The sequence below is a fragment of the Sphingomonas sanxanigenens DSM 19645 = NX02 genome, assembly GCF_000512205.2.
GTDB classification, from domain to species: Bacteria; Pseudomonadota; Alphaproteobacteria; order Sphingomonadales; family Sphingomonadaceae; genus Sphingomonas_D; species Sphingomonas_D sanxanigenens.
Map to the genome: position 1 here is coordinate 5,988,436 of NZ_CP006644.1, position 56,250 is coordinate 6,044,685.

The following is a 56,250-nucleotide window of genomic DNA, read 5'->3' on the forward strand; positions in this document are numbered from 1 at the left end:
GAATGTCGTAGCGGATCATCGGCGTGACATGGTTGTGCAGGTCGGTCACCAGCACGCGGCCGCGCTCGCCCGGTGCGCAGGCGCGGCCGGCCTCGTCGACGATCTCGACGATCACCGTCTCGGCCATCACATGATAGAGTCCGCTGCCCGACGGGCATTGCAGCGCGAGATAGCCCATTTCCTCGGACGAATAGCAGTCGAACACGCGTCCTTGTTCGCGCCCCTCGACGCGCTCGATCAGGTCGGGGGAGAGCGTTTCGCCCAACGTCCGCCAGCGCGCGACGAAGCCGAGGTCAACGCCGCGCGCATCCGCCTCGTCGATCAGCGCGGCGAGGTTGCTGGGGTAGATCATCACGCTCGACGGGCGGAAACGCTGCAGCATCTCGAGCTGGGCGCGGATGTCGGTCCGGATGTCGATGCGCAGCCCCGGGCCGGTATCGAAGAACAGGTTTGCGGGAACGCCCCAATCCTTGTCCTCCCCGCAATCGACCATGTTGGCGCGGATCGCGGCGAGGCGGCCGGTGAGATCGGGCTCGGCCCACAGATGGTAGCGCATCGTCATCGCCAGCCAGTGGAGCTGGTTGACCGCGGTGCGGCGGACGATCACCGGCTCGCCGGTCGATCCCGACGTGTTGACGGTGCGGACGGGCTGGTGGCCGGGCAGCACCTGATCGATGTGGATCGGCTCGCTGGTCGATTGCACCATCCGCCGGGTCAGCAGCGGCAGCGCGGCGAGCCCGTCGGGCCGCGCCAGCGCCGCGGCGTCGAGCCCCGCCTCTGCCAGCCGGCGGGCGAAGCGGGGCGAATGGCGCGCGAAATGATCCGCGACCATGCCGAGCTGTCCGCGCTGCCGCGCGGCGATCGCATCGGCGGGGAGCCATTGGCTGGCATCGAGCTGATGGAGCAGCGCCGCGAGCGAGGCGGCGCGGCTGCTGAACAATGGCGGCCAGCGGCTGCCGGCGATGTCGCCGCGCATCAGGCCGAGGCGCGGGTCGGGTGTCATGGCAGGTCGATCACCAGCAGCGGGCAGCGTTCCGCGAGCGGATAGCCGGACGTTTCGACGAAGTGCGGCGCCTGCGCCCAACCCGGCACCAGCGCGAGGACGGCATCGCGCGACGGATAGCAATGGACGTAGCGCGAGCCGCGATAGGCGTCGAACTCGGCGATCGTCGCAAGGCTCCAGCCGCTCGCCTGCGCGAGCGCCATGCGATCGGGGAAGAGCGCCTCGAAGCGCGCGAAAAGATGCGCGCTGCTGATGTTGGGCAGACCGTCCGCCACGCTGATCGCCATGTTGAAGCGCTGCTTGAACGCATGAAAATCGAGCCCGCCGGCGAAGGCGGCGTCGCGCACCGTCGCCACCCGCTCGCATGGATCGGGCGTGGCGAAGCAGCGCAGCACGATACGGCCGCCGGGCCGGATCACGCGGCGGAGTTGCGCGAACAGCAGCGGTTGCTCCATCGGCAGGCTGAGCATCGAAACGATGCCGTCGCCGATCGCGGCGGCGACGCTCGCCTCGGCCAACGGCATGCGCTTCCAGTCGCCGATCACGACGTGGCGCTGCGGCGCGCTGCCGGGCCAGGCGGCATCCACCATCGCGCGGCTCCAGTCGACCGCGACCAGATGGCGCGGCACCGCGGCGAGTTCGGGGGTGACGCCGAGCAGCAGCGTCGGCCGCGCATCGTCGCGCGCGCCCACGGCGTCGAGCAGTGCCGCAACGGTGGCTGCAACCCCGGCATCGGGGCGCAGCGGCGGCCGGATCGTCGCCCAGCGCCGGTGGAAGTCGCGCAGCTCTTCGGCGAGGTCGGAGGGCATCGCGCCCGGCGGAGGCGCGATGCCGGTCACCGGCCCTTGAACAGCCCGCCGAGCAGGCCGCGCATCAGTTGCGCGCCGAAATTGCCGGCAACCTTGCGGCCGATCGAACTGGCGGCCGAGCGTGCGGCGGACTGGACCATGGTTTCGGCGAGGCTCGGCCTGGCCGCCTCCTTCGCGCGCCGGGCGGCTTCGCGGGCGGCGTCCCGCTCCTGCGCCTGGCGCGCCCGTTCTGCCTCCTTGGCGGCTTTCGCCGCCTCGCGCTCGGCGGCCACGCGCGCCTTCTCGTCTTCCTTGGCCTGCGCCGCGTCGAGCCGGGCCTGTTCGGCCGCGGCCCTGGCCTCGGCAACCGCGGCGCTCGCCTCGGCCGCCTTGGCGGTCAGCAGTTCCTCGGCCGACTCGCGGTCGATCGCCTCGTCATATTTCGTGCCGATCGCGTCGGTCTCGCGGATCACGCCGCGCTCGACGGGGGTGACCGGACCGACGCGCGAGGCGACCGGCTTGATCAACGTCCGCTCGACGGGAGAGGGCGATCCATCCGCCTGCAGCAGCGAGACCAAAGCCTCGCCCACCTTCAGTTCGGTGATCGCGGTGGCGGCGTCGACGCCGGGATTGGCCCGGAAGGTCTCGGCGGCGGCGCGGATCGCCTTCTGGTCCTTCGGCGTGAAGGCGCGCAGCGCATGCTGGACGCGGTTGCCGAGCTGGCCGGCGACGGTCTCGGGGATATCGACCGGGTTCTGCGTGATGAAATAGACGCCGACCCCCTTCGAGCGGATCAGCCGCACGACCTGTTCGATCTTGTCGAGCAGCGCCTTGGGCGCATCGTCGAACAGCAGATGCGCCTCGTCGAAGAAGAAGCAGAGCTTGGGCTTGTCCGGGTCGCCAACCTCGGGAAGCGTCTCGAACAGCTCGGAAAGCAGCCAGAGCAGGAAGGTGGAATAGAGCTTGGGGCTCGCCATCAGCTTGTCGGCGGCAAGGATGTTGACGATGCCGCGGCCCTTGTCGTCGCGCGCGATCAGGTCGGCGATGTCGAGCGCGGGCTCGCCGAAGAAATGGTCGCCGCCCTGGCTGCGGAGCTGGAGCAGCGCGCGCTGGATCGTGCCGACCGTCGCCTTGCTGACATTGCCGTAGGTGGTGGTCAGCTCGGCCGCGCGCTCCGCGCAGTGCGCGAGCATCGCCTGGAGATCGTCGAGGTCGAGCAGCAGCAGCCCGTCCCTGTCGGCGACGTGGAAGGCGATGGTCAGCACGCCTTCCTGGGTGTCGTTGAGGTCCATCAGCCGTGAGAGCAGCAGCGGCCCCATCTCCGACACGGTGGTGCGCACGGGGCCCTGTTCGCCGAACAGGTCCCAGAACTGCACGGGATTGTCGGCATAGCGCCAGTCGCTGTAACCGATTTCGGCGGCGCGCGTGGCGAAACCGTCATGCACCTTGGCGGTCGGCGATCCGGCCATGGCGAGGCCGGAAAGGTCGCCCTTCACGTCGGCGACGAACACCGGCACGCCCGCCCCCGAAAAGCCCTCGACCAGCCCCTGCAACGTCACTGTCTTGCCCGTGCCGGTCGCGCCTGCGATCAGCCCGTGGCGGTTGGCGCGGCGGAAGTTGAGGATCTGGCGATTGCCGCCGCCGACCCCGACGAACACACCCTCAGCGTCAGCCATCATCCCTCCCGCACCGGCACCGCGCCGGACCATGTCTTAGAACAGTCGCGCGGGAGGGGAAATGGCGTCAGGCGCTGACCAGCCGCGGCAATGCCGCGGCATAGCGCCGCACATCCTCGATCCGTCCCGTCGAGACGCGCGACCATTGCGTCCAGCGGCCATAGGTACCGCGGATCATCACGCCCTGGCCGGCCATCGCCTTCTGCAGCCGATCGGCGTCGGGCACCTTCACGAAGACGAAGTTGGTCTCGGAGGGGAGGGCGGTGAGCCCGGCGGCCTTGACCGCGTCGAGGATGATGCCGCGCGCCTCGATCACGCGCTGGCGCGACATGGTGGTGAAGGCGGTGTCGTCATAGGAGGCGATCGCCGCGGCCAGCCCGGCGCTGTTGCCGCCGAAGCTCGTCAGCCAGCCGCGGATGATCGCGGCGTGCTCCGCGCTGGAGATCGAATAGCCGATGCGAAGCCCGGCCATGCCGTAGATCTTGGAGAAGGTGCGGCAGACGATCAGGTTCGCGCCTTCCTTCACCAGCGGCATCACCGATCGCGCGTCAGGCTGGTCGGTCAGTTCGTTATAGGCCTCGTCGACCAGCACCGTCGCGGTCTTGCCCGCGGTGCGGACGAAGCCGCGCAGCGCTTCGCCGTCCAGCACCATGCCGGTGGGGTTGTTGGGGTTGCAGATATGGATCAGCCCGACGTCGGGGCCGAGGCCCCCGGCCAGGCCGGCGAGATCGATGCCCATGTCCGCACCCAGCGCGACGCGCTTCAAGGTCGCACCCTTGCGTTCGGCATAGACCGCGGTCGTGTCCCAGAACAGGTCGGGGCAGAGGATGCTCCCCTTGTCGCGCCACGCCATCGCGATCGCGCAGAGGATCTCGGTCGAACCCGAGCCGACGACGACCTGTTCGGGCGAGACGCCATGGCGCTCGGCGATCATCGCGGTCAGCTTGTTGAGCCCGCGATCGGCATAATAGCAGCCGCGCGCCGCGACATCGGCCATCGCCCGGATCGCGCTGGGCGCGGGCCCATAGGGATTCTCGTTGCGCGAGAGCAGGGCCACGCCGTTGGGGGCGCCGAATTCCGCTGCGACGGCGGGGGTCGGCATGATGGCGGCGGCGCGTGTGCCGATCGCCACCGCAGCAGGCGCCGCCGCGGCGGCACCGATCAGGGAACGTCTCGTCAGTCCTGTCGTCATGATAACCCCCTTGTCGTTCGCGTTCAGCCCATCAGCGCGTTCCGGATCATCGTTGCGCCGACGAAAAGCAGGTAGACGCCGAAGCTGCGGCGCAGCAGCGGCGGGCTCAGCCGGTGCGCCGCGGCGACGCCCAGCGGCGCGGTCAGCATCGAGGTCGCCATGATCGCCAGCGCCGCGGGAATGTTGACATAGCCGAGCGTGCCGACCGGCAGGTCGGGCTCGCCGAGGCCGATCGCGATAAAACCGATCGTCCCCGGCACCGCGATGATCGCGCCAATGCCGGCGGCCGTGGCGATCGAGCGATGGATCGACTTGCCGCACAAGGTCATGACGATGATCGCGATCGTGCCGCCGCCGATGCCGAGAAGCGAGGAAAAGGCGCCGAGCGAGCCCGCGATCGAGGCGCGGGCATAGCCGCCCGGCATCTCGGAGGCGATCCGCCGGTCGGCGAGGATCGGCACGAGAAAGTGGATCGCCATCACCGCCACGCCGGTGCCGAAGATCAGCGCGAGGATCGTGCCGTCGACGCGGTCCGCAACCAGGACGCCCGCACCGACGCCCAGCACGATCCAGGGTGCCCAACTGCGCAAGATGTCGAAATCGACGGCGCCGCGCCGGGCATGCGCCTGAACCGAGCGGAGCGACGTGCCGACGATGGTGGCGAGCGACGTGCCGATCGCGACATGCGCCAGATGCTGCTTGTCGCCGCCGAGCAGGGGCAGCACGAGAAACAGCGCCGGCACCACGACGAAGCCGCCGCCGATGCCGAACAGGCCCGCGGCGAAGCCGGCAAACAGCCCCGCGGCCAGCATCGCCGCCACCGGTATCAGCCAGACGCCAAGGTCCATCCGCGCGGCAACCCCCAGATGCGCTCACGCTGCAACGCAGCGGGCGCATGCAACCCTATTGTCGGGGGCTTGGCCAGTAATTTTTCGACCAGGCCCGTTGCTTGCCCGGCCGTGGTGGGTGGGGCAGGGTTTGCGGGGCGATGGCGATACGGGAGAAAAGGAATGACGGAACAAGGGATCAGCAGCCAGCGCCGGCTGAAATCGATCCTGGGCGGTTCCGCCGGCAACCTCGTCGAATGGTATGACTGGTACGTCTATTCGGCCTTCTCGCTCTATTTCGCACCGGCCTTCTTCCCCGAGGGCGATCGCACCGCGCAGCTGCTGCAGACCGGCGCGATCTTCGCGGTCGGCTTCCTGATGCGCCCGATCGGCGCCTGGCTTATGGGGGTTTTCGCGGATCGGCATGGCCGCAAGGCCGGGCTCACGCTGTCGATCACCTTGATGTGCGCAGGATCGCTGCTGATCGCGATCACGCCGGGCTATGCGTCGATCGGCGTCGGCGCGCCGATCATCCTCGCGCTGGCGCGGATGATGCAGGGCTTGAGCGTCGGCGGCGAATATGGCGCGAGCGCCACCTATCTGTCCGAAATGGCGACGCGCGACCGGCGCGGCTTCTTCTCCAGCTTCCAGTATGTCACCTTGATCATGGGGCAGTTGCTGGCGCTGTTCGTGCTGATGCTGCTGCAACTTGCGCTGAGCGAACTGCAGCTCGAAAGCTGGGGCTGGCGCATCCCCTTCGCGATCGGCGGGGTGCTGGCGATCGTCGTCTTCCGAATCCGCCGCGGGCTGATCGAGACCGAGAATTTCACGCGCGGACAGGCGAAGGAGGCGCCGCGATCGGGGCTGTTCGCGCTGTTCCGCCTCCACCCGCGCGAAGCCTTCACGGTGATCGCGCTGACCGCGGGCGGCACCCTCGCCTTCTATGCCTATTCCACCTACATGCAGAAATTCCTCGTCAACACCGCGGGCTTCGGCCGCGAGACCGCGACGACGATCATGACCGGGGCGCTGTTCATCTACATGTGCCTGCAGCCCGCGGCGGGCGCGCTTTCCGATCGGATCGGCCGCAAGCCGCTGATGGTGGGATTCGGCGTCGCAGGGCTGCTGATGACCGTGCCGATCTTCCGGGCGCTCGAACGCACCGATGATCCATGGATGGCCTTCGCACTGGTGGTGGGGGCGCTGGTGATCGTCACCGGCTATACCGCGATCAACGCCATCGTGAAGGCCGAGCTGTTCCCGGCGCACATCCGCGCGCTCGGCGTCGCCTTGCCCTATGCGATCGCGAACACGCTGTTCGGCGGCACCGCCGAGATCGTCGCGCTCAAGCTGAAGGACGAAGGCGTGGAACAGATTTTCTATTGGTATGTCAGCGCGATGATCGGACTGTCGCTGATCGTCTATCTCGCGATGCGCGATACGCGGACGAACAGCGCGATCGATCGCGATTGATCGGGGCCCCGCGGCCGAAAGGCGTGGTTGGGGGTGTGCGCTCAGGCATCCGATGCCGCTGCACTCTGAATGAAAAGGGCGGCCCCCTTCCACCGCTGGCCCGGAAAGGGGCGCGCGAATGCCCGCGTTCATCGCGGCAGCGCAGATAAAAGAAGCGCCATGAAACGCCGACGGGCAGCCGGCGCTTCATGGCGTAATCGCTTGCAGCAAAAGCGAAATCCCCCGGGCCGAGGTCCGGCCCGGGGTGAAATCGTGTCAGCCGGCTGCTTTTACTGCAGCGGCTTCAGGTTGACGGCGGCATATTTGCCGCGGCGATCCACCTCCAGCTCGAACTCGAGCCGGTCGCCTTCGTTCAGGCTGGTCATGCCAGCCCGCTCGACGGCGGAGATGTGGACGAACGCGTCAGGCTGCCCGTCATCGCGCTGAATGAAGCCGAAACCCTTCATCGCGTTGAAGAACTTGACGGTGCCCGTCGCCTTCTCGCCCGTCAGCTGACGCTGGGGCCCGCCGCGCGCAGCGCCGGGAGCGCCACCCGCGGGCGCCACCGCGCCGCCACCGGTCACCGGCAGGGGCTCGCCGTCGATCTTCAGCTCGGTCGCGGAGATGCGACCGCCACGATCGACGAGCGTGAAGCCCAGCGGCTGGCCTTCGGCCAGACCGGTCAGGCCGGCCTGCTCGACCGCGCTGATGTGGACGAACACATCTTCACCGCCGTCGTCGCGAACGACGAAGCCGAAGCCCTTTTGGGCGTTGAAGAATTTGACGACGCCCTTGCCTTCGCCGATGATCTGCGCCGGCATTCCGCGGCCACCGCCGCCGAAACCGCCGCCGCCGCCACCACCGCCGAAGCCGCCGCGGCCACCACCGCCGCCGCCGCCGCCGAAGCGATCGCCGCCACCGCCGCCGAACCGGTCGCCGCCACCGCCGAAGCGATCACCACCACCGAAACCGCCGCCGAACCGGTCGCCGCCACCGCCGAAGCGATCGCCGCCGAAGCCGCCACCGAAACTGCTGCCGCCGCCCTCGTCACCGAAACCGTCGCGCTTGTCCCTGCCGCGACCGCCGCGATCCCCGCGGCGTCCTCTGTCGAAACTCATGCCCTGTTGTACTTTCCCGGTCGCCCGCACTTCATTACTGGAAACACACGCCGGACGACGGTCGCAAGTCCCCCAGTGCGGAAAATTGGCCGCACCTGCGAATCCCTTAGCGGAAAAACCTCGTCGTTGCGAATGATTTCAAGCCGCTGTCGCTCAGAACAAGAGAGTCTGCGGATTGGGCATCGGCAAACGCTTCTGCGCGTTGAGCAGCGACATCACCGATCGCACCGCCACCCATACGCCGGTGGCAAGCATCACCAGGAAGCCGATGAGGATGAGCGAGAGGATCGCGCCGACGACGAAGCCGATCAGCCCGAACCAGAACGTCCGGATATGATAGGCGTAATGGCTCGTTTCCCAATTTGCTTTCGGCTGGCCGCCCCAAACATAGGCAAGAACCACACCGACGATGCCCGTGATGCCGGTGATGAAGCTGGCGAGATAAAGCAGCGAGATGATTGTCGGCTGGTTCAGTTCGAAGCCGCTTGAGGATTGCGGTCCGCGGTAAGGGTCGGTCATCGCATTGAGCCCCGCTGATTGAGAACATGTTGCAGATTGTGCGCTTTTGTCGGTGCACGCGCAACCGCTTAGCCCCGTGGCGGCAGAGTCGCTGTGTTCCTCGGCACATGCGGCAAAAACATGCTTCGCCATTGAGCCCCACCGTCCGCGCGCCTATGCGTGCGGCATGACCGTGCATTTCCATGAAGAAGATCTGCCCGAAGGCGTGCTCGCGCCCGGGCCCATCGCCATCGATACCGAGACGATGGGGCTCATCACCCCGCGCGACCGGCTGTGCGTCGTCCAGATTTCCGACGGCGGCGACGACGAGCATCTCGTGCGCTTCTCGCCCGGCAGCGACTACGCCGCGCCCAATCTGCGCGCGGTGCTGGCGGATCCGGAGCGCCTCAAGCTCTATCATTTCGCCCGCTTCGACCTCGCCGCGATCCGCCAGTATCTGGGCGTCGTCGCGGCGCCGGTCTATTGCACCAAGATCGCGTCGCGGCTGGTGCGCACCTACACCGACCGCCATGGACTGAAGGAACTGGTGCGCGAACTGATCGGGCAGGAAATCTCGAAGCAGCAGCAGTCGTCGGACTGGGGCGGCCCCGATCTCAGCGATGCCCAGCGCGAATATGCCGCGTCGGACGTGCGCTACCTCCACCGCCTGCGCGACGAGCTCGATCGCCGGCTGGCGCGCGAGGGGCGCACCGGCATCGCGCAGGCCTGTTTCGATTTTCTTCCGGCGCGCGCCGAGCTCGACCTCGCCGGCTGGCCCGAGATCGATATCTTCGCGCATATCTGATTCGCCGTACGCTTACCGCGGGGGAGCCGCATGTCAGAGATCGCCGTCCACAAGCGCAGCCTCAGGCAACGCTGGGCCGCGCCGGGAAGCCGCCACGACCGGCTGATCGCGGTCAGCCGCGTGATCTTCCCGACCGCGATCGGTGCGCTCGCCGCGGTGCTGGCGATCGCGCCGCTTACCCGCGGCAACGAACTGAGCTTCGTCCTCGCCAAGGACAGCGTCGAGATCGCGAAGGAACGCATGAGGGTGACGTCCGCGATCTATCGGGGGGAGGACAGCAAGGGGCAGCCCTTCCAGCTCCGCGCCGGCTCGGCGGTGCAGGCCAGTTCGCGTGATCCGATTGTGCGGCTTGAAAAATTGTCGGCCGAGCTCGCGCTGAAGGACGGGCCGGCAACGGTGACCGCGCCGCGTGGCCGCTATGACATGAATGCGGAAAAGGTCGCGGTCGACGGGCCGGTGCAGGTTCGCGGGGCGGACGGTTATCGCCTCGATACGCGCGACGTCGCGGTCGATCTGCGTACCCGGCAGGTGACCAATACCGGCCCCGCCGACGGTGCGATGCCGCTCGGTACGTTCAGCGCGCAACAGATGCGCGCCGACCTGGAGGCGCGGACGGTGACGTTGCAGGGCCGTGCACGCTTGCACATCGTCCAGCGTCAAGGCAGATGACCGGCATGCGCCCTGCTCTGATCCTCGCCATCGCCTCCGCTGCCACGGCGGGGCTCGTCGCCATTGCAGCACCGGCGCTCGGCCAGGCGTTGCGCGGGCATGATTCGAACGCACCGGTCGATGTCGACGCCGACCGAATCGAGGTGCAGGATCGCGCGGACCGCGCAATCTTCTCGGGCAATGTGAAGGTGCGCCAGGCGGGCCTCACGCTCGATGCGGCGCGGCTGACCGTCGCCTATGCCAGCAATGACGGCATCCAGGTGCAGCGACTCGATGCTGCCGGCGGGGTGGTCGTGCGCAGCGCCTCCGAAACCGCGCGCGGCGATTTTGCGATCTACGACCTCAACGCGCGCCGCATCACGATGCTGGGCGGGGTCATGCTGACGCAGGGCCAGAGCACGATCCGCGGCGGCCGGCTGGTCATCGACCTCACCACCGGCCGCTCGGTGGTCGATGGCGCCGCGGCGCCCAGCCCGGGCGCGCCGGGCGTGTCCAGCGGCGGCGGGCGCGTCAGCGGACGGTTCACGGTTCCCAAGCGGAACAACTGAGCGGGGTTCCGTCGTTCCCCGAACCAACGCTCGGGGAGGCATGTCTACGCGTCTACGTGCCCGCCTCGGCCAGAATCATCGCCGCGACCTCATCCGCGATCGCCTGCACCCGCTCCGCCGGCGGGAAACCTTCCGCCACCCATTGCCGCTCCACCGTCTGCAACGCCCGCGCCACCGCCGGTCCTGCCGCCAGCCCACGCGCGACCAGCGCGCCGCCGCCGATCGGCAGGCGCGGCGGCGCCCAGCCGGCGAGGCGGCGGATCTCGGCCTCGTCGCCATCGTGCAGCAGCAGCCGGTCGATCGCGCCGGCGACGCCCGTGCGATAGGCGAACGCCTCGACGGGCAGCGCATCGGGCGCGCCGGCAAGCGCTGCCGCGATCCGCTTGCGGTTCTGGTTGGACAGTTTGAGCCGCGCGGCCACGGCTTCGCCCAGCACCGGATCGTCGGGCAGCAGCGCCGCCAGCCGGCGGACCGGGTCGGCGGCGATGCCCGCCCGTGATTCGCCCGCGACGACGCGACCGAGCCTGGCGGCGCCGTCGATGCCGATTTCGGGCAGCACCGGCGTGAAGATGCCCCGATCGATCATCAGCGCGACGGTGGGCCGGGGATCCGCGACGGCGAGCAGCTTGAGCAGCTCGTCGGCGATTCGCTCCCGCGACAGCGCCATCAGATCGTTGGCACGCGCGGCGCAGGCCGCGAGCCCCTCCTCATCGGGGCGGTCGAGTCCGAAGCGCGCGTGGAAGCGGAAGAAGCGCAATATGCGCAGATGATCCTCGGCGATGCGCTCCAGCGGCGCGCCGATGAAGCGGACGCGGCGCACGGCGAGATCGGCGAGGCCGCCGAAATAATCGTGGATCTCGCCGGTTGACGGGTCGGCGTAGAGCGCGTTGATCGTGAAGTCGCGCCGCGCCGCATCCTCGCGCCAGTCGTCCGAAAAGGCGACGGTGGCGCGGCGGCCGTCGGTGGCGACGTCGCGGCGCAACGTGGTCACCTCCACCGGGCCGCTCTTGAGCACCGCCGTGATCGTCCCGTGCGCGATCCCCGTCGGCACCGCGCGGATCGCCTGCCGCTTCAGCCGTTCGAGCACCTGCGGCGGCTTCAGCCGCGTCGCGATGTCGACATCCTTGGCGTCGATGCCGAGCAGCGCGTCGCGCACCGCTCCGCCGACGAAGCGGCTGTCACCCTCGTTGGCGCCCAGCGCGTCGAGCAGCGCCGCCATGCCGTTGCGCGTGCGCCAGTCGACGTCGGGCAGGGTCAAGCCGTCCATGCCAGCCTCCGCGCCAGGTTGATCAGCATGCCCGCGGTCGCGCCCCAGATGCGGCGCCCATCCCATGACAGCTCGTAATAGTGCCGCTGGCGGCCCTGCCACTCGATGGCCTGCTCGATATAATTGCCTTCGCCCATCAGCACCGACAGCGGCACCTCGAACACATCGGCAACCTCGGCCTCGTGCGGCACCAGCGTCAGGTCCGGCGGTACGACGCCGATCACCGGCGTCACCTGGAAGCCGGTGACGGTGCGATAGCCGTCCGCCTCGCCGATCACCTCGACCATCGCGCGCGGCAGGCCGATCTCCTCCTCCGCCTCGCGCAGGGCCGCGGCGACGATGCCGGCATCCTCGGGGTCGACGCGGCCGCCGGGGAAGGCGATCTGGCCGGCGTGGCGACGCAAGGTCGTCGTGCGCCGCGTCAGGATCACGCCCGGCTCGGCGCGGTCGGTGACGGCGACGAGTACCGCCGCCGGCACGATCACCTCGCCTGCGCCGACCAGGGCGTCGCGCACATCGCCCTCCAGCAATATGGTCTGGCGTTCGCCGCCGCGTTCGAGCGCGAGACGCAATCGTTCGGCAAGCGTCATGCCGCCGGCTCCAGCGTGAAGAAGGCGCCGTCGCTCCACACGCCGGCCGGGGCATGGTCCTCGGCGATGGCGATCTCGGCCAGTTCGTAGAACAGCGGCCGCGCGATCAGCGCCTGCAGCCCGCCGCGCACGTGCAGATAGGGGTGCGGGCCATCGGCGCGCTCGACGACGGTCAGGGCGTGCTCGGGCCCTGCGATCACCAGGTCGCCGGTGTTGAGGCGGAACGCCAGCCGGCGGGCGGGACCTTCACCCTCGCTCTTGAGCTCGACGGCGACGAACGCCGCATCGTCCACCGCGATGGCCAGCCGTTCCGCCGGCGTCACCAGCACATGGCTGCCATCCGCCTCGCGCCGCAGGATGGTGGCGAACAGCCGGACCATCTCGGGGCGATCGATGCGGTCGCCCTGATGATACCAGCTGCCGTCCGCCGCGATCCGCATCTCGCTGTCGCCGCTGCGGTCGGGATGCCACTGGTCGACCGGCGGCAGGCGTCGTTCGGCGGCGAGCCGGGCGATGTCGGCAAGCGACAGGCCGGCAAGATCGGGGGGCGGGGGCATCGGCATGGCCTGCCGCTTAGGCGATTCGGCCGGCGTCCGCAAAGCGCGGGTCCGCCGATCCGTATCGTCCGCGCGCCGAAATCAGGCGTGGACGCGCGGCGCGATCCGGCCCGCCGCCGCCATGACGGTGCCGTCGGGCACCCGCGCGAGCAGCCGGTGCCGCTCGACCGGGCCCGGCACCTCCCACAGGGCGGTGCCGTCGGCACTGAAGCCGAAGAAGCGGCCATAATATTCGGGATCGCCGATCATCATCAGCACATCGCCGCCGCGCGCATCGGATGCTGCCAGCGAAGCGGCGACCAGCGCGCGGCCGATGCCGTCGCGCTGGCGATCGGGCTCGACCGCGACGGGACCGACCATCACCATCGGCTGCGCGCCCAGCGGGGTCAGCAACGATACCGGCCAGCACTGGATCGTGCCCACCAGCCGGCCGCCGTCGAACGCGCCGAAGCACAGCGCGTCGATCGCCTGCGTCCCTTCGCGCATCCGATAGGCGGTGCGGCCGCGGCGGTCGGCGCCGAAGGCGTCGTCCAGCAGCGCTTCCACCGCCGACGGATCGGCGTCGCTCAGGGGGGTGATCTTGACCAACGTCCGGTTCGCTCCTCAATGGCGGTGCCGATCGATCTCGGCGGCGGCGCGCTTTAGCGTCATGTGGGGATTTGGAAAGCGAAATCAGGGGGATTTTCGATGAAACTGTTCGATGCGGCCTGGGCGCCGAGCCCGCGACGCGTCCGCATGTATCTTGCGGAAAAGGCGCTGAACGTGCCGCGCGTCTCCGTCGACATCCGGGGCGGTGCCCATCTCGCCGCCGACTTTCTGGACATCAATCCGCGCGGCACCCTGCCGGCGCTGCAGCTCGACGATGGCGAACTGATCCTCGAATCGTCGGCGATCTGCCGCTTCTTCGAGACGCTGCACCCCGAGCCGTCGCTGTTCGGCGCCAATCCGCGCGACGTGGCGCGCATCGAATCGGTGCTGCGGCTGGTCGATGGCGAAGGCTATGCGGCTGCGGTCTACGCGTTTCGCAACGGCCATCCGCGTCTTGCCGGCAAGGCGCTGCCCGGCTGCTGGCCTGAGGTGCCGCAGATTCCCGCGCTGGTGGCGCGCGCCGGGTTGCTGTGGCGGCGCTTCCTCGAAACATTGGAGACGCGGCTGGCGGAGCATGAGTGGATCGCGACCGACCGGTTGAGCTATGCCGACATCGCCGCCTTCGTGACGCTGGAATTCGGCGGGGTCGGCCGACTCGACATGGGGGGCGCGGGGGAGGGTGTCGCCCGATGGCGCGCGGCGATGGCGGCGCGGCCGAGCGCTGCGGCGTGACCCGCCTTCCCAGCGCCCCCGCAACCGTCTAGCGGCACCGCATGGGCAGCGAACGCACGGCAATCGTCACCGGCGGGGCGAAGCGCATCGGCGCCGCGATGGCGCGCGCGCTCGCCGCGGACGGCTGGCACCTGCTGATCCACTGCCACGCCAGCCGTGCCGAGGCGGATGCGCTCGCGGCCGAACTCGGCGATGCGACCGTCGTCGCCGCCGACCTCGCCGAGCCGGATTGCGCCGGGCGGGTGATGGCCGCGCTCGACGGGCTGCCGCCGCCGGCGCTGCTCGTCAACAATGCCTCGCGCTTCGATCTCGACCTGTTCGGCGATTTCGGCGTCGCGCAATGGGATCGCCACATGGCGGTGAACGTGCGCGCGCCGGTGCTGCTGGCGCGGGGCTTCGCCGCGGCGGTGCCCGAGGGGCAGCCGGCGCTGGTCGTCAATCTGCTCGACGCCAAGCTCGCGCAGCCCAATCCCGACTTCTTTTCCTATACGGTGTCGAAACAGGCGCTGGCCGGCGCCAGCGAATTGCTCGCGCGCGTGCTGGCGCCGCGCGGGATCCGGGTGTGCGGCATCGCGCCCGCCGTTACATTGGTGTCGGGCCCCCAAAGCCGCGACAATTTCGAGAAGGCGCACCGGATGACCGCGCTCGGCACCGGCGTCACCGTCGACGATCTCGTCGCGGCGCTGCGCTTCCTCATCGCGACGCCGACGATCACCGGCCAGACCATCGCCATCGATGCCGGGCAGCGCTTTCTCGGCCTGCCCCGCGACGTTCAATTCATGGAGACCGAATGACCACCCCGCCCAAGCTCGACGGCCTCGTGCCCCGGAGCCTCGCCCCGCGCAGCCACCGCATCTTCCTGGAGGCGTTCGATCTGCCGGTGGATATCGGGTTCCATGATTTCGAGGTGGGGGCGCCGCAGCGCCTGCTGATCTCGGTCGACGTGTGGGTCGATGCCGAACATTTCGCCGCGGAAGACAGCGCCGCGGCCGCCTGGAACTATGATTTCCTGCGCACGGAGATTCTCCGTGTGACGCAGGGCCGCCGGTTCAACCTGCAGGAAACGTTGGCGCGCGAGATTTACGACCTGATCGCCGCGCGCCGCGGCGTCGTCCGCCTGCGCGTGTCGACGCGCAAGCCGGACGTCTATGCGGACTGCAAGGCGGTCGGCGTCGAGATCGCCTCTTTCGAGGGCTGAGCCGCCCGCCAGCCTCACCCCGCGGCGCGCGTGCGCGCGCAGGGGCCGAGCCGGTCGAGCACGTAGCGATAGTCCTCGCGCGCGGCCTGCGCCGCCGCGGGCTCCGCATCGTTGAGCGCGGCGGCGGGCAGCGCGCGCGGCAGGCCGCAGGCCAGCCGGTACCACAGCAGCGTGTCCGGCGCTGGCGCGCTCGCGGATTCGTCGACGATCTCGCCCAGCGCCACGCCCCAATGGCGTTCCTGTCCGGGACGGCGGACCACGCTCAGCGAGATCGGCACATTGTTGGCCGCAATGACGAAGATCTGCGTCTCCCCTTCGCCTGGTAGCGTTCCCATGACATGGAACGCACTGCCGATCCGGGCGATCGCCGGCGGCGCATCCCGGCGCACCGATTCCTGCACGATAGCGCGAACGCGCTGCTCGAGCGGCGCCGACCAGGGCAATTGGGCGTCCTTGGCGACGAGCTGGATCTCGCCTGGACGGCCGGCGACGCGGCGCGCGAGCAGCAGCACCTGCGAGCGCTTCAGCTTGGGCGCGCGGCCCCGCGAATCGAGGGGCACGTCGACGACGTACGCGACCTGCGGCGCAAGGCCGCCTTCGCCGCGAATCAGGCTGACGATATCGGCCCGAACGAAAAACCGCATCTTGCCGGAAGGCACATCGGCGGCCTGCGCCCCCTTGACCCTGATCGCCTCGCGGATGGTTGCGCTAGCAATGACCGGCGCGGTGATCGAAAGGTCCGCAAGATCCGCGTAAGTATAGGCGGGAAGCGGGGTTTGTGGCGGGGAAGGGGCGGCGAAAACGGCCGTGGTGGACAGCGCGGCGAGGGCCGCGAGAGGGTACAGCAGACGCATCAGCTTCCCATTGTTGGAGGGGCAGGAATATGGGGCTGAATAGCCCTTTTGCCATACGGAAACGCGCCGTTTCAAGCCGCACAAAGAGATTGCCTCGCTGGGTGTGGCGCGATAGACACTCCGGGTCTGCCAAAGATAATCATTCCGGGCAGAGTGGGTCAGGCCGTCGCTCCGGCGCGATAGGCATGCTCTGCGCACAGCCTGGTAAGAGGAGTTACGTAGCTGAATGGCCTACGCTGACAGAAATTCGGGTAACAGCCGGGTCGTTGCGGTCGTCATCGTGGCGCTCGTGCATGTCCTGCTCGGCTATGCCTTCATCGTCGGTCTGATTCCGAACATTGCGAAGAAGGTCGCACAAGACCTGAAGACGTTCGAAGTTCAGGAAGAAACGCCGCCGCCTGAAGAAGAGCCGCCCCCCCCGCCGCCGGAACAGCCACAGACGGTGCAACCGCCGCCCGTGGTCTCGCCGCCGCCGATCGTTCAGACGAACGTGGCGCCGCCCCCGATCCAGACAACCGCCGTCGCCCCTGAGCGTCCGGTCATCACGCCGAGGGCCGCCCCGGCGCCTCCGGCGCCTCCTGCTGCTCCCCCCGCGCCGCGTCTGGCGCAGCCCGCCGTTGCGCGTGGCGACCAGGGTTCGTGGGTCACGCAGGACGACTATCCGCCGCGCGCGCTGCGCGAAGAGCGGACGGGCACCAGCGGCGTTGCGTGGGACATCAATACCGAGGGTCGCGTGGAGAATTGCCGCGTGACGTCGTCGAGCGGTTCGCCCGATCTCGACGAGGCCGCGTGCAAGAACATCACGCGCCGCGCCCGGTATAAGCCCGCGCTCGACAATGCGGGTAACCCGATCCGCACGTCGGCGAGCCGGCGTGTCGTCTGGCGGATGCCCGACAACTGATCGATTTCCCGCCGCCGCGCCCCGTGTCGAATCATGGGGTGCAGGCGGCGGTCTGACAGACAGATATAGAGGAAAGATCCCTTATGCTCATCTCGACCCTCGCCGCTGCGGCGCCCGCCGGCGAAAACCCCTATGGCCTGATCCCGGCGATCGTCGAAGGCGGCCCGCTGACCTGGGCCACCGCCGCGATCCTCACCTTCATGTCGATCGGGACCTTCTACATCCTGTTCACCAAGGCCTATGATCAGCAGAAGATCTTCGGCCAGACCAAGAAGGTCCGCACGGCTTTCTGGGCGAGCCCGAGCCTGAAGGACGGCGCCGCCAAGCTGGAAAAGAACAGCGCCTACAAGCAGATCGTCGACGACGCGCTGATCGCTCTCGACCAGCACGCCAAGCTGACCGATCCGGTCGAGGCGCATGACTGGCTGCACGGCTCGCTGAACCGCAGCCAGGGCGCGATCAACTCGAAGCTCGGCGAAGGCCTGGCCTTCCTCGCCACCGTCGGTTCGACCGCGCCGTTCATCGGCCTGTTCGGCACCGTCGTCGGCATTCTGAACGCGCTCATCAAGATCGGTGCGGCTGGCCAGGCGTCGATCGACGCGGTCGCCGGCCCGGTCGGTGAAGCGCTGATCATGACCGCCATCGGTCTGGTCGTCGCCGTGCCGGCGGTGCTCGCGTTCAACTGGCTGCAGCGCCGCAACAAGGCGATTTCCGAAGATCTCGGCGCCTTCTCGAACGATCTGCTCGGCTACATGATGTCGGGCGGTGCGGTGAAGCCGGTTGTCGTGAGCCGCGCGGCTCCCGCGAAGCCGGTGGCGACCCCGCCGAAGCCGGCTGGCGTTTCGACGACCAAGGCCTGATCTTGACGGCGGCGGATCGGGATATATCGCCCGACCGCCGCCCCTCCTCCCGGCCGGGATGCCTCGGCGCCCCGGCCAAGCAGGATAGGAAGTAATTAAAGATGGCAATGAGTGTGCCCGGTGAGGGCGGTGACGACAAGCCAATGTCGGACATCAACACGACGCCGCTCGTCGACGTCATGCTGGTGCTTCTCATCATCTTCCTGATCACCGTTCCGGTCGTTGTGCAGTCGATCGATCTCAAGCTGCCCGACGTGCGTCACGATCCGACGACCACCAAGCCCGAGAACGTATCGCTCTCGGTCAAGGGCGGTCCGGGCGGCACCTGCGAGGTTTACTGGAACCAGACCCAGGTCAATTCCGGAGACCTGCTGCAGCGCGCCGTCAAGAAGCTGGAAGCCGAGATCGCGCGCCAGGGCGGGGTGAACAATCCCGAACTGGAACTGCCCGAAGCCCATATCCGCGGCGACGTGAACACGCCCTACCGTTGCATCGGTGGCGCGATCTTCACGATGCAGCGTGCCGGTTTCGCGCGCGTCGGCTTCATTTCGGAGCCGCCCGCTGGCGGCGTGACAGCCCGTCTCTGACGGCGTCCGACCCGCACAAGGAGATTTGTTATGGCAATGAGTGTCGGGGCCGCTGGTGCTGACGAACCGATCATGGACATGAACACCACGCCGTTGATCGACGTGATGCTCGTGCTCCTGATCATGTTCATCATCACCATTCCGATTCAGACCCACGCTGTGAAGATCGATCTTCCGGTGAATTCGAACGCCTCGAATCCGCCGCCGATCGATCCGATCAAGAACAAGATCACGATTGATCCTGCCGGCGTGGTTTACTGGAATGGCGCTGCGGTGGATCTCGCGACGTTGCGCACCTATCTCGACCAGACCCGTCAGATGGCGCCCGAGCCCGAACTGCACCTGCAGCCGGACGAGAACGCCCGCTACGAAAAGGTCGATCAGGTTCTTGCGGTGATCAAGAAGTCCGAGGTCACCAAGATGGGCTTTGTCGGTAACGAGTTTTACGGCAAGGCCTTCTGAAGACGCGCGCCCCGGCGCGCGTTCGAGGATCGAAGTGAGCAGCGAAGGGGCGGACCGCAAGGTCTGCCCCTTTCGTCATTTGCCGGGAACGAACGCTGGCGGGCAGGGGCGCGGCGCCATTGCGTCAGCGGGACGACGGCGACCCCCTGGCGCTTTTCGGCAAAGGCAGGGGAGACGCATCGGTCGGTGCGCGCCTGACCGGCCGCGGTCGCACCCCCTCCTTGCGTTTCCCGAAACGAAACGGCCCGGTGGACGGGTCCACCGGGCCGCGATGTGCGAAACAATCCGGGCGGATCAGACGGCGCGGGTGGCGCCGGCGTTCACGCCCATGCTGGCGAGATAGCGGCGGACGTTGCGCGCCGCCTGCCGGATGCGCTGTTCGTTCTCCACCATCGCGATGCGGACATAGCCTTCGCCGTCCTCGCCATAGCCGACGCCCGGTGCGACGGCGACGCCGGCATGCGTCAGCAGCTGCTTGGAGAATTCGAGGCTGCCGAGATGCGCCAGCGCCGGCGGCAGCGGTGCCCAGGCGAACATGCTGGCGCGGGGCGGGGGGATATCCCAGCCGGCGCGGCCGAAGCTCTCGACCAGCACGTCGCGGCGGCGCCTGTAGAGCTGGCGGTTGGCCTCGATGATATCCTGCGGGCCGTTGATCGCCGCCACCGCGGCGGCCTGGATCGGCGTGAACGCGCCATAATCGAGATAGGATTTCACCCGGGTGAGCGCCGCGATCAATGTCGGGTTGCCCACCGCGAAGCCCATCCGCCATCCCGCCATCGAATAGGTCTTGGACAGCGAGGTGAACTCGACCGCGACGTCCTTCGCGCCGGGTACCTGCAGGATCGAGGGAGTCGGCACGCCATCGAAATAGATCTCGCTATAGGCGAGGTCGGAGAGCACCCAGAGACCATGCTCCTTCGCGAAGGCGACGACCCGCTCGTAGAAGGCGAGATCGACCACTTCGGCGGTCGGGTTGGACGGATAGCCCATCACCAGCACCGACGGCTTGGGCACGGTGAACTTCACCGCGCGATCGAGCGCTTCGAAATAGCGCTCGTCGGGCGTGGTCGGCACCGATCGGATCGTCGCGCCCGCGATGATGAAGCCGAAGGTGTGGATCGGGTAGCTGGGGTTGGGCGCCAGCACCACGTCGCCCGGGGCGGTGATCGCCTGCGCGAGATTGGCGAGGCCTTCCTTCGAGCCCAGGGTCACGACGATCTCCCGGTCGGCGTCGACCTCGACGCCGAAGCGGCGCTGGTAATAATTGGCCTGCGCGCGGCGCAGCCCGGGAATGCCCTTCGACGCCGAATAGCCGTGGGCATCGGGCTTGCGCGCCACCTCGCACAATTTGTCGATCACGTGCGCCGGCGGCGGCAGGTCGGGATTGCCCATGCCCAGGTCGATGATGTCCTCGCCTGCCGCACGCGCCGCCGCCCGCATCGCGTTCACTTCGGCGATGACATAGGGAGGAAGGCGTTTGATGCGGTAAAACTCTTCGGACATGGGACCTTCATTTCTCGGTTGTAGCGGGAACCGTCCCGCGGTTCGTGCATAGGCGATTTGACGCTGCGCGTGAATTCCGCATTTTGGCGCGCCGGTCGGCGGCCGGACTGCGGTCGGGGACGTGGAAGCGCTGAGAAGGAACACCGGATGACGGACACCAGTGAAGCCCAGACCCCGATGCCGCTGGAAGAGATCCAGCATTGGACCTGGGTGTTCGGCCGCGCGCAGCAGATGATGCTCGATTACAGCCTTCGCGAGATCGAGAAGGCGCGTACGAACGATCCCGAAACGCCCATGTCCGGTTTCGCCGCCGCGGGCGGGGCGATGCTCAAGGCGCAGACCGACTTCTGGTCCGACTCGCTCAAGCTGTGGCAGCGCTTCCTGATGCCGGAGGAGGCGCCTTCCGAGGCGCGCGCGCTTTCGGAAGAGATCGGCCGCCGCGCCGATCGCGACAAGCGCTTCTCCGCGCCGGCCTGGCGCGACAGCCCGCTGTTCGATCTCGTCCGCCAATCCTATCTGCTGGTGTCCGATCATCTGCTGAAGGGCGTCGATGCGATCGACGGGCTCGACGCCAGGCAGAAGGAGCGGATCCGCTTCGCGACGCGCGGCTTCGTCGATGCGATGAGCCCGTCCAACTTTCCGCTCAGCAATCCGGTGGTGATCGAAAAGACGCTGGAAACGCGCGGCGAGAATCTGCTCAAGGGGCTCGACCATCTGCTGTCGGACCTCGGCCGCGGCCAACTGACGCACACCGACAGCGGCGCGTTCGAGGTCGGACGCAACGTCGCGGTCACGCCGGGCAAGGTCATCAAGCGCACCCCGCTCTATGAACTGATCCACTATCAGCCGACGACGCCGCAGCTGATGCGTACGCCGCTGGTCATCTTCCCGCCCTGGATCAACCGCTACTACATCCTCGATCTCAACCCGGAAAAGAGCTTCATCCGCTGGGCGGTGTCGCAAGGGCTCAGCGTGTTCATCGTTTCCTGGAAGTCGGCCGATGCCGGCATGAAGGATGTGACGTGGGACGATTACATCCTGCGCGGGCAGATCGATGCGATCGATACGGTGCGTGACCTGCTGGGCGTCGATGCCGTGCACGCGATCGGCTACTGCGTCGCCGGCACCACGCTGGCCGCCACGCTCGCGCTGCTCGCCGCGCGCGGAGAGGCGGACAAGGTGCGCAGCGCCACCTTCTTCACCGCGCAGGTCGATTTCGCCGATGCCGGCGAGCTCACATTGTTCGTCGATGACGACCAGCTTTCGGTGATCGATGCGCTCGCCAACGATGGTTTTCTCGACGGCCGCTATATGGCGGCCACCTTCAACCTGCTGCGCAGCCGCGATCTCATCTGGAACTATGTCCAGAACAACTATCTGCTCGGGCAGGATTATGCGCCGTTCGACCTGCTCTACTGGAATGGCGACACCACCAACCTGCCGGCACTGTGGCATCGGTCCTACCTGACCGACCTCTATCGCGACAACAAGCTGGTTCAGCCCGGCGCGCTCTCGGTCGACGGCACGCCGATCGACCTGTCGCTGGTGAAGACGCCCGCCTATATCCAGGCCGGCCGCGAGGATCATATCGCGCCGCTGCAGAGCGTCTGGAAGCTGACCGAGCATTTCGCGGGGCCGATGCGCTTCCTGCTGGCCGGTTCGGGGCACATCGCCGGCGTCGTGAACCCGCCGACATCGGGAAAATATCAATATTGGAGCCATGAGGGAACCGCGGCCACCCTGTCCGAGTTTCTCGAGAAGGCCGTGGAAACCAAAGGCAGCTGGTGGCCGGACTGGATCCGGTGGATCGAGGCGCTTGATGACACCCGTGTCGCCGCGCGTGCCGCCCGCATGCCCGGCAAGGGACGGCTGAAAGCGCTGGAAGATGCGCCGGGGAGCTATGTGCGCGCGCGTTAGGATACGCCCCGGTTACGGGATGATGACCCTGATGTGACTTTATGCTGCACTGCACAAATTCGCTTGCAATGCTTGATCTGCAGCCCTATTTGTGCGATGCAGCATAAAGCGTTTAGGAGTGTCAGATGCCCGACTCGCCTGACAAGAAGCCGGTGAGCACGATGAAGCCGAAGACAGCAAAATCCGCAGCGCCGAAAGCGCCTGTGGACAAGGCTGTTGCGGTTGCGAAGCCCGCCGTCGCGAAGGCCTCTGTCAAGACGCCCGCGCCCGTTGCGGCGGCGCCGAAGGTTTCGGTGCCAGCCGCTCCGGCCAAAGTTCCCGCACCGGCTGCGAAGCCGGTCTTGAAAGCCGCGCCGGTGGTGGCCGAAGCGGTTCCCCCCAAGCCCGTCGCAGCGAAGCCGGTTCCGGCCGCGCCCACGGCGGCACCCGTTGTCGCCAAGGTTCCCGAACCGCCCGCGCCGACCAAGCCGGAGCCGATGCCGGCGCTTGACGTCGAAGAAAAGCCTGCCGCGTCGCCGGTCGTCGAACCGATCGAGGCTGCGCGTCCCCAAGCTGCCCCCGCACCAGAGCCGGCGCCCACAGTGGCGACGGCGTCGCAGAAAGGAATATCGAGCATGAATGAGACCGTGGCGAAGGTCGAAGAGACCACCCAGAAGCTTTTCGGTGACATGAAGGAGCGCGCCAGCGCCGCCTATGCGAAGAGCAGCAAGCTCGCCGAAGAGGGCGTCGAATATCACAAGGCGAATCTCGAGGCGCTGGTCGAATCGACCAAGCTCGCCGCGAAGAATGCCGAGACGCTGGGTCAGGACGCCGCCGAGTACGGTCGCAAGTCGTTCGAGTCGGCGACCGCCGCGCTGAAGGGCTTCGCGTCGGCCAAGACCCCGACCGAGCTGTTCAAGCTGCAGAGCGACTACGCCAAGTCGTCGTTCGACGCGTTCGTCGCCGAAGCGTCGAAGGCCAGCGAGACCTGGCTGAAGGTGACCAACGAGGTCTTCCAGCCGATTTCGAGCCGGATCTCGGTCACCGTCGAGAAGATGAAGACCAGCGCGCTCTGATCGCCGCTGGTTTCGACCGGACCAGCAAACGGCCGCTTCCCTTCGGAAGCGGCCGTTTTCGTTTCCGCCTTTTCGCTGTCTCGGCGGCGAGTTGAGGCCTCCGCCCTTGCCCTCGGCGACGGCGATGCCATATTCTTCCCCTATGCAGCAGCACCGGAAAATCGTCGGGATGACAACGCGCAAGGATGGCGAGGACGAAGGGAACGGCCTGGGCGTCGCAACCCGCACGCGCACGCGGACCCGCAAGCCTTCGCTCTACAAGGTGTTGATGCTCAACGACGACTATACCCCGATGGAGTTCGTCGTTCTCGTGCTGCAGCGCTTTTTCCGGATGAACATGGAAGATGCGACTCGGGTCATGCTCCACGTCCACCAGAAGGGCGTCGGCGTGTGCGGCGTGTTCACCTATGAAGTTGCCGAGAGCAAGGTGGCACAGGTGATCGATTTCGCGCGCGAGAATCAGCACCCGCTGCAATGCACGCTCGAGAAGGCCTGACCGCCCTTATACGCGCCTGACCGCCCCGGGGCTCAGCCGCGCGGGGCCGGAAACCAGCTCGTATCGAGTTCGGCGAAGCGGTTGAAATAGGCGGAAGCCTGTGCCAGCGCCCGTTCGTCGACGATCGTCACCGAGCCGTTGCGCCGCTCGATCATGCCTTCCTCGGCCAGCGCGCGCATCATGCGGTTCACATGTACCGCTGTCAGCCCGGTCGCGTCGCCAATCTCTTCCTGCGTCAGGATCAGCTCGAAGCTGTTGGTCACGTCCTTGCGCATGAAGCGGATGCGGTGGAGCATGTCCAGGAGCAGCGCACCGACACGCGCGCGCGCCGAGGTTCGGCCCAGCGACGCAAGGCGGTCGGTCAGCGACACACGCTCTGCCTGCGATACCGCGAACAGCAAGGCGGCGACGCGCGGGTGATCATCGAACAGCGTGCGCAGCGCCTGCTTTTCGAAGGGGCAGACCACCGCGTCGGTGATCGCGGTCAGCGATTCGGCGGCGTCGCGATAGGCGATGTTGGATGAACCGATCAGGTCGCCGGGAAAGTGCAGCCGGAGGATCTGGCGGCTGCCGTCGTCCAGATAGACATAGCTCATCATCCAGCCGTGGCGCAGGACGTAGATCTCATCGCTGCCGTCATTCTCCCGTCGCAGCATCTGGCCGCGCTTGAGCGTTCGCTCACGCTCCTCCAGCCGGGCAAGCGCTGCGCGCTCCTTTTCGGTAAGATCAAGGAAATGGCCCAGCCGCTCGGCAAAACAGCTTCCCGTCAATGCCCCCGTGCTCCATCTGTTGTTTGGCTTCCGTAACAACGCATGGGGAGCGGATTGGCTGCCGGCATTAACAATGATCAACCGACACAAAATATAGACGGGCCGTTCCAAGGCGTTGCGCCGACATCGATGGCTCGGGTTGCGGAGTGCAGCCTAATCGCGGATAGGCGGCGGATGGACCGCATCATCATTCGCGGCGGCCGGCCGCTTGCCGGGCGCCTTCCGATCTCTGGAGCCAAGAACGCCGCGTTGACGCTGCTGCCCTGCGCGCTGCTGACCGACGAGCCGCTGACGCTGCGCAACCTGCCGCGGCTTGCCGATGTCGACGGCTTCGGCCACCTGCTCAACCAGCATGGCGTATCGACCACCGTCGAAGGCGGGCGGCCGGAGGATTTCGGCCGGGTGATGACGCTGCGCGCCGCCAAGATCACCTCGACGGTCGCGCCCTATGACATCGTGCGCAAGATGCGCGCCTCGATTCTGGTGCTCGGCCCGCTCGTCGCGCGCGCCGGTGAGGCGACGGTGTCGCTGCCCGGCGGCTGCGCGATCGGCAACCGTCCGATCGACCTTCACCTCAAGGCGCTGGAAGCGCTGGGTGCGGAGATCGAGCTGGCGGCGGGCTATGTAAAGGCGACCGCGCCCGGCGGCCGGCTGCCCGGCGGCAAGGTGATCTTCCCGTTCGTCTCGGTGGGCGCGACCGAGAATGCGGTGATGGCGGCGGTGCTCGCCCGCGGCCAGTCGGTGATCGAGAACGCCGCGCGCGAGCCCGAGATCGTCGATCTGTGCCGTTGCCTCGTCGCGATGGGCGCATCGATCGAGGGGATCGGCACCGAGACACTGGTGATCGAGGGGCGTGAGCGCCTGTATGGCGCCACCTATCGCGTCATGCCCGATCGCATCGAGGCGGGCAGCTATGCCTGCGCGGCGGCGATCACCGGCGGCGAACTCGATCTGGTCGGCGCGCGCGCGGACGACATGACCGCGGTGCTCGCAGCGCTGCGCGAGGCGGGTGCCAAGGTCGAGGAGCGCGCCGGCGACGTGATCCACATCTCCGCCAATGGCGGCATTCACGGCATCAGCCTGTCGACCGCGCCCTATCCTGCGTTTCCCACCGACATGCAGGCGCAGTTCATGGCGATGCTGACCTTGGCAGACGGCGCCAGCCTGCTGACCGAAACGATCTTCGAGAACCGCTACATGCACGTGCCCGAACTGGCGCGGATGGGGGCGGATATCCAGGTCCAGGGGCGCAGCGCGATGGTGCGCGGCGTGAAGGAACTCACCGGTGCACCGGTGATGGCGACCGACCTGCGCGCGTCGATGAGCCTGGTGCTCGCCGGGCTCGCCGCCAAGGGCGAGACGCAGGTGCAGCGCATCTACCATCTCGATCGCGGCTATGAGCGGCTCGAGGAAAAGCTGCAGGCGGTGGGTGCGGACATCGAGCGGATCGGCGGCGACTGATCGCGGTACCGGCCCCGCCCGGCCCACACTGCGCGCCGGATTTCCATACCCTGAGCTTCGGCGCTTTGCCGGGCTAGGCACTGGCATCGACAAGGACTAGTTTCCTTAGCCGATGAACCACGCGGGAAAGGCCATTTCGCGCATGGTCCGGGGGCAGGCCAGCCGATCGGGGCCGGAAAATCAGGGGTAATGGATGTCGGTGCAGGTGGAAGAACAGGGCAAGGACGCTGGCATCAAGGGCGCGCAGACGCTGATGCGCGCGCTCGACATCCTCGATGAGGTGATCGGCGGCCCGGTGAAGGCCGTCGAACTGGCGCGCAAGCTCGATCTCAGCAAGACGACGACGCATCGCCTGGCGCAGGCGCTGAAGTCGCGCGATTATCTCGCGGCGACGCGCGACGGCTATTCGCTCGGCCCCAAGCTGCTGCAACTCGGTGCGATGGCGCTGGAGCAGACCGACTTCGTGCAGGTCGCGCGGCCGTTGATGGAATCGCTCTCCGACCGCACCGGGTTCTGCGTGTTCGTCGGCAAGCGCGAAGGCGATTGGTCACGCCATCTCGAACGCGTGACCGGGCGGCAGCGGCTGCGCGTATCGACGTCGCCGGGAGACCGGCGGCCGATCGTCGAGACCGGCCTCGGCAAGGCATTGCTGCTCGACGAGGATCTCGCCACGCTCGAACGCATCTACCGCCATGTGAAGGGCGACGCGATCGAGGCACCGAAGATGGCGGCGTGGTTGGAGGAGATGCAGGGGCATATCAGCCGCGGCGTCGTGCTCCACGCCAGCGATCTTGGCGATGGCGTGCGTTCGATCGCGGCGCCGGTGCGCGACGCGATGGGCCGCATCTGCATCGCCTTGTCGATTGCGGGGGCCGCGCTTTACCTCAGCGACGATGTGATGGTGTCGCTATCGGAAGAGGTCCAGCGCACCGCCGCCGAGATCAGCGCCGGCTGCGGCTATCGCCCGATAACGCGCTGATCGCCCGATAACGCGCTGATCGCCCGATAACGCGCTGATCGCGCTTTTCTGTGGCGCTCGCCGTTGCGGACAGTAACGGGCGGCGGCAGATCTTCTGTCAGGCCAATTGAATTGGCCGATCGACGGCAGATCGATCGAGTTGTCTGTCATGTCATGACATAAGGTGCTGATATGAGCGCGTATATGACTATGGTAGCGCTAATTTCCATTGACCTCTGCCGGACCGGCGCCTAGCACTTTGCCATCGAAAGAGCGGCCAAAGAGCCGTCCGCGCACCGGCGCGGTCAGGGAAGGGAGAAGAATGTTCGATGGACATTCATGCCAATGGCGTCCGTCGCCATGTCGACAGCACAGATCGTGATAGCGTGAACGCGGCCCACCTCACGCCGGCGCAGGTGCGCGTGATGCACGGCGTGCGCTCCGGCATGCTCAACCGCCAGATCGCCGAGGATCTCGGTATCGCCGAAGCAACGGTGAAGGCGCACATGACCGCGCTGATGCGCAAGCTCAACGTCCGCAACCGCACGCAGGTGGCGATCATGGCGCAAAGCCTGGCGGAACTGCAGTAAGCGGCGTTCCGCGAGATCGACTTTCCGCCTTTCTTCGAACAACCGCTGATTTCCTTGCCGGCGTGAGCATCGGGCAGGGCAGCTTCGGGCTGCCTATCGGTTCAACCGATTGAGTATTTGCGCGCGCAGGCGCCGCGCAGCCGCCGGATCGAGCGGGGCCGCCAGTGCGCCCCGGGCCTGGTCGGGCAGGTGCGCGCCCGCGCGCTCCCCCGCACCGAACACATAATAGTCGAACAGCGCATGCCACGCAGCCTTTTCCGCCGCCGGGCGGTCGCGCAGGCTGAGCAGCGCGTGGAGCAGGCTGGCCTGCGGATTGTCGGCGTGCGCGGGCGCGTCGTTCCACCAGTAATTGACGAGGATGTTGAAGTCGCAGAGCGCCTCCACCTGGTGCCACCACAGCGCCGGATAGATGAGCGCGTCGCCCGGCTCCAATTCGGCGACGACGGCTGCCGCAAGCGCATCGCGATAACCCGGATAGCGCGCAAGATCCGGCGCCGCCGGATCGACCATCGACACGACCTGGCCGCCCGGTGTCGGCTCCAGCGGGCCGGGATAGAGGTTCGCGATCTGGTCGGGCGGGAACAAGGTGAAGCGGCGGCGGCCGGCGACGCAACAGGCGATGTTGTTGGAGATATCGTAATGCGCGGCGGCGACGGTGCGGTTGCCGATCCAGATGCTGGCGAGCGGCGCGTGCGCGGCGATCGGGCCGAGCGGCAGATCATTCTCGGCACGGAAGCCGGGCAAATAGAGGTCGAGGTCGGTCGAGCCGATATAGAGCGCGGGGGCGTCCGCCGCTGCAGCGCCGCTGCCGGCCGCGATCCGATCGAGGACATCGCCGAGCTTCACCCGTGCGGCGGTGAAGTTCAGCCCGGTCAGCGTCGCGTCGTAGAAAAAGCGGCCGCCGATCTCCGGCGCGCCGGTATAGGCGGTCACCGGGCGATCGCCTTCGAAGCGCTTGAGGCTGCCGATCGCCTCGGCAGTGGACCGTCGTGCCGCGGCGACGATCGGCCAGTCGCGCGCCACGCCGCGCAGGATCGCCGGTTCGCCGGCTGCGATCAGCGCGGCGAACGGAATCGCCTCCGCTGCGATATCGTCGAGCGCGCGTGCCGGTCGCGCCATCTCAGGCGCCGTCCCGCCGCCGCTTGAGGTCGATCAGGCGATGGACATTGCCGAGCGACGCCGAGGCGAGCATCGCCGGGCGCAGGAAGCCGGCCCGGTTGAGCGCCTCGAGCGCCGCGCCGGGCAGCGCCGCCAGCCGGTGCTCGACCACCGCATGGACGCCGGGTACGGCATAATGGCGCTCCTCATCGAGCGCCACGTCGAGCTCGACCGGCTCGAGCAGGCCATGTGCATCCCAGGCGGCGTAGAGCGGCTGCGCCATCTCCATGCCGACATAGATCGTCCTGAGCGTGGCCGAGACCCGTTCGAGCGCGGGCGCGTTGCCGCCCTGCGGCAGGAACAGCGGCACGCCCTCGTCCCGGCCGATCCGCCGATCGTCGAGATCGACGTGGATCATCGGTTCGCGCCGGTCCGGATCGTCCGCGGCGGGCGTCATCACGATCGAGAAGGGCCCGCGCCGCTGCAGCGCCGGCACATAGCGCGTGGTCCAGCCGGTGGGGCCGAGGAACAGATTCTCGTCGCGGTCGAGGCCGAGCAGCACCACCGCCTGGACGCCGCCGGCGTCATTGCGCCGGAACAGGATCGGGAAATCGCGCTGCGCCTCCTCGAACTCGGTCGGGAAGACCAGCATCTGGTTCACCGCATCGCCGAAGCCCGCGTGGTAGCCGGGCCTGAGCCTGAGGTCATGATGGTCGATATTGTTGAGAAGAACCTTGTTCGTCACGGATGACCTTCGACATAGCCTGCCGGCGAACCTAACCGATGGCGACCGGAAGGGAAGGGCGCGCCGGCTCGACGCGCCCTCCCGCTCGGCTCAGAACCGGTAGCGTGCACCCAGCAGGATGCGAGGCTTCAGTTCCTGCGCGAAATAGAGCTGCTTGGTGTCGCGCGCATAGGTGCGCACCGGCTCGCTCAGGATGTTGATCGCTTCCAGCGACACCGCGATATTCTCGGTGATGTCGTAGCTCAGATTGGCGTCGAGCGTGCCGAACGGCGCGTAGAACACCGGGTTGCGGCTGCCGCCGCGGTTGGTGGCGGAGAGATATTTGTCGCGCCAGTTGTAGGAGACGCGCGCCGAGGCACCATATTTCTCGAAGATGCCGGTGATGTTGAAGCTGTCGCTGAGACCCACCAGTGCGAACACGTTCTGCGTTGGATCCGCGCCGACATCGACGCTCACATCACCCGAAACCTTGGTGAAGGATCCCGAGATACCGAAGCCGGTTTCCCCGAAGAAATGCTGTCCCTGGATTTCGAAGCCGTGGACATTGCCCTGCCGGTTGTTGATCGGGGTGGATACCGAGAACTCGAACAGCGGATCGGTGCCGTCGGCAAGAACGTCGCGCCGCGCCAGCACCTGGTCGACGAACGCCTGATCGAGCACGCCGTTGTTGATGTTGGCCTGGAGCTGCGCCGTTGCCGCGGCGAGGTTGCCGTTATTCTCGTCGAGCAGCGCGGTCAGCGTGAACAGGCTGACGTCGCTGACGGTGATGCCGAGCGTCTGCAACTGCGTGAGCGCCGTACCCGATCGGGAGCCGGGCGCACCCGAACTCGGATCGCGCAAGCCGAACAGGTTCAGCGTTTCCTGCCCGACGCCGACGAAATTCTTCACCTTCTTCGCGAAGAAGCCCACCGACACGTAGCTGGACCGTGCATAATAATATTCCAGCGAGATGTCGAAATTGTCCGAAACGAGCGGCTTCAGATTGGTGTTGCCCTGGGCACCGGTGGCGACGCCGCCCAGCGCGGTCGGCCGGTTGGGGCCATTGGCGGACTGGGACGCGAACAGATTGCCATAGTCGGGCCGAGCCAGCGTGCGGCTGTAGGATGCGCGCGCGACGACATTGTCCATCGGTTCGATCTGGAAATCGATGGCCGGCAGCAGATTGCTGTATTCGCCCTCTTGCGTCCGTTCGAGCGAGTTGGTCGTCACGATCCGGCTGAAGTCGTTGTCCGAATCCCACTCGATGATATCGGGCAACGAGATGATCGCATAGGCATCGGTCTTGGTGTTCTCATAGCGCGCGCCCACCACGAGGCTGCTCGGCCGCCCCATCAGGTCGCCCTTCCACGTGAACTGGGCATAGGCCGACCAGATTTTTTCGTTGATCCGGTCGAAGTCACGGCCGGTGACGTTGATGGGGTTGCCCGCCGCGACATAGGCCTCCGCGAAGGCCTCGTAGAGATCGACGGCGTTGCCGCGGAACGCGATGTCGTTGCCGGTCGGGCTGTAGCGATCGAACTTGCAGCTCATGCAGAAGGGCTGCAGCAGGTCGCCGGCGAGCCGCTGCACGTCGCCGACCTGGGTGATGCCCCAGTCGCCCAGCGTCTGCTGCGTCTGCGTGCGTGCGCTGGTCATGCGTGAATCGATGTAGGTGGCGCCGACATCGAACCGGCCGCCGCCCTCGAACTCCCAGCCCAGATCGGCTCGGATCTGGTTCAGCCGGTGACGCTGGCTCGAGCTGTTGGTGCGCTGAACCTGCGTGCCGAGGTCGCCGATATCGAGCACGCCGTTGCCATTGCCGCGCGTCGCGTCATTGAGTGTCCAGTTCTGCTGGGGGATCTTGCCGCTATAGTCGACCGAGTGGCCATCCACCACCGGCGCGCCCAGGCTGACCAGCGTCGAGCTCGCGCCGTTGCGCGAGTCCGGAAGGCTCGACGACGTGGAGTGGTTGCCGTCGAGGTTGAGGGTCAGCCCCTCGGTGATCTCCCAGCTCGCATTCAGGCCGTAGGACTGCAGCTCGCTCTTGGTGGCGCGATACTGCTGCTCGAAACCGATGTCCTTGACGCCGTAGCGCGAGCCTTCTTCGAGAAAGACCGCGGTCGCGATGACGGGATTGTCGTCGAACCGCACCCGGTCGAAGGGGCGGTTGAACCAGTTGCCCTGGTCCGATCGCGCCTCGCTGATCTTGTTCTGCGCGAAGATGATGTCGGAGGTCAGCGTCAGCGTCTCGACCGGCTTGAACTGCAGCGTTGCCGAGGCGTTGATGCGCTCGCGCGACGATTCCGAATAATGGTAGCGGCTGTCGTTGGGGATCGCGACCAGCGTATTCGGATCCGAGGGCGCGTTCTCGATGATCGTGTCGGCGGCGCGGCCTGGCATGTCGGCGAAGCGCGTGACGTTCCAATCGTTGGAGGTCGAGCTGGCGGCGGCCGAATCACGCTTCTGATAGGCACCGAACAGCGAGACGCCGAAGCGGTCGTCATCGTCGGACCAGCTCAGCACGCCGGATACTTCGGGATTTACTTTGAAGTCGTCGTTGCTGGTGTCGTAAAGCGCCTTCGCACCGATCGAGCCGGTGAGTCCGCTGTCGCGGCGGTCGAGCGGCCGTTGCGTCACGACGTTGATCGTGGCGCCGATGCCGCCCGAAGGCAGCGCGGAACGGCCGGTCTTGTACACTTCCAGGCGCGACACGCCTTCGGAGGCAAGGTTGGAAAAGTCGAACGAGCGGCTGGTGGCGCGCGAAAAATCGACGTCCTGGTCGCCGCCGACGGTGTTGGTGTCCGATGTCGCGATCTGGCGGCCGTTGACCGTCACCAGGTTGAACTGCGGGCCGAAGCCGCGGATCGTGACGCGCGCACCCTCGCCGTTGCGGCGATCGATCGATACGCCCGGGATGCGCTGAAGCGATTCCGCGAGGTTGGTGTCGGGGAATTTGCCGATATCCTGCGCGGAGATCGCGTCGACCACGCCGGTGGAATCGCGCTTGATGTCCATCGATGCTTCGAACGAGGCGCGCAGGCCGGTGACGACGATGTCCTGCTCGCTGGCCGCATCCGGCGGCGTCGTCGGGTCCGCCTGCTGGGCGTGTGCCGACCCTGCCGAGACGGCGAACGCCGTCAGCGACATGCCGAGCAGCAACGCGCGCGCCCTTCGGCGCGCAGCGGACGTATTGGTGACGTTGGACGAGATCATGCCCATTCCTCCCCTGTTCCTGACCGGCGCAAACTGTCCCCGTCGCGCCGTGTTTTGGTCGTGATAGCGTTACCATTGACCGCTACATCAACACGCTATCACGGGGCCGGGGGGTGTCAATACAACCGCCGGAAGGTCAGGCGCGAATATTGGCGATAACTCTGAGTAAATTCACCTCGATTTTTATTGAACAGCCTCCGTTTCCCTAGCTCTTCCCGCGATATCCGGCGCTATTCAGAGCGGCGATATCAATTCGTCTGTGTTGCCGATTTGTCATAAGACCAAGGTCGTAGCCTACGACCTTGGTTGTAGGCTCTCGTCACTTGCTGCACCGCAAAAAATATAGACAATTGCACTGAAACTGCGCGTCTATGCGGGTCCACGCGTGTATAGGGAGCTTCGTTTCGTCGGCGCTTGATCGGCGCGGCGACAGGCCTGCCCTTGAACGGGAGCGATAACATATGCGAGGCTGGAGGCAGGCTGGATACCGGTCGAACCGGCATGTCGCCGCGTGGTGAAATTGGATAAGGTTCGGCCGGATGTGGTCGAAGGCATTGGGCAGGAGAGGTTTGGGAATGCGGCACGGATTGACGCGCACGGCGGTTTTCGCATTGGCGGCCAGCCTCGTGGCCCCCGGCAGCGCATCGGCGCAGGCTCCGGACGCGCGCGGCGTGGCGCATCCCGGCACTTGGCCGCGCGCGGCGAGCAAGGGCCTCGTCGATCCAGCGACCGAGGCGCGCATCGACACGCTGCTCGCCGCGATGACGGTCGAGGAGAAGGTCGGCCAGATGATCCAGGCCGATATCAGCGCGATCACGCCGGAGGATCTGCGCAGATATCCGCTCGGCAGCATCCTTGCCGGCGGCAGCTCGCCGCCGATCGGCAAGCCGGACCGGTCGCCCGGCAGCGCCTGGGCGGCGACCGCGCAGGCTTTCAACGCCGTCGCGATGGCGCGGCAATCGAAGCACGAGCCGATCCCGCTGATCTTCGGCATCGATGCGGTGCACGGCAACAACAACATCGTCGGCGCGACCATCTTCCCGCACAACATCGCGTTGGGTGCGGCGCATGATCCCGAGCTGATCCGGCGCATCGGCGCAGCGACCGCCGCAGAGACCGCGGCCGCGGGGATCGACTGGGCGTTCGGCCCAACTCTCACGGTGCCGCAGGACGATCGCTGGGGCCGCACCTATGAAGGCTATTCGGAGGATCCGGCGCTGGTGCGCGGCTATGCCGCGGCGGCGGTGGAGGGGCTGCAGGGCAAGGCCGGGGAGGGGCGCATCCAGGATGGCCGCGTCGCCGCCAGCGCCAAGCATTTCCTGGGAGACGGCGGCACGAAGGACGGCATCGACCAGGGCGATGCCGATGTGTCGGAAGCGGTGCTGATCGGCACCCACAACGCCGGCTACCCGCCCGCGATCGACGCCGGCACGATGACGGTGATGGCCTCGTTCAGCAGCTGGCAGGGCGAGAAGATGCACGGCAACCGCTCGCTGCTCACCGACGTGCTCAAGGGGCGGATGGGGTTCCAGGGCTTCATCGTCGGGGATTGGAACGGCCATGCCCAGGTGACCGGCTGCACGAAGACCGATTGCGCCGCGACCTTCAACGCCGGGCTGGACATGGCGATGGCGCCGGACAGCTGGCAGGGGCTTTATGACGCCACCCTGCGGCAGGCGCGCGACGGCACCATCCCGATGGCGCGGATCGACGATGCGGTCCGCCGTATCCTGCGCGTGAAGCTGAAGCTGGGGCTGTTCGAGACGGCGCGGCCGATGATCGATCGGGCCGGCGTGATCGGCAGTGCCGGCCATCGCGCGATCGCGCGCGAAGCGGTGCGCAAATCGCTGGTGCTGCTCAAGAATGAGGGCGTGCTGCCGATCAGGCCGGGTGCCTACATCCTCGTCGCCGGGCCCGGCGCGGACGATATCGGCATGCAGTCCGGCGGCTGGACGCTGTCGTGGCAGGGCGATGGCAACAGCAACGCCGATTTCCCCAACGGCCAGTCGATCTATGCCGGCATCGCCGAAGCGGCGAAGGGCGCCGGTGGCCGTGCCACCCTGAGCGTCGACGGCAGCTTCACCCGCAAGCCCGATGTCGCGGTCGTGGTGTTCGGCGAGACGCCCTATGCCGAGATGCGCGGCGACGTCCGCTCGCTCGAATTCCAGGCCGGCGACAAGGAGGCGCTCGCCTTGCTCAAGAAGCTTAAGGCGGCGGGCGTGCCCGTCGTCTCGGTGTTCCTGTCGGGGCGGCCGCTGTGGGTGAACCCCGAACTCAACGCGTCGGACGCGTTCGTCGCCGCCTGGCTGCCGGGCACCGAGGGCGGCGGCATCGCCGACGTCCTGATTGCCGGCGCCGATGGCAAGCCGCGGCACGACTTCACCGGCACGCTCTCCTATTCCTGGCCGAAGACCGCGGCGCAGTTCGTGCTCAACCGCGGCGCTCCCGGCTATGATCCGCTGTTCGCGTTCGGCCATGGCGCGAGCTACGCTCGGCCGGCGCGGCTGGGGACGCTGAGCGAGGTCGCGGGGATCGATGCCTCGGTCGCCAACACCAGCCTGTTCTTCGCCAAGGGCAAGGTGCCGGCACCGTTCCGGCTGACCGCCGGCGCCGTCACCCAGCGCGCGGTCGACAGCGCGACCTTGCAGGAAGGCGCCGCGCAATGGACCTGGCCGGCTTCGGGCAAGGGCAGCGTGCGCATCGAGGGGCCGTCGCTCGACCTGACGCGCGAAAGCAATGCCGATGTGCAGGTGCAACTCACCTATCGCCTCGATTCGCCGCCGCGCGGGCCGGTGCGCATGGCGCTGGGTGCGGGCAGCGTCGATGTCGCGCCGGCGCTGGCGAAGGCGGGCAGTGGCTGGCAGGTGCTGCGGGTGCCGATCAAATGCTTCCTCGATCGTGGTGCCGACGTGACCAAGGTGACCGCGCCGTTCGCGCTGGAAGCGGATGGGCCGCTGACGATCAGCATCGCCGACCTGCGGCTGGCGGCGGATCCGACCGGCGCGTTCTGCCCGCCACGCTGAACGTCACGCTGAACCTCACGAGGGCCCTTGTCTTGCACCGCCGCCGCTGGTAGGGGCGGCGCTCCGGCGAGCCCTGGCTTCCGCCGGTTCGTGGTCTGGCCGCTTTAGCTCAGTTGGTAGAGCATCGCATTCGTAATGCGGGGGTCACAGGTTCGAGTCCTGTAAGCGGCACCACCCTTCCATTCGCAGACGTCCGCGATATCGTTGAAACCTGAGGATTTCTGCGGTATCTGTCCCTCGCGATGTCCACGATCGTTCGCTGAAGGTCGCGGACATACCCCCAATTTTGGGGGTGGCTTTGGGGGTAGGGCGTAGGGGTGCCATGAACATACCCCCACACGGCAGATAGCCCCGGGTTGCATGATTATGCAGGGGTATGAGGCGATGGCCCTTTCCGACGTAGTGATTCGCAACGCGAAGCCGGGCGTGAAGCCTGCAAAGTTATTCGACGGGCGCGGGCTGCACCTCGTCGTCACGCCGGCCGGAGGAAAGCTGTGGCGGCTTAAATACCGCGTGGCAGGCAAGGAAAAGCTGCTTTCACTCGGGACCTATCCGTCGACACCCCTGGCGGCGGCTCGCAAGGCGGCTGACAAGGCGCTGGAGAGCTTGGCGAGTGGAGGCGACCCGGCACTGGAGAAGCGACGCGCCAAGGCTAAGGCGGTGGCCGGTGCTGGCGATACGTTCGCGGCTATCGCGGCCGAATATATTGCCAAGCGCAAGGCGGACGGTGATAGGCCCTATTCGGAGGCGACCGTCGTCAAGGCGGAGTGGTTCGCTCAACTGCTCAACCCCGCGATCGGCCACATGCCGGTGGCCGCCATCCAGCCCGGCGATATTCTGGCAGCGCTGAGGAAGCTGGAACGCAAAGGTACTCTGGAATCTGCCAGACGCTGTCTGCAATTCGCCAGCCGCGTGTTTCGCTACGCCGTCGCCACTGCAAGGCTAACAAGCGATCCCAGCCGCGACTTGAGGGGCGCGCTTACCGCGCCACGCGTCACGCACCATGCCGCGATCCTGGACCCGGTGAAGCTGGGCGGGCTGCTGCGGGCGATGGATGGCTATGAGGGGGACGCGATCACGCGGCTGGCGCTGCAACTGGCTCCGCACGTCTTCCTGCGCCCCGGCGAACTGCGCATGGCCTGTTGGCACGAACTGGATCTGGATGCCGCAATTTGGACCGTCCCGGCGGAACGGACCAAGATGCGCAAGCCTCACGCCGTGCCGCTGTCACGCCAGTCGCTTGTCATTCTCCACGAACTGCAGGGGATCACGGGCGGCGAGCAAGGCTATCGCGGCTTTCTGTTCCCATCGCTGCGCACACGCCAGAGGCCCATGAGCGACAACACGCTGAATGCCGCTCTGCGGCGGCTTGGCTACGCCAAGGGCGAGATGACCGCGCATGGCTTTCGCGCCACCGCTTCGACGTTGCTGAACGAGAGCGGCAAGTGGACGCCGGACGCGATCGAGCGGGCACTGGCGCATGGCCATAGCGATGCGGTGCGGGGAGCGTATGCGCGGGGTCAGCATTGGGAGGAGCGCGTGGCCATGGCCGAGTGGTGGTCGGACCACCTCGACACGCTGCGTAAGGGCGCAGACATCGTGCCGCTTCGCCAGTCGGCGCGGTGGGCCGACAATGGCTAGGCGCGCCTGCGTGACCGGCAAGCCGCTGCGGACTCAGAGCAACGTGCCATCTACCGATCCTGCTGGATACGAGGACGATCCGGATCGCGTGCGCTGGGTGCTGGCGCTCGCGGCTCTCAATCTCGCTCTAAAGCCGGGCGTGACGGTTGAAGGCCTCGCGGACGTTGCGCGCACGGGGATGGATGGCAACGGATTCGATCCCGACGGTCTGGAAAATAGCGTGTTGCGGGCGACCGGATGGCAAATGAGAGGGTTGTTGAGGGATTGGACCATCTGCCGCGCGCGCGAATTGGCGGTGATATTCGAGGCGGCAACGGGCACGAAGATCACGATCAACGGATGGCCCCGAGACGGCCATAAGCAGACCAATTTCACTCGCTTCTTCTGCGCGGTGCTTGAACTGGCGTTTGGCGTCAAGCGTGTCTCCGATCTCGCCGATGTGCTTGAAGAGGCGAGGGCATGGCATCGCGAAGACCCGGCGCGCTTTGGTTTCCATCCTGTCTCCCTCCTTGGCGCTCTGCCGCTCACGTTGAAAAGCGACGAACGCCCATAAAATCCGGAAGATCGCGCTTAGCTTTCTGCATACGTGGATGACCACCAACAACCGTAGGTGGCTTTCATGGCACAGAACGAACAGGGCGCGCCTCTCGCCTACAGCATCAAAGAGGCCTGCCGCGTGTCGTCCCTGGGACGGACCCGTCTCTATCAGCTCATCGCTGCCAAACGGCTGGATGCACGCAAGCTGGGCCGCCGCACGCTCATCCCCGCCGAAAGCCTGAAACGGCTCCTGGACGGCGAGTCCTGAGCCATGACCCAGGAAGGCGAATACTCGCCGTTGGCCGGGGCGTCGCGGGAAAGGTGTGGCAGCCGCCTCCGCGATGGCGTCACCGGCTCCACCATCCGCGCGCAATGCATGATCGCCGCGCATCTCGTCCGCCCCGAGTGGGCGGCGATGATGATGGCCGTCGCACTCGGCGGAGGGGGGCATGGCTAACGACGCCGCGATCTTCGTCCGCCACAGCGACATCGCGGTCGCCTTCATTGATGCGATGGCAGCGGTGGGCATCAAGCCCGTCGAGCCGATCTTGCCGCTGCTCGGCCCGGAATTGATCCGGTTCCGCTGCGACGGCGACGGCATCGGCAAGCGGAACGGCTGGGCTGTCCTGCATCTCGATGGCCGGCCGGCCGGCGCCTTCGGTAATTACCGGATGAACGTGTCGCAAAGGTGGCGCGCCGAAGGATTCACCCCGATGTCGGCCGATGAGCGCCGCAAGTTGAAGGCGGACCTGCGGCGCCAGCGCGCCGAACGGGAAGCTGAGAAGCTGGCGACGCAGACAGCGACGGCGGAGAGGTGTGCGGAGCGCTGGCAGCGGGCGCGGCCCGCCGATCCCGCTCACAGATACCTCGTTTGCAAGCGCATCTTGGGCGAGGCCTTGCGGCAGGAAGGCAACCGCCTGCTGGTGCCGATGCGGGACGCGGGCGGCAGGCTCTGGAACCTGCAGACGATCGATGCGGAGGGCGTCAAGCGCTTCGCCAAGGGTGGCCGTCAGCAAGGCTTATTCCTGCTTGTCGGTGAACCGAACGAGGCCGTGGTCGTTGGCGAGGGCTATGCGACCTGTGCGGCAGTCCGGCGGGCAACTGGAGTGGCGGTTGCGGTGGCTTTCTCGGGCGCCAACCTGAAAGCAACGGCTCTGTCGGTGCAGGCCGCTTATCCCGACGTCGACGTCATTATCGCCGCCGACGACGACGCGCACCTGGTCGACCATCCGCACATCAAACGAAACCTCGGCCTCGACGCCGCCCATGAAGCCGCGATGGCTGTGAGCGGGCGCGTCGCCGTACCTCCAAGGGAGAGCAATTGACCATGGCACGCGCAGCTGCCACCGCGCTGGACTTCGCCGATGTCGGCGACGACGACGCCATCCGCGCATCTATTGGTGCCGCGTCGTCGGAACGCTGGCCCAATCCCAAGCCCCTCCCGTCCGGTTTGCCGGCGGTGAAGGCGTTCGACATTGCCATGTTGCCGGCGCCGCTCGCGCCGTGGGTCGAGGACATCGCCGAGCGCATGCAGGCTCCGATTGAGTTCGTCGCCATCCCGGCGATCGTCGCCGCCGGATCGGTGATCGGTCGCAAGGTCGGTATCCGCCCGCAGGAACATACGGACTGGTATGAGGTGCCGAACCTCTGGGGTTGCATCGTCGGTCGGCCAGGCGTGATGAAGTCGCCCGCGGTCCAGCAGGCGCTTCGCCCGCTGAAGCGGCTCGAGTCCGATGCCCGGCGGGCATTCGATATTCGCAAGGTCGAATACGATGCGGGCGAGCTTGAGCGCGAGATGCGGGCGGAAGCGCAAAAGGGGGAGATGAAGAGGCGGCTAAGGGCCAACACGAATGCCGACCTCAGCGATCTGGCCGGCGGCGACGAGGAAGCACCGAAGCTGCGCCGCTACAGCGTCAACGACACCTCGTATCAGGTGCTGGGCGAACTGCTGATCGAAAATCCGAACGGCCTCCTTGTCTATCGTGACGAGCTGCTGTCGCTGCTGCGCAACCTGGACCGTGAGGAAAACGTCGAGGCGCGCAGCTTCTACCTGACGGCCTGGAACGGTACGGAGGAATACACCTTCGACCGGATCATCCGGGGGAAGAACCTGCGGGTGCCGAGCGTCACGGCGAGCATGGTCGGTTCGACCCAGCCCGGCCGGCTTCGCGACTATGCCTCGTCCGCGATCCGCGGCGGCGGCGGTGACGACGGCATGATGCAACGCTTCTCGATGATCGTGTGGCCGGACATCGCGCCGAACTGGAAAGAGGTCGATCGCGAGCCTGACGCCGTACATCGCAATGCCGCCTTCGCGGTGTTCGATCGCCTGGACAAGATGACGGTCGATGGCGTGGGCGCGATGCATGATCCGTTCGACGATTCGCGGCCCTATCTGCGTTTCGATCGCGACGGGCGGGATCTTTTTCGGGAGTGGCGCCGCGATCACGAGAAGCGCGTGCGCGGGGGCGATCTGCACCCGGCGGTCGAGAGCCATCTCGCCAAATATCGTAAACTCATTCCCGCGCTGGCGCTGATCCACCACCTCGCATCCGGCCTGACTGGACCGGTGGGGGAATTGTCAGTTTTGTCAGCACTCGCGTGGGGCGAGTTTCTGGAATCGCATGCGCATCGTGTCTACTCGGCGGCGCTCGATCGCAGTGCATCCGGCGCCCGCGAAATTGTTCGCCGGCTGCGGCGCGGCGATCTCGACCAGCGCTTCACCGCTCGCGACGTCCAGCGAAAAGGCTGGTCTGGTTTGACCGACAAGCTTGAGGTCGGCGACGTTTTGGATCTGCTCGAGGAAACCCGATGGCTCCGCGCGATCGAGGTGCCAACGACATCGTCCGGCGGACGGCCGACGACGACCTACATCGCCAATCCGAAGGGGCTCGACCGGTGAGCTATATGGATCGCCTGAAGGCACGCATTTCGCAAACTCCCTATGTCGAGGAACTGACAAAACTGACGAAACCCGGTTCTGTCGGTTTTGTCAGTGAGCCGAGTAGGCATGATTCCGGAAATTCATCGGATGATGTCCGGTCCCTGCTGCTCGAATGGCGGGACGGGCTGGCGAGGCTCGATCGAGACAAGCCGCGCGGCGGGGTGACTTATTCGCGCTGGACCGAGATCTACGATGACGCGGTGGTGGTGTTTAACGATTGGGCGCGTGCGGCGGCGGCGATCGGCTGGAGCGAGCTGGACCTGTTCGGCGTCGACCCGCTGGTCGTCGATGACCTGACGGCAGCCGAAGATGCGCCGCATGGCCTGGTGTGGCGTCTCCACGGTCGGCCGGTCGAGCGGCTGGTCGATAGTCGCGCCCAATATCGGCTCCGGTCCGGCGGGTTGGGTATGTTTCCGCGCGGCGGGGCGACCGCATGTGTACCGATCTGGAGACTTTCGGAGAGCCGGAAATGAATGGCGAAGCGAGTAGCCTCCGTCGACCGGCGCGGGACATAACGCTCAATGGCGATATGCTTTGCTGGCATCAGGAGTCCGGGCGCGCGCCGATCGCCCACCATCCTGATTCCGCTCGAAGCGCTCTGACCGACCAAGAGGTCATCGGATCGATAGATGCGTCATCGAACGGTGGTTTTTGCAGTCCACGCGCGCGGGCGTGCGCGTGATGGCCAGACCCTCTAAATGGCAGGAGGAGTTCATCAGGATCGCGGCCGCCTTTGCCAAATTCGGCGCGACCGATCGAGAGATCGCCGAGATGCTCAGTGTAAGCGAGCGGACGCTCAACTACTGGAAAATCGCGCATCCTCGACTGAGTGCTGCTCTCAGGGTCGGTAAGGAAGCTGCCGATGCGCGCGTCGAGATGGCACTTTATCGCAGGGCGATCGGCTACAGCTACGACGCGGTTAAGATCGTTCAGAACCGGGGCGCGGCGATCGAGCATGTTTATGTCGAGCATGTGCCCCCCGACATCAAGGCCTGCATCTTCTGGCTCAAGAACCGCAAGCCGGCCGAGTGGTGCGACAGGATGGGTCATCAGCACACCGCTGAGGATCCTCTCGCCTCGCTGATCATGGAGATAGCATCGGGCACCAGTTCGGCCCTGCGACCCTCGCCTGACGCTGCGACTAACCATGCGCAAGATATCTACGACGATTGAGGCAGCCGATCGACCTTGATTACCGGCCGATCCACGGCGCGACCGCCATGGCCAATCACATTGGTCGCCAGGCAGTTTCCCAGTTTGCCACGGATTACGCAATCATTTGCTGTTACCAAGCAGCTTTCGATTCGTGCGACCTACATTATTGCTCTATCGGTTTCGCGCAAATGTTCGACATTTTGAAAAGATTTATCAAGTAAGGGCTCTCACGCATTTTCTTTGCGTGACATTCATTGTCTCGACATTCTGAAGAAAGCATATGTTTAGCCAATTGTCCTCCGTCATTTGCCCCAAATTTCCATGAATCAAGATATCGAGGAGACTCATGGTCTTCGTTAGTCAATAATATTCCAGACCAAGCTCGACCAATTACTTCCCATTTACGCTTGGTGGTTTCAAAGTCTGCACTTATCCTTCTGCAAACATCATTGGGGCATGTTGAGTGGTCGATCGAGGGGAATGCCTTTGCGTAAGACCATGCGAAGCCGCTACAATATGAGGCGCGTTGCGACGGATTCTCCTCTGCCAATGCAGTTCCGGCTGCCCCCAAGACCAGTCCGGCTATCGCACGCACCATGATCGTCCGCATGATTTCTCTATCCCTTTGTGACGAGTTGTTCAGGCTACAGTTGATGGCGAAGACACCATCACTTGCATACAGTGCGCCATTCGCACTGCGCGCCGCTGCAGACGTGTCGCGGCAAGCATTGCTTCGTACCGACTGGCGGGATTATCGGAACGGGAATTGGCCGGACCGAGGGCACGGGTATGGGGGCGATCTCCGCTGGCCGCGGCGGTGGGATGTCGTAGGTGTTTTCACAGATCGGAACCTGCCTGCACTGGCCAGAACTGCAGTCCCACACCCAACGGCAATCCGCCATCGCCGGTGCAGAGAATGTGCTTATGCCGATGGCGAGCAACGCGGCCGCCGTCAGGATCGCAATCCGTGATCTCATTTTCCAGCCTCCGTCGCACCTATGTCCTCTCGGGGCGACGGCAAAGCCGGATGTTGGAAACCTGGGTAGCCCACAGGCGCATGTGCCTTTACCGGCGAACCGGCTGGACATACGCACATGCCACCCGGCCGATATGGTCGACCGAGTTGACTACCTTTTGGGGTTTCCACGCCCCGCCCGCGGATTTCACGCGGGCATTTCTGGTTTGACCCGTTGGGCCGCAGAAGCAAGCCGAATCTCAATTCGTCGCTTGCGTCACGGTGATGACGTCGATGGCGCGCGGAGAGGCGCAGGTTGCTGCGATCAACGAAAAGGTGGTCGGCTTCAGAGGCGCAGCGCTAGGTCTACGGGCCGTTACGCGCTTACATCGGAGCGTATCGCTCGGACACAGGGTAGTTATTGCAGTCCATACGCGCGCGCGTATGGCACGATGCTGATGCGCAGACGTACCCGGTGGAGCCGCTTGAGAGGAGGCTTCGAGCGCGACGGCGGCCCGAGCAGCGAAAGCCCCAAGGGATGCACGCGGCGCTCGTCTCAGGGCGAGCAATTGGCATCGCATGGTGGGCCGCGGTAGGTGCTGGCGTTTGTGGAAGCCCTCCTTGGAGAGGGTAGGGTAAGTTGCTTACTGTCCGGAAGCGCGAGTAGCATCCCCGGTGGCCGCCTTTCCAATCTCTCGCTATCACGCCCACGATTTAGAGCTTGGAGGCATGATGGCGCGGAAACCGAAGGTTGCGACGGGTGGAGACCTTGGCTTTGAAGCGCAATTGTTCGCGGCGGCGGACAAGCTTCGCGGCAACATGGAGCCGTCGGACTACAAGCATGTCGCCCTCGGTCTGATCTTCCTTAAGCACATCTCCGAGGGGTTCGAGGCGAAGCATGCGCAGCTGCTCGCCGAGTATCCGGAAGGGGCCGAGGACGAGGACGAATACCGCGCCGACAACATCTTCTGGGTGCCCAAGGGCGCGCGCTGGTCGCATTTGCAGGCAAGCGCCAAGCAGCCCGGCATCGGCAAGGTCATCGACGATGCCATGCTGGAGATCGAGAAGGTCAATCCGGGCCTGAAGGGCGTGCTGCCCAAGGATTATGCTCGCCCAGGCCTGAACGCCGTGATGCTCGGCGAACTCATCGACCTCATATCCGGCATCGGCTTCAAGGACGCGGGCAATGCATCACGCGACCTGCTGGGCCGCGTCTACGAGTATTTCCTGGGCCAGTTTGCCGGCAGCGAAGGCAAGCGTGGCGGGGAGTTTTACACGCCGCGCTCGGTCGTGCGCACGATGGTGGAGATGCTCGAACCCTACAAGGGCCGCGTGTACGATCCGTGCTGCGGCTCGGGGGGCATGTTCGTGCAGTCCGAGAAATTCGTCGAAAGCCATGGCGGGCGGATCGGCGATATCGCCATTTATGGCCAGGAATCGAACCACACGACGTGGCGGCTGGCGATGATGAATCTGGCGGTGCGCGGCATCGATGCCGACATCCGCTGGAACAGTGAGGGCAGCTTCCACAAGGACGAACTGCCGGACCTGCGCGCCGATTATGTGCTGGCGAACCCGCCGTTCAACATCTCCGACTGGGGTGGCGACCGGATCAGGAAGGATGCGCGCTGGCAGTTCGGCACGCCGCCTGCCGGCAACGCCAACTTCGCCTGGCTTCAGCATATCCTGCATCATCTGGCGCCGACCGGCACCGCAGGCGTGGTCCTCGCTAACGGGTCGATGTCATCGACCCAGAATGGTGAGGGCGACATCCGCCGCGCGATGGTGGACGGCGACGTAATCGACTGCATGATCGCCATGCCGGGCCAACTCTTTTATTCGACCCAGATCCCCGTGTGCGTGTGGTTCCTGGCCAAGGACAAGTCTAACGGCGTCGCCCGCGACAAGAAGCTGCGCGATCGCCGCAAGGAGATCCTGTTCATCGATGCGCGCAAGCTCGGCCACATGGTCGATCGCACCCGCCGCGAGTTCAGCGACGCCGATATCGCGAAGATCGCCGGCACCTATCACGCGTGGCGCGAGGGGGAAGGTTACGCCGACGTCCCCGGCTTCGCCTGCGCCGCGCGGCACGACGTCATCGCCGGCCACGGCTATGTCCTGACCCCCGGGCGCTATGTCGGCGCAGTGGACGTCGAGGAGGACGCCGTTCCTTTCGCCGAACGGTTCGCCGCTTTGCAGGCGACGCTGGAGGAGCAGTTCGCCGAGAGCGCGCGGCTGACCGACGTCATCCGTCAGCGGCTCGCCGGCGTGATCGTGCCGGACGATGCAGCAACGGATTTGACACGTTCGGCGGACGTGTAAAGAAAGTCGCCTTTCCTTTACACGTTATCCGTGACGTGCGAAGAAATCGCACGTTTCTTTCACGAGGCCGTTCATGCTCAAGGCCAGCTATGACATCCCCGACCTGCCGCCCCCGGGCGTGCAGGAAACCTCGGCGGTGCTGCGGGCGCTGGCGCATGCGCACCGGCATCTGGCGGAGTTGAAGGGTCGCGCCGCATCGATCCCCAACCAGGGCATCCTGATCGACACACTGGCGTTGCAGGAGGCCAAGGCCAGCTCGGAGATCGAGAACATCGTCACCACGCAGGACGAACTGTTCCGGGCCAGCGTCTTTCCCGAAAATCCGTCGTCCGCCGATGCGAAGGAGGTCGCGCGCTATGCCGAGGCGCTGCGTCAGGGTTACCTGGAACAGCGGCGGCTGGGCGGGCTGCTGACCAACAACATGATCGTTGCCATGTTCCAGATGCTCAAGCACACCGACGAGACGTTCCGCACTACCCCCGGCACCGCGCTGAAGAACGACCAGACCGGCGAGATGGTCTATGTCCCACCGCAGGAGGGCGACGCGGTGCGCGCGCACATGGCCGCGCTGGAGCGGTTCATCAACGAGGACGAGGCCAGCGACCTCGACCCGCTGGTGAAGATGGCGATCATCCACCACCAGTTCGAAAGCATCCACCCGTTCAGCGACGGCAACGGCCGCGTCGGGCGGATTATCAACATGCTTTACCTGACGCACAGCGGTCTGCTCGACGTGCCGGTGCTGTATCTCAGCCGGTGGATCACCGGGAGCAAGGGCGACTACTACCGCTTGTTGCAGGCGGTGCGCGATACGCGCGGGTCGGCCGACGCATGGGAGGCGTGGCTGCTGTACATGATCCGGGGCGTCGCGCAGACCGCGAAGGACACGCTGGCGCTGATCGAGGACATGCGAGTGCTGATGGCCGAATACAAGCAGCGCATCCGGGCAGACCACCCCAAGGTCTATTCGCAGGACCTGCTCAACAACCTGTTCCGCCACCCCTACACGCGGATTGACTATGTCGAGAAGGAACTGGGCGTATCCCGGCCCACCGCGACGAAATATCTCGACACGCTGGTGACGGCGGGGTTTCTGGACAAGCAGCGGATCGGACGGAACAATTACTATATGAACCAGCGGCTGGTGGAGTTGTTTGTGGACGGGGCGGCGTGATGGCCGCTTGGCGCACAATGTCGCTTGGCGAGGTCTCGCAGAACCACGATGCTCGGCGGGTTCCTGTGAGGGAAGCCGATCGGAAAAGTGGACCCTACCCCTATTATGGTGCGTCCGGCGTCGTCGATCACGTTGATTCGTATCTATTTGAAGGCCTGCACCTTCTCGTTGCTGAGGATGGCGAAAATCTGAGAACGAGGAAGCTGCCGATCGCGTTTCTCGCCAGCGGCAGGTTCTGGGTTAACAATCACGCGCACATCCTAACGGGCAATCACCTCTCCGATACCCGCTTCCTTTGCTACGCTCTCTCTATCGCTGATGTGGGAAGCTATCTCTCCGGCTCCACGATGCCGAAGCTGACGCAAGGTAATCTGGCTAGGATACCCATTCGGCTGCCGGAACTTGCCGAACAAAGACAGATCGTCGGCTTGCTCGGCGCTCTCGACGACAAGATCGAACTCAATCGGCTGATGAACGAGACGCTGGAGGCGAGCGCGCGGGAGTTGTTCCGGGACTGGTTCGTCGATTTCGGCCCCACCCGTGCCAAGGCCGAGGGCCGCCCCGCCTACCTCGCCCCCGACCTCTGGTCCCTCTTCCCCGACCGGCTTGGCGTTGACGGCGCTCCGGAAGGGTGGAGCGTCTACACGCTTGGCGATCTGGCCGATCAGCACACGGGTTCGATCGATCCAGCGAAAAACGGCGATGAAGTGTTCGAGCATTATAGCCTGCCGGCCTTCGACAACGGCGCATCGCCATCGCTAGATCGAGGCGACACGATCAAGAGCAATAAGACATTGCTCCCGGCTGGCGCGGTTCTGCTCTCGAAACTCAATCCTGAGATTTCACGCGTATGGATGCCGACGTCGGCGAAGGACGCGAAACAGGTCGCCTCAACCGAGTTCCTTGCCTTCGTACCGAAGGCACCGGCTGGACGAAGCCTGCTATTTGCGATGTTCCGCGATGCGACGTTCCGGCAGATCATGGAAGGTATGGTCACGGGCACATCGAAAAGCCATCAGCGCATTTCGCCGCCGGCACTTCGAACTGTAAATGCATTGACGGGAACGCCGGCAATCTTCCAGGCCTTCGAACGCTTCGCATCACCTATAATGGAGCAGATGCTGGCAAACCGGCTCGCGTCCCGCAGCCTCGCCGGAACGCGGGACGCGCTCCTCCCCAAACTGATGTCCGGCAAGATCCGTGTCGCCGAAGCCGAATCGCAGGCTAGCACGTTACTGTGAGCGAGACGTGGTATCCTGGAATAAAAGCGTTCTGTTCCTACTGGAAAGACGCGGCGATGCTTCAGCAGACATTCGATACTTTAGAGCAGGAGTTCGCATCCGATAACGACGCCTGCATCGACGCCGCAAAGGCGATCGTCGAATGCGCATGCCGTGTCATACTAGCGAACCTCGACGACCCGACATCGCCGCTCACCCCATCTGAGCAGAACCCCGACTTCGGCGCTTGGCTCAGCTCCACGGTGCGCGTCCTACAGCTTGACCAGGTCAGGGATTCGTCATTCCGAAAGCTGATCTCCCAATATCATAAGCTCGCGACGTCTCTCGGCGATCTCCGCAATAATGCTGGAGCCGTAAGTCATGGCAGGGACGGGTTTCTGCTGAAGCTCAGTGTGCATCAGCGCCGCGCCGCCCTCCTTGCCGCGGATGCAATCATCATGTTCTTACATGAGGCATATTTGGAACATGAACCGGAGCTCGTCAGAACGCGAGAGCCCTATGAACGCTTCGCTCGGATGAATGCCCTCATCGATCGTAATGTAGGCGTCGCTGCGCTGGAGTCCGAGTTCGACGCCGCGGTAGACATCGTCATCTCGCTGCCGAACGACGACGTGATCACGCTGACCGTTGAGGCATCGCGTCTGCTCTTCGAGTTTGACCGAGACGCTTACGTTACGGCGCTGATCGCGAGTCGCGAAGCAGACGCTAGATCCGAGAACGGCGACATAGCCGATGTGAATGATGACTAAACTCACAGAGTCCACCGTCGAGGAAGCCACGCTCGCTTGGCTCGCCGAACTAGGCTGGCGGGTGGCCTTTGGCATCGACGCCTCGCCCGACGGCAAGGCGCCTGAGCGCGCCACCAACCGCGACGTCATTCTGCCCGTCCGCCTCGCCGCTGCGATTGACCGCCTCAACCCGCAGATCCCCGCCGATGCGCGCGCCGATGCGATCCGCAAGGTGATGGCGATCGAGATGCCGTCCCAAGTCCAAGAGAACCGTCGCCTCCACCGGCTGATCGTCGAGGGCGTGCCGGTCGAATACCACGCACCGGACGGAACGATCCGGGGCGACCGCGTCCGGCTGATCGACTTCGGCACACCCGGCGGTGGGCTCGACATGAACGACTGGCTGGCGATCAACCAGTTCACCGTCATCGAACGCGGTCATACCCGGCGGCCGGATATCGTGCTGTTCCTCAACGGCTTGCCGATCGCGGTGATCGAGCTTAAGAATCCCGGGGACGAGAACGCCACCGTCACCGGCGCCTACAACCAGCTCCAGACCTACAAAAGCGAGATCGGGTCGCTGTTCCGCACCAACGCGCTTCTGATCGCTTCCGACGGGATGACCGCGCGGATCGGATCGCTGACCGCCGACCAGGAACGCTTCATGCCGTGGCGCACCGTTGATGGTGATGACATCGCGCCCAAGGGCCTGCCCGAACTGGAGGTGATGATCGCCGGCGTGCTGGATCGGCAGCGCCTGCTGATGCTGATCCGCGACTTCACCGTGTTTGGTGATTCCGGGCGCGGCATCGTGAAGATCATCGCCGGCTATCACCAGTTTCACGCCGCCCAGCGCGCCGTCGCCGCAACGCTGCGCGCCGTGCCGGGCGTGACGACGGCGCGGGCGATGCGGGAAAGCCCGTTGCGCTATGGCCTGCCCGACGCCGCCGCGCATCCCGATGGCGACCGCCGCATCGGCGTGATCTGGCACACGCAGGGATCCGGCAAGAGCTTCCTGATGGCCTTCTACGCCGGGCTGCTGGTGCGCGAACCGGCGTTGGAAAACCCGACGATCGTCGTCATCACCGATCGCAATGACCTGGACGATCAGCTGTTCGCCACCTTCTCGATGTGCGCCGACCTGATCCGCCAGACGCCGATCCAAGTCGACAGCCGTGAGGACCTGACCGACCGGCTGGACCGGGCATCCGGTGGGGTGATCTTCACCACGATGCAGAAATTCGCGCCGCCGCCGGGGACAAGTAACTATCCCGCGATCAGCGACCGCCGCAACGTCATCGTCATTGCGGACGAGGCGCACCGCTCGCAGTATGGCTTCCGCGCACGGATCGATCGCAAGACCGGCGAGCTGGCCTATGGCTTCGCCAAATATCTGCGCGATGCGCTGCCCAACGCCTCGTTCATCGGCTTCACCGGTACGCCGATCGAGAAGGACGATGTCAACACGCCCGCCGTGTTCGGCGACTATGTCGACGTCTACGATATCAGCCGCGCGGTCGAGGACGGCGCGACGGTGCCGATCTACTACGAGAGCCGGCTGGCCCGCATCGAGCTGCCGCCTGAGGAACTGCCCGTCATCGACGCCGAAATCGACGGCTTGACCGAGGACGAGGCGACCAGCGAACAAGAGCGGCTGAAGCAGCGCTGGTCCGCGGTGGAGAAGCTGGTCGGCTCGAAGAAGCGGCTGGAAATGGTCGCCGCCGATCTGGTCGCGCACCTGGAGGACAGGCTGGCGGCGATGGACGGCAAGGCGATGGTCGTCTGCATGAGCCGTCGCATCTGCGTAGCCCTCTATGACGAGATCGTCGCGCTGCGGCCTGAATGGCACAGCGAGGACGACAAGAAGGGCGCGATCAAGGTCGTGATGACCGGCTCGGCCGCAGACGTGCCCGCATGGCAGCCGCATATCGGCAACAAGGCACGCCGCGATCTGCTGGGCAAGCGGGCGAAGGACTCGGCTGATCCGCTACGGCTCGTGATTGTCCGCGACATGTGGCTGACCGGTTTCGACGCGCCGTCGATGCACACCATGTACATCGACAAGCCGATGCGCGGCCACGGCCTAATGCAGGCGATCGCGCGGGTGAACCGCGTGTTCCGAGACAAGCCTGCCGGTCTGGTGGTCGATTACATCGGCATCGCCCAGAACCTAAAGAAGGCGCTAGGACAGTATTCCGCCTCCGACGCCGCCGAAACGGGCATTGACGAGGCGCAGGCGGTCGCGGTGCTGCTCGAGAAGTTCGACGTGGTGCGGGCGATGTTCCACGGCTTCGACTGCACGCCCGGTATATCCGGCACCCCGGTCGCGCGCCTGAAGTGTCTGGCCGAGGCGATCGAGTTCATCCTCGCCCGCCAGCATGAGGCAGCCGCGAAGGAGGCGACCGACGAGGCCCGTAAGGCGGCGCATCGTCGCTTTCAGGATGCAGTGCTCGCGCTGACCAAGGCCTTCGCATTGGCCGCCGCCAGCGACGAGGCCCGCGAGATGCGTGACGACATCGCCTTCTACCAGACGATCCGCGCCGCGCTCGCCAAGACCGGGGGCGGTGGGGTCTCGGCCAGCGACCGCGACTTCGCCGTCCAGCAGCTCATCGACAAGTCCGTGGTGTCGACCGAGATCGTCGACATCCTGCGTGCTGCCGGCCTGACGACGCCCGACATCTCGATCCTGTCCGACGATTTCCTCGCCGAGGTGAAGGCGATGGAGCGCCCGAACCTGGCGCTGGAGGCGCTGAAGAAGCTGCTCGGCGATCAGATCCGCTCGCGCAGCCGCACCAATGCGGTGGAAAGCCGCCGCTATTCCGAGCGCCTGACCGACGCGATCGCCCGCTATCACACGAACGCCGTCAGCACGGTAGAGGTGCTGCAGACGCTGATCGACCTCGCCAAGCAGATCCGCGCCGAGCAGGCCCGCGGTGAAGCCGAAGGCCTGACACCCGACGAGATCGCCTTCTACGACGCGCTCGCCGACAACGAGAGCGCCGTGGACATCATGGGCAACGATAGCCTGAAGGTGATCGCGGCCGAACTGGTGAACACCTTGCGCGCCAGTGCGACGGTCGACTGGTCCCACCGCGAAAGCGCCCGCGCCCGCATGCGCGTGCTGGTGAAGCGCATCCTGCGCAAATACGGCTTTCCCCCTGACCTTCAGGATATCGCGGTGCAGACGGTGATACAGCAGGCCGAGCTTCTGGCGGAACGGTGGTGAACAATACGCCTGGGGCATCCAAGGCGAACAGCTCGATCGTCGCTCGAAGTTCGCTGGCGTCCGCGTCTATTCGCCTGCAGCCATGCTGATCCGGGGGTATTTCTGGGGGTATGTGGCGTTCATGTCGCCAAAAAAATAGCGTAAAACTAAGCCATTATGGGGATCAGTGCGAGTCCTGTAAGCGGCACCACTCTCGGGGACCCGTAGAAAGCGCGGGTTTCTGCCACCCCATAGAGGACTGTGTGAAAACCGGAGCCGATCGACCGACAGCTTGGCGCCCCAGCACGGTCGTTTGCTAACACGGCAATCTCTCTGGGAAGCCGTCATTCGTTCGTGTGGGGTGGCGGCAGTGACTCACGCGGCGAGCGGATTACGCGTCCGAACCGGTGCAAATGCCCTGCTAACGGGCCGGTGGCCTCCGCGCCAACAGATATGCCGCAAGGTTCGTGATCGATCCGACGACGAACAATGCCTCTTCGAGAGTGGGTTCTCCCTCCTCCTTGATGTGCCGGCCTTGATTTGAGACGATGCCCCACATCCCATCGGCCATTTTGCGGTAGGCGCCAGGAAACAGATCATCGTGCTTCTTGATGATGTCTCCCAATGTGAGCTTTGTATCGCCACTGATTTCACGCGCGAGACATTCGATCGCCGCACCAGCATGCTGCATCCCGCCCGAGATGTCAGGCAGCGGGCGCCGGGACAAATCGCGATGCGCCTCGCGCAATTCACTCGCTGATGTCCTTAATTGGGCGGAGTCGAGATCTCTGATGATTCTAGCCGCGTCGTCGTGCTGCGCGGTGGAGGAGATGACCGCGAAGATGCCCGACTCCAACTTCCAACCGAGGCTGTTGGCGCGGCAGGCTTCGTTGATCGCCCGCTCATAGGTCAGGGCCTTGTTCGGCCCAAAGTATTGCTCTGCATGAATGGCGGTGTATCCCGCCTCTGCGACGTCAAAGACCCGCCACCACTCGCACTGTTCGATCATTGCCATCAAGACCGTGTTGGTGACATGGCCAGGCGGGCGGGGTAAGGCCGTTCCACGCTGGACGACACCGATGATCTTTTCGGAGGAGATGATCTCGGTCTTTAACGCGCCGACAACGGCGTGCCGGAACCCGATCGGCGCATCGTTATGGACGATCGCCAAAGGCCTGAGACCGAGCCGACCCGAGAAGAAGTCGGGCTCGCTCATGCCTCGGATGCCGCTGCGGGCTGCGCGGTGTCGCCGCCTGCGATCTCACCCGTTATCGCCTCGCGCTTCGAGACCGACCATTCCTGCTTGAGCAGTTCCTGCACCGAACGCTCAAGGCGTGCCGCCAACTCGGTGTGCGCCTCCCGCGGCGTCCCGCTGTCGGTCCATAGTTCGTCGAGGATCATATGGAGGTCGCGGTCGTGAGGGTGTTTGTCCCGGATTGCCTGATCCACGCTGCGTCCTGCCGGATTGAGCCGCAAGATGATCTCGGCTCGGAGCTGATGGATTTCCCGCAAATCCAGTTTGCTGCCTACGCCCGACGCGCGCAGTAGCGCGATCAGCGAGGCGGCAGCCCCTCGCAATTCGGACCGCCACGTCGCGCGTTCCTTGGTAACGGTATCGACGAACACCGTTTTGTCATTGATCGCCTGATTGGCTTGCGCTGCAATCTGCGCGACAACTTCGCTCCCCCGCGCAGCGATCTCGGCAATCAGCCGATCCGCTGCCGCGGCGACCATCGCGTAATCCTTGTCGGCCGCAGAATCAGACATTCTCATTCCTCGTTTCAGCACATCCACTATGCAAGCGGTCAGATCGTTTCCATGCGGACGTTGAGCAGGTCGTTGGCGAACGAGCGCACGATCAGAGCTTCAAATTTGCCGATCAACCCATCAGGCACCTCATAGGCACTGGCATAGCTGGCGATGTGGTGGAGAGCGACCGACTGCTTCTTGATCTTCACCAGCCCTCCGCCAAATGTACCGCGTGTAACCGGGTGATAGGCGCGCTTAATGTTCTGCACTTCGCCGCGATCCCGGTTGAAGGCGTTGTTCATCTCCTTCCACAGATTCTGTTCGACCGCCTTGCCGGCATAGATCGCGCGACCGCGACTGTCGTGGAAGATATAAATGCCATGCGCTTGGGTCAGCCGTTTGCGCAGCGCCGCCAGATAGCGGTTCTCCTTGCCGGTCTCTTCATTTCTGGGCGAGAAAATATTGCAGGTCTTGCCCTGCACGGTCCAGGTCGCGTCGAGTTCGAAGAACTCGACGATCGGGATGATCGCGCTGGCGGTGAGGCGGCGCTCGGCTGCGCGACCATGTTTCTCGATCAGCGTCGCCGCTTGGGTGGGGGTCAATTCCTTCTTGCGGTAGGCGTGCAGCATCGCCACCGAGATGCCGAGTTCGCGTGCCAATTCCGCGTCGGGCAGGCTATCAATGTCGCGTCGCGATCGTGCCTGCTTGGCAAACGCTTCGAGCAGCTCCGCTCCCGTCATCGGTAACCTCCCCTTCGCCTGCAACACATGCGACGTGCGGCCGGGTTTGGCGCAGTTGTGCGCGTTCCGCTAGCCTCGTCGCGTCATCGGGCCGACGTGTTTGACCAGGTTGATCCTGGGAATGCCTCATCAACGATCATGCTGGAACCTTGAGCATATGAAGTGGCCAAGACCGAACGAATACAGGTTGGCGATACCGAAATTTTCCAATGATCTGAGTGCCAATCTTTGTCCACTGCGGGGCACCATTTCGGTCCAAAACCGCGAGTCCCCGGCACCGCCGCCTCTACGCCGGAGGCGGCGGTGGGGGTCCGCAGCAACCCGCTGCGGTTTCGGCGGATACGCATGTCGGTTTTGCTGACCACGTCCACCCGCTGCGCGGTGCGGCGGGCGCAGAGGCGCCGGTGATCCCGGGGTCATTCGCCGTCGGCGCTACTCGCGATGCCGGTGGAAACCGCGATCCCAGAGGCGGTGGCCGATGCGCCACCGTTCGTCGGAGTCATCGCCGTGGGCGGCTTACTCGCGTTCCTGCCGCTGGCCCCGCCATGATCGGCCGCGTGACGTCCGAACCCGCCGGATACAGTTCGTCCATCGGCCGGGAGGTGCCGTCCGGGCCGACGATGCGGACGTGCAGGCGGCGCAGTCGGCGGGAATGCGGCACGCCGCAGCTGTGCGCGATCGTCTCCACATCCTGCTTCAGGTTGGCGCAGTAATTCGCTACCCGCACCGACTTCTCGGTCGGATCGAGACCCTGTTGCAGCCGCTTGTCATGCGTGGTGATGCCAGTAGGGCAGGTGTTGCGGTTGCACTTGAGCGACTGGATGCAGCCCAATGCGAACATGAACCCGCGCGCGGAATTGACGAAGGTCGCGCCGGCGCAAAGCGCCCAGGCGACGTCGGCCGGGGTTGTGAGCTTCCCCGAGGCGATGATCGGGATGCGCTCGCCCAGCCCGTGCTTGTCGAGGATGTCGCGCAACAGCGGCAGGGATTCGCGGATCGGCAGGCCGACATTGTCGATCAGCGCCATCGGTGCCGCGCCGGTGCCGCCGTCGCCCGAATCGAGCGTGAAAAAATCGGGCCCGTCGCCCCGCGCGATGATCATCGCCATCAGGTCGTCGATCCAGCCGTACGCGCCGACCACCGCCTTGATCCCGACCGGCTTGCCCGACAGCGCCTTGATCCGGGCGATGAAGTCCAGCAGTTCCGCGTTGCTGTTGATCTCGGGATGGCGGTTGGAGCTGTTCGAATCCTCGCCGGCCGGGATGCCGCGGATTTGGGCGATCTCCGGCGTCACCTTGATCGCGGGCAGGATGCCGCCCTTGCCCGGCTTGGCGCCCTGCGACAGCTTCACTTCGAACATCTTGACCTGCGGCATCGCGGCCAGCTCGCGGAGCCGCTCCTCGTTCAGCGTGCCGTCCGCATGGCGAACGCCGTATTTGGCGGTGCCGATCTGGAACACGATGTCCGCGCCGCCTTCGAGATGATGGTCGGAAAGCCCCCCTTCGCCGGTATTCAGCCAGCATCCCGCGGCGTGAGCGCCCTTGGACAGGGCACGCACCGCCGGTGCTGACAACGCGCCGAAGCTCATCCCTGAAATATTGAACAGCGAGTTCGCCAGATAGGGGTTTGGCGAATCCGGGCCGATGAGGAACGGCGGCGGCGCCTCGATATGATCTTCCAGCGTCGGGTACGGGCAGTTGACGAAGATCGGTGTGCCCGTTTCGCGGATATATTTGGTCGATCCGAACGCCACGGTCTGGTCGGCACTCCTCGACGCCGCCTCCACCCATGTCCGGTCCGCGCGATTGAACGGCAGTTCGTCGCGATCCATCGCGAAGAAATATTGCCGAAGGAATTCGCCGAGACCCGACAGGATATA

52 protein-coding genes and 1 tRNA gene (2 of these 53 cut by a window edge) are annotated in these 56,250 nt (G+C 65.7%); 32 read left to right on the plus strand and 21 right to left on the minus strand.

The window, feature by feature from the left end; genetic code table 11:
• The 5 genes from NX02_RS27460 to NX02_RS27480 all read right to left on the minus strand — a co-directional run.
• Positions 1–1,003, minus strand: the 5' portion of a protein-coding gene (locus NX02_RS27460; RefSeq protein ID WP_025295375.1) for a phenylacetate--CoA ligase family protein. Its footprint begins 368 nt before the window's first position; the window shows 1,003 of its 1,371 coding nt (coding positions 1–1,003); it begins with the start codon at positions 1,001–1,003; the stop codon falls past the left edge of the window.
• Complete coding sequence (locus NX02_RS27465; RefSeq protein ID WP_025295376.1) at positions 1,000–1,842, minus strand: class I SAM-dependent methyltransferase; 843 nt, start codon at positions 1,840–1,842, stop codon at positions 1,000–1,002. Before NX02_RS27465 ends, NX02_RS27460 begins: the two co-directional genes overlap by 4 nt.
• The gene (locus NX02_RS27470; RefSeq protein ID WP_025295377.1) at positions 1,839–3,467 is read right to left on the minus strand and encodes a helicase HerA-like domain-containing protein; all 1,629 of its coding nucleotides are present in this window, start codon (positions 3,465–3,467) and stop codon (positions 1,839–1,841) included. The genes NX02_RS27465 and NX02_RS27470 overlap by 4 nt, the downstream gene beginning before the upstream one ends.
• 67 nt (positions 3,468–3,534) lie before the next feature.
• Positions 3,535–4,659, minus strand: a complete 1,125-nt coding sequence (locus NX02_RS27475) for a pyridoxal phosphate-dependent aminotransferase (RefSeq protein ID WP_025295378.1) — start codon at positions 4,657–4,659, stop codon at positions 3,535–3,537.
• A gap of 23 nt (positions 4,660–4,682) precedes the next feature.
• Positions 4,683–5,507: a sulfite exporter TauE/SafE family protein gene (locus tag NX02_RS27480; protein ID WP_025295379.1), complete on the minus strand. Its 825-nt coding sequence runs from the start codon at positions 5,505–5,507 to the stop codon at positions 4,683–4,685.
• Positions 5,508–5,669: 162 nt separating this feature from the next.
• Here NX02_RS27480 and NX02_RS27485 point away from each other — a divergent pair, with 162 nt between their 5' ends.
• Positions 5,670–6,959, plus strand: a complete 1,290-nt coding sequence (locus NX02_RS27485; RefSeq protein WP_025295380.1) for an MFS transporter — start codon at positions 5,670–5,672, stop codon at positions 6,957–6,959.
• A 269-nt stretch (positions 6,960–7,228) separates the two neighbouring features.
• Here the strand turns inward: NX02_RS27485 and NX02_RS33980 are convergent, their stop codons facing one another.
• Complete coding sequence (locus NX02_RS33980; RefSeq protein WP_025295381.1) at positions 7,229–8,056, minus strand: cold-shock protein; 828 nt, start codon at positions 8,054–8,056, stop codon at positions 7,229–7,231.
• A 153-nt stretch (positions 8,057–8,209) separates the two neighbouring features.
• Positions 8,210–8,707, minus strand: a complete 498-nt coding sequence (locus tag NX02_RS27495) for a DUF4870 family protein (protein ID WP_245648714.1) — start codon at positions 8,705–8,707, stop codon at positions 8,210–8,212.
• 34 nt (positions 8,708–8,741) lie between these two features.
• Here NX02_RS27495 and NX02_RS27500 point away from each other — a divergent pair, with 34 nt between their 5' ends.
• Genes NX02_RS27500 through NX02_RS27510 form a run of 3 tightly spaced genes read left to right on the plus strand, consistent with a single transcriptional unit; the run spans position 8,742 to position 10,576 of the window.
• On the plus strand, positions 8,742–9,359 hold the full coding sequence (locus tag NX02_RS27500) for a ribonuclease D (protein WP_025295383.1): 618 nt from the start codon (positions 8,742–8,744) through the stop codon (positions 9,357–9,359).
• Between the two features lie 30 nt (positions 9,360–9,389).
• Complete coding sequence (lptC, locus tag NX02_RS27505) at positions 9,390–10,028, plus strand: LPS export ABC transporter periplasmic protein LptC (RefSeq protein WP_025295384.1); 639 nt, start codon at positions 9,390–9,392, stop codon at positions 10,026–10,028.
• A 5-nt stretch (positions 10,029–10,033) separates the two neighbouring features.
• A complete protein-coding gene (locus tag NX02_RS27510) occupies positions 10,034–10,576 on the plus strand; it encodes an LptA/OstA family protein (protein ID WP_025295385.1) in 543 nt (180 codons plus the stop codon).
• A 52-nt stretch (positions 10,577–10,628) separates the two neighbouring features.
• On the opposite strand, the gene NX02_RS27515 is transcribed toward NX02_RS27510, so the two are convergent.
• From NX02_RS27515 to NX02_RS27530, 4 genes are all read right to left on the minus strand, one after another.
• Positions 10,629–11,843 (minus strand): CCA tRNA nucleotidyltransferase, encoded by a 1,215-nt coding sequence (locus tag NX02_RS27515; protein ID WP_025295386.1) that lies wholly within the window; start codon positions 11,841–11,843, stop codon positions 10,629–10,631.
• The gene (locus tag NX02_RS27520) at positions 11,831–12,433 is read right to left on the minus strand and encodes a CoA pyrophosphatase (RefSeq protein ID WP_025295387.1); all 603 of its coding nucleotides are present in this window, start codon (positions 12,431–12,433) and stop codon (positions 11,831–11,833) included. The genes NX02_RS27515 and NX02_RS27520 overlap by 13 nt, the downstream gene beginning before the upstream one ends.
• Entirely contained in the window at positions 12,430–12,996 is a 567-nt protein-coding gene (locus NX02_RS27525) for a DUF1285 domain-containing protein (protein WP_025295388.1), read from the minus strand. The genes NX02_RS27520 and NX02_RS27525 overlap by 4 nt, the downstream gene beginning before the upstream one ends.
• A 75-nt stretch (positions 12,997–13,071) precedes the next feature.
• On the minus strand, positions 13,072–13,578 hold the full coding sequence (locus NX02_RS27530; protein ID WP_025295389.1) for a GNAT family N-acetyltransferase: 507 nt from the start codon (positions 13,576–13,578) through the stop codon (positions 13,072–13,074).
• 99 nt (positions 13,579–13,677) lie between these two features.
• On the opposite strand from NX02_RS27530, the gene NX02_RS27535 reads away from it, so the two are divergent.
• From NX02_RS27535 to NX02_RS27545, 3 genes are read left to right on the plus strand one after another with little or no spacing between them, the layout of a single operon-like run.
• On the plus strand, positions 13,678–14,310 hold the full coding sequence (locus tag NX02_RS27535) for a glutathione S-transferase family protein (protein ID WP_025295390.1): 633 nt from the start codon (positions 13,678–13,680) through the stop codon (positions 14,308–14,310).
• Positions 14,311–14,351: 41 nt separating this feature from the next.
• Positions 14,352–15,104 (plus strand): SDR family NAD(P)-dependent oxidoreductase, encoded by a 753-nt coding sequence (locus NX02_RS27540; RefSeq protein ID WP_025295391.1) that lies wholly within the window; start codon positions 14,352–14,354, stop codon positions 15,102–15,104.
• A complete protein-coding gene (locus tag NX02_RS27545) occupies positions 15,101–15,508 on the plus strand; it encodes a dihydroneopterin aldolase (RefSeq protein ID WP_025295392.1) in 408 nt (135 codons plus the stop codon). Before NX02_RS27540 ends, NX02_RS27545 begins: the two co-directional genes overlap by 4 nt.
• 14 nt (positions 15,509–15,522) lie before the next feature.
• Here the strand turns inward: NX02_RS27545 and NX02_RS27550 are convergent, their stop codons facing one another.
• A complete protein-coding gene (locus NX02_RS27550; protein WP_025295393.1) occupies positions 15,523–16,362 on the minus strand; it encodes a hypothetical protein in 840 nt (279 codons plus the stop codon).
• A 226-nt stretch (positions 16,363–16,588) separates the two neighbouring features.
• Between NX02_RS27550 and NX02_RS27555 the strand changes: the two genes are divergently transcribed.
• From NX02_RS27555 to NX02_RS27570, 4 genes are all read left to right on the plus strand, one after another.
• Positions 16,589–17,263, plus strand: coding sequence for an energy transducer TonB (locus NX02_RS27555; RefSeq protein ID WP_025295394.1), 675 nt, complete (start codon positions 16,589–16,591; stop codon positions 17,261–17,263).
• Between the two features lie 83 nt (positions 17,264–17,346).
• Positions 17,347–18,123 (plus strand): MotA/TolQ/ExbB proton channel family protein, encoded by a 777-nt coding sequence (locus tag NX02_RS27560; protein ID WP_025295395.1) that lies wholly within the window; start codon positions 17,347–17,349, stop codon positions 18,121–18,123.
• A 101-nt stretch (positions 18,124–18,224) separates the two neighbouring features.
• A complete protein-coding gene (locus NX02_RS27565) occupies positions 18,225–18,710 on the plus strand; it encodes an ExbD/TolR family protein (protein WP_025295396.1) in 486 nt (161 codons plus the stop codon).
• Between the two features lie 36 nt (positions 18,711–18,746).
• On the plus strand, positions 18,747–19,172 hold the full coding sequence (locus NX02_RS27570) for an ExbD/TolR family protein (protein ID WP_025295397.1): 426 nt from the start codon (positions 18,747–18,749) through the stop codon (positions 19,170–19,172).
• Positions 19,173–19,466: 294 nt separating this feature from the next.
• On the opposite strand, the gene NX02_RS27575 is transcribed toward NX02_RS27570, so the two are convergent.
• The gene (locus NX02_RS27575; RefSeq protein ID WP_025295398.1) at positions 19,467–20,675 is read right to left on the minus strand and encodes an LL-diaminopimelate aminotransferase; all 1,209 of its coding nucleotides are present in this window, start codon (positions 20,673–20,675) and stop codon (positions 19,467–19,469) included.
• Positions 20,676–20,822: 147 nt separating this feature from the next.
• On the opposite strand from NX02_RS27575, the gene NX02_RS27580 reads away from it, so the two are divergent.
• The 3 genes from NX02_RS27580 (at position 20,823) to clpS (ending at position 24,143) form a co-directional block, all read left to right on the plus strand.
• Complete coding sequence (locus tag NX02_RS27580; RefSeq protein ID WP_025295399.1) at positions 20,823–22,592, plus strand: PHA/PHB synthase family protein; 1,770 nt, start codon at positions 20,823–20,825, stop codon at positions 22,590–22,592.
• A 125-nt stretch (positions 22,593–22,717) separates the two neighbouring features.
• A complete protein-coding gene (locus NX02_RS31850; RefSeq protein ID WP_039996884.1) occupies positions 22,718–23,647 on the plus strand; it encodes a phasin family protein in 930 nt (309 codons plus the stop codon).
• A gap of 169 nt (positions 23,648–23,816) precedes the next feature.
• Positions 23,817–24,143 (plus strand): ATP-dependent Clp protease adapter ClpS, encoded by a 327-nt coding sequence (clpS, locus tag NX02_RS27590; protein ID WP_025295402.1) that lies wholly within the window; start codon positions 23,817–23,819, stop codon positions 24,141–24,143.
• 32 nt (positions 24,144–24,175) lie between these two features.
• Here the strand turns inward: clpS and NX02_RS27595 are convergent, their stop codons facing one another.
• Positions 24,176–24,913, minus strand: coding sequence for a Crp/Fnr family transcriptional regulator (locus NX02_RS27595; RefSeq protein ID WP_025295403.1), 738 nt, complete (start codon positions 24,911–24,913; stop codon positions 24,176–24,178).
• A 174-nt stretch (positions 24,914–25,087) separates the two neighbouring features.
• On the opposite strand from NX02_RS27595, the gene murA reads away from it, so the two are divergent.
• The 3 genes from murA (at position 25,088) to NX02_RS27610 (ending at position 27,922) form a co-directional block, all read left to right on the plus strand.
• Complete coding sequence (gene murA / locus NX02_RS27600) at positions 25,088–26,374, plus strand: UDP-N-acetylglucosamine 1-carboxyvinyltransferase (RefSeq protein WP_025295404.1); 1,287 nt, start codon at positions 25,088–25,090, stop codon at positions 26,372–26,374.
• A 193-nt stretch (positions 26,375–26,567) separates the two neighbouring features.
• Entirely contained in the window at positions 26,568–27,353 is a 786-nt protein-coding gene (locus NX02_RS27605) for an IclR family transcriptional regulator (RefSeq protein ID WP_245648715.1), read from the plus strand.
• Positions 27,354–27,661: 308 nt separating this feature from the next.
• Positions 27,662–27,922, plus strand: coding sequence for a helix-turn-helix domain-containing protein (locus tag NX02_RS27610; protein ID WP_039996885.1), 261 nt, complete (start codon positions 27,662–27,664; stop codon positions 27,920–27,922).
• Positions 27,923–28,015: 93 nt separating this feature from the next.
• Here the strand turns inward: NX02_RS27610 and NX02_RS27615 are convergent, their stop codons facing one another.
• From NX02_RS27615 to NX02_RS27625, 3 genes are all read right to left on the minus strand, one after another.
• Positions 28,016–29,041, minus strand: coding sequence for a cupin-like domain-containing protein (locus NX02_RS27615; RefSeq protein WP_025295406.1), 1,026 nt, complete (start codon positions 29,039–29,041; stop codon positions 28,016–28,018).
• 1 nt (position 29,042) lies between these two features.
• On the minus strand, positions 29,043–29,765 hold the full coding sequence (locus tag NX02_RS27620; RefSeq protein ID WP_025295407.1) for a SapC family protein: 723 nt from the start codon (positions 29,763–29,765) through the stop codon (positions 29,043–29,045).
• Between the two features lie 90 nt (positions 29,766–29,855).
• Positions 29,856–32,963, minus strand: coding sequence for a TonB-dependent receptor (locus NX02_RS27625; RefSeq protein ID WP_245648716.1), 3,108 nt, complete (start codon positions 32,961–32,963; stop codon positions 29,856–29,858).
• Between the two features lie 569 nt (positions 32,964–33,532).
• Here NX02_RS27625 and NX02_RS27630 point away from each other — a divergent pair.
• The 15 genes from NX02_RS27630 to NX02_RS27700 all read left to right on the plus strand — a co-directional run bounded on the left by NX02_RS27630 (position 33,533) and on the right by NX02_RS27700 (position 51,903).
• On the plus strand, positions 33,533–35,980 hold the full coding sequence (locus NX02_RS27630) for a glycoside hydrolase family 3 protein (RefSeq protein ID WP_025295409.1): 2,448 nt from the start codon (positions 33,533–33,535) through the stop codon (positions 35,978–35,980).
• Positions 35,981–36,078: 98 nt separating this feature from the next.
• Positions 36,079–36,154: transfer RNA gene (locus NX02_RS27635), tRNA-Thr, on the plus strand.
• A 210-nt stretch (positions 36,155–36,364) separates the two neighbouring features.
• A complete protein-coding gene (locus NX02_RS27640) occupies positions 36,365–37,621 on the plus strand; it encodes a tyrosine-type recombinase/integrase (protein ID WP_025295410.1) in 1,257 nt (418 codons plus the stop codon).
• A 10-nt stretch (positions 37,622–37,631) separates the two neighbouring features.
• Positions 37,632–38,174 carry a hypothetical protein gene (locus tag NX02_RS27645; protein WP_158014194.1) on the plus strand — a complete coding sequence of 181 codons (543 nt, stop codon included), beginning with the start codon at positions 37,632–37,634 and terminating at the stop codon, positions 38,172–38,174.
• 66 nt (positions 38,175–38,240) lie between these two features.
• On the plus strand, positions 38,241–38,426 hold the full coding sequence (locus NX02_RS27650) for a helix-turn-helix domain-containing protein (protein WP_025295412.1): 186 nt from the start codon (positions 38,241–38,243) through the stop codon (positions 38,424–38,426).
• Positions 38,427–38,429: 3 nt separating this feature from the next.
• Positions 38,430–38,615 (plus strand): hypothetical protein, encoded by a 186-nt coding sequence (locus NX02_RS32860; protein WP_025295413.1) that lies wholly within the window; start codon positions 38,430–38,432, stop codon positions 38,613–38,615.
• Entirely contained in the window at positions 38,608–39,483 is an 876-nt protein-coding gene (locus NX02_RS27655; RefSeq protein ID WP_084718134.1) for a toprim domain-containing protein, read from the plus strand. The genes NX02_RS32860 and NX02_RS27655 overlap by 8 nt, the downstream gene beginning before the upstream one ends.
• A 2-nt stretch (positions 39,484–39,485) precedes the next feature.
• On the plus strand, positions 39,486–41,060 hold the full coding sequence (locus NX02_RS27660; RefSeq protein ID WP_025295415.1) for a YfjI family protein: 1,575 nt from the start codon (positions 39,486–39,488) through the stop codon (positions 41,058–41,060).
• Positions 41,057–41,575, plus strand: coding sequence for a hypothetical protein (locus tag NX02_RS27665; RefSeq protein WP_025295416.1), 519 nt, complete (start codon positions 41,057–41,059; stop codon positions 41,573–41,575). Before NX02_RS27660 ends, NX02_RS27665 begins: the two co-directional genes overlap by 4 nt.
• 178 nt (positions 41,576–41,753) lie before the next feature.
• Positions 41,754–42,275, plus strand: coding sequence for a helix-turn-helix domain-containing protein (locus NX02_RS27670; RefSeq protein WP_053000727.1), 522 nt, complete (start codon positions 41,754–41,756; stop codon positions 42,273–42,275).
• Positions 42,276–43,941: 1,666 nt separating this feature from the next.
• Positions 43,942–45,534, plus strand: coding sequence for a class I SAM-dependent DNA methyltransferase (locus NX02_RS27680; protein WP_211258261.1), 1,593 nt, complete (start codon positions 43,942–43,944; stop codon positions 45,532–45,534).
• A gap of 73 nt (positions 45,535–45,607) precedes the next feature.
• Positions 45,608–46,708 (plus strand): Fic family protein, encoded by a 1,101-nt coding sequence (locus NX02_RS27685; protein ID WP_025295420.1) that lies wholly within the window; start codon positions 45,608–45,610, stop codon positions 46,706–46,708.
• The gene (locus NX02_RS27690) at positions 46,708–47,949 is read left to right on the plus strand and encodes a restriction endonuclease subunit S (RefSeq protein WP_025295421.1); all 1,242 of its coding nucleotides are present in this window, start codon (positions 46,708–46,710) and stop codon (positions 47,947–47,949) included. The genes NX02_RS27685 and NX02_RS27690 overlap by 1 nt, the downstream gene beginning before the upstream one ends.
• Positions 47,946–48,698 carry an abortive infection family protein gene (locus tag NX02_RS27695; protein WP_025295422.1) on the plus strand — a complete coding sequence of 251 codons (753 nt, stop codon included), beginning with the start codon at positions 47,946–47,948 and terminating at the stop codon, positions 48,696–48,698. The genes NX02_RS27690 and NX02_RS27695 overlap by 4 nt, the downstream gene beginning before the upstream one ends.
• Entirely contained in the window at positions 48,688–51,903 is a 3,216-nt protein-coding gene (locus NX02_RS27700; protein ID WP_245648717.1) for a type I restriction endonuclease subunit R, read from the plus strand. Before NX02_RS27695 ends, NX02_RS27700 begins: the two co-directional genes overlap by 11 nt.
• 400 nt (positions 51,904–52,303) lie before the next feature.
• Here NX02_RS27700 and NX02_RS31050 read toward each other — a convergent pair whose 3' ends face one another.
• The 4 genes from NX02_RS31050 to NX02_RS27720 form a co-directional block, all read right to left on the minus strand.
• The gene (locus tag NX02_RS31050) at positions 52,304–53,098 is read right to left on the minus strand and encodes a hypothetical protein (RefSeq protein ID WP_025295424.1); all 795 of its coding nucleotides are present in this window, start codon (positions 53,096–53,098) and stop codon (positions 52,304–52,306) included.
• The gene (locus NX02_RS27710) at positions 53,095–53,649 is read right to left on the minus strand and encodes a hypothetical protein (RefSeq protein ID WP_025295425.1); all 555 of its coding nucleotides are present in this window, start codon (positions 53,647–53,649) and stop codon (positions 53,095–53,097) included. Before NX02_RS27710 ends, NX02_RS31050 begins: the two co-directional genes overlap by 4 nt.
• A gap of 38 nt (positions 53,650–53,687) precedes the next feature.
• The gene (locus tag NX02_RS27715) at positions 53,688–54,398 is read right to left on the minus strand and encodes a GIY-YIG nuclease family protein (protein ID WP_158014199.1); all 711 of its coding nucleotides are present in this window, start codon (positions 54,396–54,398) and stop codon (positions 53,688–53,690) included.
• 472 nt (positions 54,399–54,870) lie between these two features.
• A protein-coding gene (locus NX02_RS27720) for an FMN-binding glutamate synthase family protein (RefSeq protein WP_025295427.1) crosses the window boundary here: on the minus strand, positions 54,871–56,250 show its 3' portion. Its footprint extends 168 nt past the window's final position; only the last 1,380 of its 1,548 coding nucleotides appear in the window; its start codon lies off the right edge, out of view; it ends in the stop codon at positions 54,871–54,873.

Excerpts from the sequence above, each read along its gene's own strand:
- NX02_RS27545 (WP_025295392.1), top strand. The coding sequence starts at position 15,101 with ATGACCACCCCGCCCAAGCTCGACGGCCTCGTGCCCCGGAGCCTCGCC.
- NX02_RS27650 (WP_025295412.1), top strand. The coding sequence starts at position 38,241 with ATGGCACAGAACGAACAGGGCGCGCCTCTCGCCTACAGCATCAAAGAG.
- NX02_RS27540 (WP_025295391.1), top strand. The coding sequence starts at position 14,352 with ATGGGCAGCGAACGCACGGCAATCGTCACCGGCGGGGCGAAGCGCATC.
- NX02_RS27520 (WP_025295387.1), bottom strand. The coding sequence starts at position 12,433 with ATGACGCTTGCCGAACGATTGCGTCTCGCGCTCGAACGCGGCGGCGAA.
- NX02_RS27550 (WP_025295393.1), bottom strand. The coding sequence starts at position 16,362 with ATGCGTCTGCTGTACCCTCTCGCGGCCCTCGCCGCGCTGTCCACCACG.
- NX02_RS27575 (WP_025295398.1), bottom strand. The coding sequence starts at position 20,675 with ATGTCCGAAGAGTTTTACCGCATCAAACGCCTTCCTCCCTATGTCATC.
- NX02_RS27640 (WP_025295410.1), top strand. The coding sequence starts at position 36,365 with ATGGCCCTTTCCGACGTAGTGATTCGCAACGCGAAGCCGGGCGTGAAG.
- murA (WP_025295404.1), top strand. The coding sequence starts at position 25,088 with ATGGACCGCATCATCATTCGCGGCGGCCGGCCGCTTGCCGGGCGCCTT.
- NX02_RS27630 (WP_025295409.1), top strand. The coding sequence starts at position 33,533 with ATGCGGCACGGATTGACGCGCACGGCGGTTTTCGCATTGGCGGCCAGC.
- NX02_RS27710 (WP_025295425.1), bottom strand. The coding sequence starts at position 53,649 with ATGTCTGATTCTGCGGCCGACAAGGATTACGCGATGGTCGCCGCGGCA.
- lptC (WP_025295384.1), top strand. The coding sequence starts at position 9,390 with ATGTCAGAGATCGCCGTCCACAAGCGCAGCCTCAGGCAACGCTGGGCC.
- NX02_RS27580 (WP_025295399.1), top strand. The coding sequence starts at position 20,823 with ATGACGGACACCAGTGAAGCCCAGACCCCGATGCCGCTGGAAGAGATC.
- NX02_RS27555 (WP_025295394.1), top strand. The coding sequence starts at position 16,589 with ATGGCCTACGCTGACAGAAATTCGGGTAACAGCCGGGTCGTTGCGGTC.
- NX02_RS27515 (WP_025295386.1), bottom strand. The coding sequence starts at position 11,843 with ATGGACGGCTTGACCCTGCCCGACGTCGACTGGCGCACGCGCAACGGC.
- NX02_RS27510 (WP_025295385.1), top strand. The coding sequence starts at position 10,034 with ATGCGCCCTGCTCTGATCCTCGCCATCGCCTCCGCTGCCACGGCGGGG.
- NX02_RS27605 (WP_245648715.1), top strand. The coding sequence starts at position 26,568 with ATGTCGGTGCAGGTGGAAGAACAGGGCAAGGACGCTGGCATCAAGGGC.
- NX02_RS27610 (WP_039996885.1), top strand. The coding sequence starts at position 27,662 with ATGGACATTCATGCCAATGGCGTCCGTCGCCATGTCGACAGCACAGAT.
- NX02_RS31850 (WP_039996884.1), top strand. The coding sequence starts at position 22,718 with ATGCCCGACTCGCCTGACAAGAAGCCGGTGAGCACGATGAAGCCGAAG.
- NX02_RS27475 (WP_025295378.1), bottom strand. The coding sequence starts at position 4,659 with ATGACGACAGGACTGACGAGACGTTCCCTGATCGGTGCCGCCGCGGCG.
- NX02_RS27570 (WP_025295397.1), top strand. The coding sequence starts at position 18,747 with ATGAGTGTCGGGGCCGCTGGTGCTGACGAACCGATCATGGACATGAAC.
- NX02_RS27615 (WP_025295406.1), bottom strand. The coding sequence starts at position 29,041 with ATGGCGCGACCGGCACGCGCGCTCGACGATATCGCAGCGGAGGCGATT.
- NX02_RS27685 (WP_025295420.1), top strand. The coding sequence starts at position 45,608 with ATGCTCAAGGCCAGCTATGACATCCCCGACCTGCCGCCCCCGGGCGTG.
- NX02_RS27535 (WP_025295390.1), top strand. The coding sequence starts at position 13,678 with ATGAAACTGTTCGATGCGGCCTGGGCGCCGAGCCCGCGACGCGTCCGC.
- NX02_RS33980 (WP_025295381.1), bottom strand. The coding sequence starts at position 8,056 with ATGAGTTTCGACAGAGGACGCCGCGGGGATCGCGGCGGTCGCGGCAGG.
- NX02_RS27480 (WP_025295379.1), bottom strand. The coding sequence starts at position 5,507 with ATGGACCTTGGCGTCTGGCTGATACCGGTGGCGGCGATGCTGGCCGCG.
- NX02_RS27690 (WP_025295421.1), top strand. The coding sequence starts at position 46,708 with ATGGCCGCTTGGCGCACAATGTCGCTTGGCGAGGTCTCGCAGAACCAC.
- NX02_RS27560 (WP_025295395.1), top strand. The coding sequence starts at position 17,347 with ATGCTCATCTCGACCCTCGCCGCTGCGGCGCCCGCCGGCGAAAACCCC.
- NX02_RS27485 (WP_025295380.1), top strand. The coding sequence starts at position 5,670 with ATGACGGAACAAGGGATCAGCAGCCAGCGCCGGCTGAAATCGATCCTG.
- NX02_RS27625 (WP_245648716.1), bottom strand. The coding sequence starts at position 32,963 with ATGGGCATGATCTCGTCCAACGTCACCAATACGTCCGCTGCGCGCCGA.
- NX02_RS27500 (WP_025295383.1), top strand. The coding sequence starts at position 8,742 with ATGACCGTGCATTTCCATGAAGAAGATCTGCCCGAAGGCGTGCTCGCG.
- NX02_RS27565 (WP_025295396.1), top strand. The coding sequence starts at position 18,225 with ATGGCAATGAGTGTGCCCGGTGAGGGCGGTGACGACAAGCCAATGTCG.
- NX02_RS27495 (WP_245648714.1), bottom strand. The coding sequence starts at position 8,707 with ATGGCGAAGCATGTTTTTGCCGCATGTGCCGAGGAACACAGCGACTCT.
- NX02_RS27700 (WP_245648717.1), top strand. The coding sequence starts at position 48,688 with ATGATGACTAAACTCACAGAGTCCACCGTCGAGGAAGCCACGCTCGCT.
- NX02_RS27525 (WP_025295388.1), bottom strand. The coding sequence starts at position 12,996 with ATGCCGATGCCCCCGCCCCCCGATCTTGCCGGCCTGTCGCTTGCCGAC.
- NX02_RS32860 (WP_025295413.1), top strand. The coding sequence starts at position 38,430 with ATGACCCAGGAAGGCGAATACTCGCCGTTGGCCGGGGCGTCGCGGGAA.
- NX02_RS27655 (WP_084718134.1), top strand. The coding sequence starts at position 38,608 with ATGGCTAACGACGCCGCGATCTTCGTCCGCCACAGCGACATCGCGGTC.
- NX02_RS27660 (WP_025295415.1), top strand. The coding sequence starts at position 39,486 with ATGGCACGCGCAGCTGCCACCGCGCTGGACTTCGCCGATGTCGGCGAC.
- clpS (WP_025295402.1), top strand. The coding sequence starts at position 23,817 with ATGACAACGCGCAAGGATGGCGAGGACGAAGGGAACGGCCTGGGCGTC.
- NX02_RS27680 (WP_211258261.1), top strand. The coding sequence starts at position 43,942 with ATGATGGCGCGGAAACCGAAGGTTGCGACGGGTGGAGACCTTGGCTTT.
- NX02_RS27470 (WP_025295377.1), bottom strand. The coding sequence starts at position 3,467 with ATGGCTGACGCTGAGGGTGTGTTCGTCGGGGTCGGCGGCGGCAATCGC.
- NX02_RS31050 (WP_025295424.1), bottom strand. The coding sequence starts at position 53,098 with ATGAGCGAGCCCGACTTCTTCTCGGGTCGGCTCGGTCTCAGGCCTTTG.